The organism is Pseudomonas sp. NBRC 111143 (assembly GCF_001320965.1).
GTDB classification, from domain to species: domain Bacteria; phylum Pseudomonadota; class Gammaproteobacteria; order Pseudomonadales; family Pseudomonadaceae; genus Aquipseudomonas; species Aquipseudomonas machongensis.
In genome coordinates this window covers 1-47,152 of record NZ_BCBT01000049.1, presented here as the reverse complement: position 1 = coordinate 47,152, position 47,152 = coordinate 1, and the positions used below count along the sequence as shown (strand labels likewise).

Sequence of the window (47,152 nt, the reverse complement as noted above, 5' to 3'; positions counted from 1 at the left end):
CGGTTCGCCGCTGCGACTCGTCCCGCGATGGGCTGCGCAGCAGCCCCGGCAGTTTCCGACGCCACTATCCTCCACTGCCAATAGTCTTCCCGCGTCCCCTGCCGTAAACTTCAAGCCCCCTCACCGCAAGGCCCTGCCCATATGGAAATGCAATGGTGGATCTGGCTCGTCTTCGGCATCGCCCTGGTCCTGCTCGAACTGGTCCTGCCTACGTTCTTCATTCTCTGGTTCGGCATCGGCGCCATCCTGGTGTCGCTGATCGCCCTGGCCGCCCCGGCCCTGCAACTGGACATGCAGGTGCTGCTGTGGGTGGCATTCTCCTCCCTTACCACCCTGCTGTGGTTCAAGCTGTTCCGGCGCAAGAAGCCGGACGTGCGCTGGACCGCCGACAGCGTGATCGGTGAAGTCGGCCTGCTGACCGCCAGCGTGTCGCAGTTCCAGAAAGGCCGGGTGCGCTTCCAGAAGCCCATCCTCGGCAACGAGGAATGGACCTGCGTCGCCGACAGCGACATCCCTGCCGGCGAGCGCGTTCGCCTGGCCGCCATCGAAGGCAACACCGCGCGGGTTACCCGCCCCTGAATCCGTACTGAAAGGAAGCTTGCAATGACCAGCCTCATCGTCGTCGGCGCCATCGCCCTGTTCGTTCTGATCACCCTGTTCAAGGGGGTGCGCATCGTGCCCCAGGGCGAGGAATGGATCGTCGAGCGCCTGGGCCGCTACCACAGCACCCTCAAGCCCGGCCTGAACATCCTGGTGCCGTACATGGACGTAGTCGCCTACCGCCTGCCGACCAAGGACATCATCCTCGACGTGCAGCAACAGGAAATCATCACCCGCGACAACGCGGTGATCGTCGCCAACGCCCTGTGCTTCGCCAAGGTGGTCGACCCGCAGAAGGCCTCCTACGGCGTGCAGAACTTCTCCTTCGCCGTCACCAGCCTGACCATGACCTCGCTGCGTGCCATCGTCGGCGCCATGGACCTCGACGAGGCATTGTCGAGCCGCGAGCAGATCAAGGCGCGCCTGCGCGAGGCGATGTCCGAACAGACCGAAGACTGGGGCGTGACCGTACGCTCGGTAGAGATCCAGGACATCAAGCCTTCGGAAAACATGCAGAAGGCCATGGAGCGCCAGGCCGCAGCCGAACGTGAACGAAAGGCCGACGTGACTCGCGCCGAGGGCGCCAAGCAGGCCGCCATTCTCGAAGCCGAAGCTCGCCTGCAGGCCGCCAGGCTGGACGCCGAGGCGCAGATCAGCCTCGCCGAAGCCTCGGCCCGGGCGATCACCCTGGTGCGTGAAGCGGTGGGCAACGAGACCACCCCGGCCATGTACCTGCTGGGCGAGCGCTACATCGGCGCGATGGAGAACCTGGCCGGGAGCGACAACTCCAAGGTGGTGGTGTTGCCAGCGGACCTGCAGGAGACCGTGCGCGGGTTGCTGGGGCGCGGCAAGGCTTGAAGACCGCACCGTCCTCTTCGCGGGTAAACCGGAGCGGCGGTTCGGCGCGCCGATTTATCCGCGAAGAACACAACACCGATTTCAAGCGCTGCGCACCGACAACTGCGGCACTTCACCGCACCCCCGCATTTTTACCTATACTCCGCCGTACAATAGCCACCTGATTCCTGACCGGATCTCTCCATGCCCCCACGTCGGCACATCGCCTGGATAGCCTGCCTTGCAGTGCTGTTCAACCTGCTGGCCATGCCGCTGTCTTCTGCCGCGCCCAAGGGCCCGGCCGAACAGCTGCTGTGGGGTGCCTTCTGCTCGACTGGCGCGGGCAAGGCCAAGCTCGATGTCCAGGCCCTGGCCAAGATCGACCTGGGCCAACAGGACGACCACTCCAACATGCAGCACTGCTGGTGCTGCTCGGGTGCCTCGCCTGTGCTCGCCCTGGCCAGCCACGCACCGCAACTGCACAGCCCGCTGCAACTGCGCTTCGGCCAGGCACCACCACTCGCCACGCACCAGCCCACGCCGCGCCAGCTCTGGCCGGCACTCAATCCGCGAGCCTCTCCGTTGGCCTGAGTTCAAGACGCTGTTCCTGAACCTGTACAGACCGGAGACTCACCATGCTCAAGCAAGCCCTCATCCTGGCCACCCTGCTGCTGCCCAGCGCCTTCGCCAATGCCCACGAATACAGTGTCGGCGACCTGCATATCGCCCACCCCTGGTCGCTGGAGCTGCCACCGAACGCACCCAATGTCGCGGCGTATTTCATCGTTCACAACAACGGCAAGGTCGATGACCGCCTGTTGAGTGTCGAAAGCCCCGTCAGCGATGACGCCCAGTTGCACGAACACGTCAAGACCGCTGTCGGCGCCATGAAGATGCAGCAGGTACAGAGTGTGGTCGTGCCTGCAGGCAAGGACCTGACCTTCGCCCCCAGTGCCTATCACGTGATGCTGATGCAGCCCAAGGACCGCAGCCTGCTCACTGACGGCAAGCGCTTCCCGCTCACCCTGCACTTCGAGAAAGCCGGCGACATCACCGTCGACGTCGCCGTGCAGAAGCAGCCGCCCGCCGACCAGGCAGGACACGAACACGCGCACTGACCGCTGACAGGCGCTCGTCATGAGCTTGCCGCGCAACAGCACAGCCCGCAGCACCCGCCCTGATCGCAGGCGCGTCGGTGGCGGCTGGCTGAGCCTGTTCGCCATGTGGATGATTTTCATCGGCCCGCTGGTTTCCCAGTCGATGCCGATGGATCACCACGCCGGCATGAACATGAGCATGGCCATGGACATGCCCATGGCCGCGGGGCACCCGCATGCCGGGCAAGACCACCACGGTCACGGCAACGACGGCCAGCTACACACCGATTGGGAGAAATGCGGCTACTGCAGTTTGCTGTTCAACTGCCCCGCCCTGCCCCAGACCCTCAGCCCACTCAGCCTCGCCAGCACCATCCCGACCACCCTCGCCACCTACCCGACTCGCCAGGGCCATGCCCTGCGAGCGGTGTTTCCCGGTGCCCGCAGCCGCGCCCCACCTCCGTCGATCAACGTCTGACCACCCCGTTTCACGCCCGAAGCCAGGAGGCTTCGCGCTTACTCATGACTGATCGACTGGAATCATTATGTCCGGCTGCACCCCTGTTTCTGCCCTGTCCCGCCATGGGACCCTCGCCATGCTCTGCGGCTCGCTGCTGAGCCCGCTGGCGCTCGCCGTCGAGCCTGGCCACGAAGGCCATGACGCCCCGGAACTGAGCCCGACGGTGATCACCGCCATCGCGCCCAGCTCGCCGCTGACCGTAGTCACCAACCCCAAGGATCCACGTCAGCCGGTGCCAGCCAGTGACGGCGCCGACTACCTCAAGACCATCCCCGGCTTCTCCGCCATCCGCTCCGGCGGCACCAACGGCGACCCGGTGCTGCGCGGCATGTTCGGCTCGCGCCTGAACATCCTCACCAACGGCGGTGTGATGCTCGGCGCCTGCCCCAACCGCATGGACGCCCCGACCTCGTACATCTCGCCGGAAACCTACGACCGCCTGACCGTGATCAAAGGCCCGCAAAGCGTGATCTGGGGCCCCGGCGGCTCGGCTGGCACCATCCTCTTCGAGCGCGAGCCGGAGAAATTCGGCACCCTCGGCAGCCGGGTCAACGCCAGCCTGCTCGCGGGCTCCAACGGCCGCTTCGACAAGGTGCTCGACGCCGCCGCCGGCAACAACCAGGCCTATGCGCGCTTCGTCGGCAACCAGTCGCGCTCGGACGACTACAAGGACGGCAATGGCGATACCGTGCCTTCGCGCTGGGACAAATGGAACGGCGACGTGACCCTCGGCTGGACCCCGGATACCGACACCCTGCTCGAACTCACCGCCGGCAAGGGCGATGGCGAAGCGCGCTACGCCGGACGCGGCATGGACGGCTCGCAGTTCAAGCGCGAAAGCCTGGGTCTGCGCTTTGAAAAGTCCAACCTCGGCGAGGTGCTCGACAAGGTCGAGGCGCAGGTCTACTACAACTATGCCGACCACGTGATGGACAACTACAGCCTGCGCACGCCCTCGGGCAGCGGCATGATGGGCATGCCCATGGTCAGCAACGTCGATCGGCGCACCCTCGGCGCACGTATCAAGGCGACCTGGCGCTGGGCCGACGTACAGTTGATCAGCGGCATCGACGCGCAGACCAACGAACACCGCAAACGCGGCGGCATGGGCGTCGACGCGCACAAGGGCCAGGCCTGGACCAAGGACGCCGACTTCCATAACTACGGCGTGTTCAGCGAGCTGACCTGGTACGCCACCGGCGAGGATCGGCTGATCAGCGGCGCGCGCCTGGACCGCGCCTCGGCCCGCGACTTCCGCCAGGCCAGTGCCACCCATGGCGATACCCGCGCCGATACCCTGCCCAGCGGCTTCATCCGCTACGAGCATGACTTGGCGGCGATTTCCGCTACCAGCTATATCGGCCTGGGCCACGCCCAGCGCTTCCCCGACTACTGGGAGCTGTTCTCGCCAACCAACGGCCCGCGGGGCTCGGTCAACGCCTTCGACAGCATCAAGCCGGAGAAGACCACCCAGCTCGACTTCGGCATCCAGTACCAGGACGAACGCCTGCAAGCCTGGGCCTCCGGCTACGTCGGACAGATCCGCGACTACATCCTGTTCGACTACCGCAGCATGATGGGCATGAGCAGCACCCAGGCGCAGAACATCGACGCCCGCATCATCGGCGGCGAGCTGGGCGCGGCGTACAAGCTCGACGAAAACTGGAAAGCCGACGCGACGCTGGCCTACGCCTGGGGCAAGAACAGCAGCGACGGCAAGGCCCTGCCGCAGATGCCTCCGCTGGAAAGCCGCCTCGGCCTGACCTACAGCCGCGATGCCTGGAGCGTCGGTGCGCTGTGGCGTCTGGTCGCGGCGCAGAACCGCATCGCCCAGAACCAGGGCAACGTGGTGGGCAAGGATTACGAGAAGAGCGGCGGTTTCGGCGTGTTCTCGCTCAACGGTGCCTACAAGGTCAACAACAACCTCAAGCTCAGCGCGGGCGTCGACAACCTGTTCGACAAGGCCTACGCCGAGCACTTGAACCTGGCCGGGAACGCCGGGTTCGGCTACCCGGCGGCAGACCCGCAGCCGGTCAACGAGCCGGGCAGGACCTTCTGGACCAAGGTCGATTTCAGCTTCTGACAATAACAACCGGGGCGCGGGCCTGACCGCGCTCCACCTGGTCGAACGGGAGGCTCCATGAGCAAACCAAAGCAATCCTTCTACAACCTGGCCTGGCGCTGGCATTTCTATGCCGGGCTGTTCGTCGCGCCCTTCATGATCCTGCTGGCGATCACCGGGATCATCTACCTGTTCAAGCCGCAGCTCGACCCGTGGATGTACCGCGACCTGATGGTGGTCGAGGCCGGCCCGCAGCGCCAGAGCGCCGACACGCTGCTGGCCCAGGTGCGCCAGGCTTATCCACAGGGCCATGTCGGCCAGTACCTGCCACCGCTGAACGCCGAGCGCAGCGCGCAGTTCGTGGTGCATGACGGCGGCCGCGAACTGAACGTGTTCGTCGACCCGTACAACGCCAAGGTGCTGGGCGCACAGGACGGCAAGCAGAACCTGCAGGCAATCGCCCGCGCCCTGCATGGCGAGCTGATGGTCGGCACTGTCGGCGATCGGCTGGTGGGGAGCTCGCCGCAGGCTGGGGCATCGTGCTGGTGGTGTCCGGGCTTTATCTGTGGTGGCCACGTGGCCGCAACAGCCGCGGCGTACTGTGGCCACGCCTGTCGGCACGCGGGCGCGTGCTGTGGCGCGACCTGCATGCGGTCAGCGGCTTCTGGGGTTCGGCACTGCTGTTGCTGATGCTGCTCAGCGGCATGACCTGGACCGGGCTGTGGGGCAAGCAGTACGCCGACCTGTGGAACCGTTTCCCGGCGGCGATGTGGAACGACGTACCGAAATCCGACCAGCAGGCCGGCGCGCTGAACAGCGCTCATCGCCAGACCTTGCCCTGGGCCCTTGAGAACACGCCGATGCCGGTGTCCGGCGCGCATGCCGAGCACATGGGCCATCACGACATGCACAGCGCCCCGGCCGCGCCGCAGATCACCCTGCAGCAGGTCGAGGATCTGGCCAAGGCCCGCGGCGTGGCGCCGGGCTACAGCATCACCTCGCCGAGCACCGCTGAAGGCGTGTTCACCATTGCGGTGTTCGCCGACGATCCGCGTAACGACGCCACCCTGCATGTCGACCAGTACACCGGCAAGGTCCTGGCCGACGTGCGCTGGCACGACTACAGCCCGGTAGCCCGCGCCACCGAGCTTGGGGTGATGCTGCACGAGGGCAAGATGTTCGGGCCGCTCAACCAGATCGTCATCCTGCTGGTGTGCCTGATGATCCTGCTGGGCTCGGTGAGCGGGTTGGTGATGTGGTGGAAGCGCCGCCCGTCCGGTGGGCTTGGCGTACCGCCGCTGCGGCATGACCTGCCGCGCTGGAAGACAGCGGTGACGGTGATGCTGGTACTGGGTGTCGTGTTCCCGCTGGTGGGGGTGTCGATGGTAGTGATGTGGGTGGTCGACAGCCTGGTGGTGCGGCGCGGGCGGGTCGCGGTACAGGCCTGAATCGCGTCGGCCTTTTCGCGGGCAAGCCCGCTCCCACAGGTACAGCGCTGAACCCCGAGTCAGCGCTGTACCTGTGGGAGCGGGCTTGCCCGCGAAAAGGGCATCCGTTGATTTCGGTCATTCAAGAATCGCCACTGCACCGCCAAGATCGTGGCGATCTGTCACGCCCGCACCTTTGCAGTGCGTGTTAGCCTAACCGGCTTTCGCTCACAACAAGACTGACCCTCAATGGAATGCAGCCTATGACCCGGACCTCATCCCCCCAGGCAGATGACCAGCATCTGCAGCGCAACCTGACCAACCGCCACATCCAGCTCATCGCCATCGGTGGCGCCATCGGCACCGGCCTGTTCATGGGCTCGGGCAAGACCATCAGCCTCGCGGGCCCGTCGATCATCTTCGTCTACATGATCATCGGCTTCATGCTGTTCTTCGTCATGCGTGCCATGGGCGAACTGTTGCTGTCGAATCTCAACTACAAGTCGTTCATCGATTTCTCCGCCGACCTGCTCGGCCCCTGGGCCGGCTACTTCACTGGCTGGACCTACTGGTTCTGCTGGGTCGTCACCGGCATCGCCGACGTGGTGGCGATCGCCGCCTATACACAGTTCTGGTTCCCCGACCTGCCGCAGTGGATACCGGCGCTGACCTGCGTGGCGGTGCTGCTGTCGCTGAACCTGGTCACGGTGAAACTGTTCGGCGAGATGGAATTCTGGTTCGCCCTGATCAAGATCGTCGCCATCCTCGGCCTGGTCGCCACCGGCCTGTACATGGTCATCACCGGCTTCCAGTCGCCGAGCGGCCACACGGCCAGCCTGGCCAACCTGTGGAATGACGGCGGCATGTTCCCCAATGGCCTGTTCGGCTTCTTCGCCGGGTTCCAGATCGCCGTGTTCGCCTTCGTCGGCATCGAGCTGGTAGGCACCACCGCCGCCGAAGCGAAGAACCCCGAGCGCACCCTGCCACGGGCGATCAACTCGATCCCGATCCGCATCATCGTGTTCTATGTGCTGGCGTTGATCGCGATCATGGCGGTTACACCCTGGCGCGACGTGGTCCCGGGCAAGAGCCCGTTCGTCGAACTGTTCGTGCTGGCCGGCCTGCCGGCAGCGGCAAGCATCATCAACTTCGTGGTGCTGACCTCGGCCGCTTCGTCGGCCAACAGCGGCGTGTTCTCCACCAGCCGCATGCTCTACGGCCTGGCCCAGGAAGGCGATGCACCGAAGGCCTTCGAAAAGCTCTCGCGGCGCGCCGTGCCGGCCAACGGCCTGTACTTCTCCTGCCTGTGCCTGCTGCTCGGCGCGGTGCTGATCTACCTGGTGCCGAACGTGATCGAAGCCTTCACCCTGGTGACCACGGTGTCGGCGGTGCTGTTCATGTTCGTCTGGACGCTGATCCTGCTGTCGTACCTGAGCTACCGCAAGCAGCGCGCTGCGCTGCACGAGAAGTCGATCTACAAGATGCCTGGCGGGCGCTTCATGTGCTACGTGTGCCTGGTGTTCTTCGCCGGCATCCTGGTGCTGCTGAGCCTGGAGGCCGACACCCGTTCGGCGCTGGTGGTCACGCCGATCTGGTTCCTGCTGCTGGCCGTTACCTACCAGTTCGTACGCAGCAAGCGCCAGCCACGGGCGGTGGTACGCGACAACTGATCTGCACAGGGCTGCTCTGCAGCCCTTTCGCGGGCAAACCCCGCTCTCGCAATCATGGTGTGTAGTTTCACGTCGCCCCAGCGCGCTGCGCAGAAACTGCTCACCCTCTGGCCCCAATCCTGTGCAGGCCAGTCACGCAAGCACCAACCTGGCCCTCATCCAAGCCCCGCATCGAAGCACAACCCTTCTAATCCGTAGCCTCGCGCACCACGGCACAGCCTTTGCAATCTCCCTTCTGCCAACACCACAACAACTCAGCGGAGAGAGCACATGAAGCGACGCAGTCTGATCAAGGCCTTCACCCTCAGCGCATCGATCGCGGCGATGGGTCTGAGCTGGAGCATCCAGGCGGCCGAGACCATCAAGGTCGGCATCCTGCATTCGCTGTCCGGGACCATGGCCATTTCCGAAACGTCGCTCAAGGACATGGCGCTGATGACCATCGACGAGATCAACGCCAAGGGCGGGGTCAATGGCAAGCTGCTCGAACCGGTGGTGGTCGACCCGGCTTCGAACTGGCCGCTGTTCGCCGAGAAGAGCCGCCAACTGCTGACTCAGGACAAGGTCGCGGTGGTGTTCGGTTGCTGGACCTCGGTGTCGCGCAAGTCGGTGCTGCCGGTGTTCGAGGAGCTCAACGGGCTGCTGTTCTACCCGGTGCAATATGAAGGCGAGGAGATGTCGCCGAACGTGTTCTACACCGGCGCTGCGCCCAACCAGCAGGCGATCCCGGCAGTGGAATACCTGATGAGCGAAGACGGCGGTGGTGCCAAGCTCTTCTTCCTGCTGGGCACCGACTACGTCTACCCGCGCACCACCAACAAGATCCTGCGCGCTTTCCTGCACAGCAAGGGCGTGGCCGACAAGGACATCGAAGAGGTCTACACGCCGTTCGGCCACGCCGACTACCAGACCATCGTCGCCAACATCAAGAAGTTCTCCGCAGGCGGCAAGACGGCGGTGATCTCCACCGTCAATGGCGACTCCAACGTGCCCTTCTACAAAGAGCTGGCCAACCAGGGCCTGAAGGCCACCGACGTGCCGGTGGTGGCCTTCTCGGTGGGTGAAGAGGAGCTGCGTGGCATCGACACCAAGCCGCTGGTCGGCCACTTGGCGGCGTGGAACTACTTCGAGTCGGTGGAAAACCCGGTCAACCAGAAGTTCGTCGCCGACTGGAAAGCCTACGCCAAAGCCAAGGGCCTGCCGGGCGCCGACAAGGCGGTGACCAACGACCCGATGGAGGCCACTTACGTCGGCATCCACATGTGGGCGCAGGCGGTCGAGAAAGCCAAGTCCACCGATGTCGACAAAGTGCGTGAGGCCTTGGCCGGGCAGAGCTTCCAGGCGCCGTCCGGCTTCACCCTGACCATGGACAAGACCAACCACCACCTGCACAAGCCGGTGATGATCGGCGAGATCCAGGAAGACGGGCAGTTCAGTGTGGTCTGGCAGACCGAGCAGCCGCTGCGTGCGCAGCCGTGGAGCCCGTTCATTCCGGGTAACGACAAGCGACCTGACTATGCGGTGAAAGGTAACTGAGTGCATGGGGCCGCTTTGCGGCCCATTCGCGGGCAAGTCGGGGCGCCGAACCGCCGCTCCCACAGATCCCGGGAACACCGTTGAACCTGTGGGAGCGGGCTTGCCCGCGAAGAATCCACCTCCGATTTCCAGGATTGCTCGCATGCTCAGACTCCTGCTCACCCTCCTCCTCCTGCTACCCCTAGCCACTCAGGCCAGCGAGGGCGAATTCTTCCTCGGCGCCAAGCCCGCGGAACAGGCAAGCCTGCTCGAAGGCTGGGCCGCACAACCCGAACCGGCCCGCCTGGCGCTGCTGGAAAACCTGCGCGAAGGGCGCATAGCCGAAGACGACACGCGCAAGGTGCGCCTGAACAATCGCCTGCGCGGCCTGATCGACAACGCCCTGGCCAGCCATCAACTGCTCAGCGCCGACAGCAACCTGCGTCTGGCCGCTGCACGGCAACTGCAAAAAAGCGCGCAACCGGCGCAGATGGCGCTGCTCGACCGCGCCTTCGCCAGTGAACCGGACGCCGCCGTGCACGCCGCCCTGGGCCTCGCCCTGGCCAACCTGCAACTGGGCGCCAGCGAACCTCGGGTACGCCTGGCCGCAGTGCGCCTGCTCGGGGAAACCGGCGACCCGCTGGCACGTACCCGTCTGGAAGCCCTGTTGCAGCCTGGCGCAGAACCCGACGCCGGGGTGCGCACCGCCGCCGAGACCAGCCTGGCCCAAGTCCAACGCAAGCTGCTGTTCGGTGAGATCCTCGGCCAGGCGTTCAGCGGTCTGTCGCTGGGTTCGATCCTGCTGCTGGCGGCCTTGGGCCTGGCGATCACCTTCGGCTTGCTCGGGGTGATCAACATGGCCCACGGCGAGATGCTGATGCTCGGCGCCTACAGCACCTACCTGGTGCAGGTGCTGCTGCAGCGCTACGCCCCCGGCGCCATCGAGTTCTACCCGCTGATCGCCCTGCCGGTGGCCTTCGCCGTCAGTGCCGGAGTCGGCATGGCACTGGAGCGCACGGTGATCCGCCATCTCTACGGCCGCCCGCTGGAAACCCTGCTGGCGACCTGGGGCATCAGCCTGATCCTGATCCAGGCGGTGCGCCTGCTGTTCGGCGCGCAGAACGTCGAGGTGAGCAACCCGGCGTGGTTGTCTGGCGGCATCCAGGTGCTGCCCAACCTGGTGCTGCCTTACAACCGCCTGGTGATCATCGGCTTCGCCCTGGCGGTGGTGCTGCTCACCTGGCTGCTGCTCAACCGCACACGGTTGGGGCTGAACGTGCGCGCGGTCACGCAGAACCGCAACATGGCGGCCTGCTGCGGTGTGTCCACCGGGCGCGTCGACATGCTCGCCTTCGGCCTGGGCTCGGGCATCGCCGGGCTGGGCGGGGTGGCCCTGAGCCAGGTCGGCAACGTCGGCCCTGACCTGGGCCAGAGCTACATCATCGACTCCTTCCTGGTGGTGGTGCTCGGCGGCGTCGGGCAACTGGCCGGCAGCCTCTGGGCGGCCTTCGGGCTGGGCATCGCCAACAAGCTGCTGGAACCGCAGATCGGTGCGGTACTCGGCAAGATCCTCATCCTTGCGCTGATCATTCTGTTCATTCAGAAACGCCCGCAAGGCCTGTTCGCCCTCAAGGGACGGGTAATCGACTGATGAACCAGCCACTGCTTGTCACTGCCACGCAAAAGGTCGGGCCACGCCTGTCACTGGCCATCGGCGCCATCGTCATCCTGGTGCTGCTGGCCCTGCCGCTGCTGTCGCTGCTGCCTGACGGCCATGCGCTGCAGGTCTCGGCCTACACCCTGACCCTGGTCGGCAAGATCCTTTGCTACGCCATCGTCGCCCTGGCCCTGGACCTGGTCTGGGGCTACGCCGGGCTGCTGTCGCTGGGCCACGGCCTGTTCTTCGCCCTCGGCGGCTATGCCATGGGCATGTACCTGATGCGCCAGGCGGCCGGCGACGGCCTGCCGGGCTTCATGACCTTCCTGTCGTGGAGCGAGCTGCCCTGGTACTGGGCCGGCACCCAGCACTTCGCCTGGGCGCTGTGCCTGGCGGTACTGGCGCCGGGGATGCTGGCACTGGTGTTCGGCTGGTTCGCCTTCCGCTCGCGGATCAAGGGCGTGTACTTCTCGATCATGACCCAGGCCCTGACCTTTGCCGGGATGCTGCTGTTCTTTCGCAATGAAACCGGGTTCGGCGGCAACAACGGCTTCACCAGCTTCCGCACCATCCTGGGCTTCGAGATCACTGCACCGGGCACCCGGGCGGTGCTGTTCCTGCTCACTGTCGCATTGCTGCTGGGCAGCCTGTACCTGTGCTGGTGGCTGACGCGCAGCAAGTTCGGGCGCCTGCTCACCGCGCTGCGCGACGCCGAGAACCGCCTGATGTTCTGCGGATACGATCCACGCGGCTTCAAGCTGCTGGTGTGGGTGCTCAGCGCCGTGCTGTGCGGCCTGGCCGGGGCGCTTTACGTGCCGCAGGTGGGCATCATCAACCCCAGCGAAATGTCGCCGACCAATTCCATCGAAGCCGCTGTCTGGGTTGCCCTGGGCGGGCGCGGCACGCTGATCGGCCCGCTGCTTGGCGCAGGCCTGGTCAATGGCATGAAGAGCTGGTTCACCGTGGCCTTCCCCGAGTTCTGGCTGTTCTTCCTCGGCGCGTTGTTCATCCTGGTCACCTTGTACCTGCCCAAGGGCGTGGTCGGGCTGCTGAAGAAAAGGAGCCAGCCATGAGAGGCATTCCTGCGGTTCACCCTGAATTCATGCTGGAGCCGGTCTTCGATCAGGTGGGCACCGGCCGCGACGCCATCGGCCTGGGCCAGCCGCGCAAAGCCGGGCTCGACACCCGCCACGGTACGGTCCTGAGCCTTGAAGACATCAGCGTCAGCTTCGACGGGTTCAAGGCGCTCAACGCGCTCAACCTGTACATCGGCGTTGGCGAACTGCGCTGCATCATCGGCCCCAACGGCGCCGGCAAGACCACGATGATGGACGTGATCACCGGCAAGACCCGCCCCGAGACCGGCAGTGCGTTCTTTGGCGATACCCTGGACCTGACCCGCATGAGCGAGTACCAGATCGCCCAGGCGGGCATCGGCCGCAAATTCCAGAAGCCCACGGTATTCGAGGCGCTGAGCGTGCATGAAAACCTCGAATTGGCGCTCAAGACCGACAAGTCGGTCTGGGCCAGCCTGGCGGCGCGCTTGAGCGGCGAGCAGCGTGACCGAATAGAGCACGTGCTGACGACCGTGCGCCTGAACAGCCTGGCCTCGCGCCAGGCCGGGCTGTTGTCACACGGCCAGAAGCAGTTCCTGGAGATTGCCATGCTGCTGGTGCAGGAGCCGCAGTTGCTGCTGCTCGACGAGCCGGTGGCGGGCATGACCGACGCCGAGACCGAGTTCACCGCCGAGCTGTTCAAGGGCCTGGCGGGTACGCATTCGCTGATGGTCGTGGAGCACGACATGGGTTTCGTGGGCAGCATTGCCGACCATGTGACGGTACTGCACCAGGGCTCGGTGCTGGCCGAGGGGTCGCTGGCACAGGTGCAGGCGGACGAGCGGGTGGTCGAGGTTTATCTCGGTCGCTGAACAGCGGGAATTGTGTCGGCCTTTTCGCGGGCAAGCCCGCTCCCACAGGGGGGCACACGATCCTTGTGGGAGCGGGCTTGCCCGCGAAAGGGCCGGTACAGATCAAACAGATTTGTCAGGAACCCAACATGCTCAAGATCGACACCCTGCACCAGTACTATGGCGGCAGCCACATCCTCCGAGGCCTGTCGTTCGAAGCCAGGATCGGCGAAGTCACCTGCCTGCTGGGCCGCAACGGCGTGGGCAAGACCACCCTGCTGCGCTGCCTGATGGGCCTGGTGCCAGCCCGCGAGGGCAGCATCGAGTGGGAGGGCAAGCCGATCACTGCGCTCAAGCCCCAGCAACGGGTGCATGCCGGTATCGCCTACGTGCCCCAGGGCCGCGAGATATTCCCGCGCCTGACCGTGGAGGAAAACCTGCTGATGGGCCTGTCGCGCTTCAGCGCCCGCGAGGCGCGGGAGGTGCCGGCATTCATCTACGAGCTGTTCCCGGTGCTCGAACAGATGAAGCAACGCCGTGGCGGCGACCTCTCCGGCGGCCAGCAGCAACAGCTGGCGATCGGTCGCGCCCTGGCCAGCCGCCCGCGCCTGCTGATCCTCGACGAACCTACCGAAGGCATCCAGCCGTCGGTGATCAAGGAAATCGGCGCGGTCATCCGCAGCCTGGCCCAGCGCGGCGACATGGCCATCCTGCTGGTCGAGCAGTTCTACGATTTTGCCGAAGAGCTGGCCGACCAGTACCTGGTCATGGCCCGCGGTGAAATCGTCCAGCGCGGCCGCGGCGAAAACATGCAGGCCGAAGGTGTACGTGGGCTGGTAACCATTTAATCTGCAGCATCGACTTCGCGAAGACACTGCCATGAGCTACCTGATCCGTGATGCCCTACCCGACGACGTGGCGGGCATCCTCGACATCTACAACGACGCCGTGCGCAACACCACGGCGATCTGGAACGAAACCCCGGTCGACCTGGCCAACCGCCAGGCCTGGTTCGCCGCCCGCGCCGAGCAGGGTTACCCCATCCTGGTCGCGGTCGACGCAACCGGCGTACTGGGCTACGCCTCGTTCGGCGACTGGCGGCCGTTCGAGGGTTTTCGCCTCACGGTCGAACACTCGGTGTACATCCGCGGCGACCAGCGCGGCAAGGGCCTGGGTCCGCTGCTGATGCAGGCGCTGGTCGAACGCGCCCGACAGTGCGGCAAGCACATGATGGTCGCGGCCATCGAGAGCGGCAACGCGGCCTCGATCCGTCTGCACGAGCGACTGGGTTTCATTACGACCGGGCAAATGGCCCAGGTCGGGGTGAAGTTCGGTCGCTGGCTCGACCTGACGTTCATGCAACTGGCGTTGGACGACAACCGCGAACCACCTCGAAAGGACTGATTCATGAACGCCGCACAGCTACAGCGCGTCACCCACGAGAGCCTGACCTACTACCGCGACAGCCTCGTGGCGCTGTTGCTCGATGCGGTACGCAATGGGGCTTCGGTGGGGTTTCTGGCGGACATCGACGAGGCCCAGGCGCTTGCGTATTTCGCTGAAGTTCGCAGCCGGCTTGTCAGCGGTGAGCAGTTGCTCTGGGTGATCGCCCAGGGGCAGGAGGTGCTGGCCAGCGTGCAGTTGGGGCTGTGCCTGAAACCCAACGGCCTGAACCGCGCCGAGGTGCAGAAGCTGCTGGTGCACAGCCGTGCCCGGCGGCGTGGGCTGGGGCAACAGTTGATAGCGGCGCTGGAGGCCGATGCCCGACGTCTGAAACGCGGGATGCTGTACCTGGACACCGAGGCAGGGTCGGGTGCCGAGGGGTTCTACCAGGCACTGGGGTATGACAAGGCCGGGGAGATCCCGGACTATGCCTGCGGCCCGGACGGTGTGTATCGGGCGACGGCGCTGTACTACAAGGTGCTGGCTGGCGCTTGAGAACACCGCAGTTCTACATCTGGGTGAACCGCCCCAAACGCTGCCTCAACATGCTGTTCTCACTGCGCAACTGCTGCACTTCCTGCAGCAACTCCAGCGCCAGCGCCACCCCTTCCCACTCCAGTTCCAGCTCCTGGTGCAGCTTTGCCGCACGCTTGGCCAGCAGCGGCGCCTGATCGTCGAATAACCAGTCCTCCGGGGTGCGCCCGGTGGGTTCGACAATGCCGTGCTCGACGATTTCGATCACGCAGTCGGCCGTGACATCGGCCTCCTGACACAAGGTTCGCATGTCCAGTTGAACGATCAGGGTGCTGCTCATGGTCACTTACTCCATTGTGTCCTCGGGTTGAACGCGGCCTTCTCGGAGAGTTTGGTCCAGAGTTCGCGAGTGGTCGCATCGGAGGTGCTCGGCATGACCACCTTGAGCTGGGCGTAGAGATCACCACGCTCGCCCTGCTTGTTCGCAAGGCCCATGCCCTTGACCCGCAGGCGCTGGCCGCTCTGGCTGTCGGGGCGGATGGTCAGGTTGATCTTGCCGGTCAGGGTCGGTACCGCCACCTTGGTGCCCAGCGCTGCCTCCCAGGGAGCCAGCGGCACGGTGATGATCAGGTCGTGGCCTTCGACATCGAACAGCGGGTGCGGCGCCATGCGGATGGTCAGGAACAGGTCGCCGTTGGCACCACCGCCGACACCCGGCGCGCCCTGGCCCTTGAGGCGAATGCGCTCGCCGTCGGTCACTCCGGCCGGGATCTTCACGTTCAGCGTCTTGGTGGTGAAACCGGTGCGCTGCCCGGCAGCGTTGGTCTGCGGCACCTGGAAGCTGATCTGCTTGGACTCCTTGCTCAGGGTCTCTTCGAGAAACACCGCCAGTTCCAGTTCCACGTCCTGCCCTCGCCTGCCGGCACTGCGCTGCTGGCCGCGAGCGCCGCCAAAGGGATTGCCGCCACGGGCACCGAAGATCGAGCTGAAGAAGTCGGAGAAGTCACCGCTCTCGAAGCCGCCGCCACCGCCGCGGCTTTCCCAGCCTGGCGGCGCCTGGAACGGCCGGCCATGCTGGCCGCCGTACTTGCGGATCTCGTCGAATTCAGCGCGTTTCTGCGCATCGCCCAGCACTTCGTAGGCCTCGTTGGCCTCTTTGAATTTCTCCTCGGCGTCACGCTCCTTGCTGACGTCGGGGTGATACTTGCGCGCCAGCTTGCGGTACGCGGCCTTGATCGCCTTCTCGTCCGCGCTGGGCTCGACGCCGAGTATCTTGTAATAGTCTTTGAAGTCCATCTAAGGATCACCAGTAGGAATTTTCGTGTTGCATCTGAAGATTGGGGTCAAGCATAGCCTTTCAAGGTTCGCTTGGGTTTGTCATATGGCAGACGATCGGTCTTGATTCTGTCGGCCACTGGCATAAACTGCGCGGCCGTTTGGCCTCCGGAAGCCCCTCCCCATGTCTGACCTATCCCCGGCTCGCGCCCTTGGCATCGACTTCGGCACCTCCAACTCAACAGTGGGTTGGCACCGTCCCGGCGTCGAATCGCTGATCGCCCTGGAAGAGGGCAAGATCACCCTGCCGTCGGTGGTGTTCTTCAACATCGAGGAGCGGCGCCCGGTGTATGGCCGTCTGGCCCTGCACGAGTACCTGGAAGGCTACGAAGGCCGCCTGATGCGCTCGCTCAAGAGCCTGCTGGGCTCCAAGCTGATCAAGCATGACACCAGCGTGCTCGGCAGCGCGCTGCCATTCAAGGACCTGCTGGGCATGTTCATCGGCGAACTGAAGAAGCGCGCCGAGGCCAATGCCGGGCGCAGCTTCGACCAGGTCGTGCTGGGCCGCCCGGTGTTCTTCGTCGACGAGGACCCGGCGGCCGACCAGGAGGCCGAGGATACCCTCGCCGAAGTCGCACGCAAGATCGGCTTCAAGGACGTGTCGTTCCAGTACGAACCGATCGCCGCAGCCTTCGACTACGAGTCGGGCATCAGCCGCGAAGAGCTGGTGCTCATCGTCGATATCGGCGGTGGTACTTCGGACTTTACCCTGATCCGCCTGTCGCCCGAACGGCACCTGGTCGATGAGCGCCAGGATGACATCCTCGCCACCGGCGGCGTGCACATCGGCGGTACCGACTTCGACAAGCAACTGAGCCTGCAAGGCGTGATGCCGCTGTTCGGCTATGGCAGCCGCATGAAGAGCGGCGCGCTGATGCCGACCAGCTACCACCTGAACCTGGCGACCTGGCACACCATCAACGCCCTGTACTCGCAGAAGTCGCAACTGGCCCTGGGCAGCATGCGCTACGACATCGAGGATGCACTGGGCATCGACCGCCTGTTCAACCTGATCGAACAGCGCGCCGGACACTGGCTGGCGATGGAAGTGGAGGCCAGCAAGATCGAGCTGACCGACCAGGACAGCCGGCGCATCGACCTGGGCCGGGTGGAGCCGGGCCTGGCGGCGGACCTGACCCGCGGCCTGTTCGAGGACGCCATCGACGGCCTGTTGCAGCGGGTCCGTGGCAGTGTCAGCGAGCTGCTGGCCAAGGCCGGGGTCAGTGAAGCGCAGGTGGATACGGTGTTCTTCACCGGGGGCTCGAGCGGCATTCCGGCGCTGCGCAACAGCGTTGCGGCGATGCTGCCCAATGCGCGGCATGTGGAAGGCAATATCTTTGGCAGCATTGGCAGCGGTCTGGCCATTGAGGCGCGCAAGCGGTACGGGACAATCTGATCCTTTGCCTGTGCTGGCCTCTTCGCGGGTAAACCCGCTCCCACAGGATTACCAATGCCTTGAAGGCAGCGGTCGACCTGTGGGAGCGGGTTTACCCGCGACAACCCCTCAGACCAGCTCCATCCGCCTCAGCTCACTCTTCAGGTAGGCATAGTAGATCGGCCCTGCCACCACCCCCGGCAAGCCGAACGCCGCTTCGAACACCAGCATCGCCAGCAACAGTTCCCACGACTTGGCACGGATCTGCCCACCGACGATCCGCGCGTTGAGGAAATACTCGACCTTGTGGATGACGATCAGGTAGCCCAGCGCCGCCGCCGCAACCCAGATCGACAACGACAGCCCGACGATGGTGATCAGGGTGTTGGACATCAGGTTGCCGATCACTGGCAGCAGCCCGAGCAGGAAGGTCAGTACGATCAGGGTCTTGGTCAGCGGCAGGTGCACGTCGAACAGCGGCAGCACCACGGCGAGGAAGATGCCGGTGAACGCGGTGTTGAGCAGCGAGATCTTGATCTGCGCGAAGACGATATTGCGAAACGCCTGCACCAGCAGGCTCAGGCGCTCGAACAGCGCGGCGGCCAGCGGCTTGCGTCGGGACAGGTCGGGCAGCCGCTGCAAGGCGATGATGGCGCCGAGGATCATGCCGATCAGCAGGGTCACGAACATGTGTGCCATGCCCTTGCCCACCAGTTGCAGGTCGCTCAGGTGGCTGCGGATCCAGTCGCCGATGGCCACCTTGAACTCTGCCGCGCTGGCCGGCAGGTAACCCTCGATGAACGGCGGCAGCTGCCCCCGGGCGCGCTCCACCAGGCCCATGAACTTGTCCAGCGAAGCGCCGGGGTTTTCGGCTTCGTGCAGCAGGAAGCTGAAAGCGCCGGCGATCAACAGCGTCAGCGTGCTCACCACCAGGGTGCCGAGCAGCGCCACCGCCAGCCAGCGCGCCCGTTGTCCGGCGATCAGTGGCTGCAAGCGTGGGGTGAGCATGTTCACCAGCTCGAACACCAGCAGGCCCGCGAGCAGGCTCGGCAGCAGCTTGAGGGGCAACGCAAGTAGCAGGCCGGCAACGACGATGATGCAGCTGGCCAGGGTGATCTGGCGGGGAGTGAAAGTCATACAGCCTCGGCGGCAGACAGCGGAAAGACCCGCAGTCTGCCAGCCTTCAGGCGCAAGGCATAGGCGCAGGTCACTTCTTCTTCAGGCATTCGCTCATGAATGCCTTGCGCTCGTCGCCCTTGAGCGCCGTGGCCTTCGGGTCGGCGTTACAGGCCTTCATGCGCTCCTGCGGCGTGGTCGGCTTGGCAGGCTCGGCTTTTTTCAGGCAGTTGCTCATGAACGCCTTGCGCTCGTCGCCCTTGAGGGCCTGAGTGGTAGCGTCGGCGTTACAGGTCTTCATCTTTTCCTGTTGCGGCGTAGCGGCGAATCCTTGCCCAGCGATCGACATCCCCAGTACCAGCAATGACACATGCAGCATCTTCATGGAGTGGTCTCCTTGTCCCGCGCAGGATGCACGGTCGTCGAGCTGAGTGTAGACAACAATTCCTACATCCCTGATCGCACGCGGCGCCGGTATTGCTCAGGCGTGCACCGAGCCTGGCGCTGGAACATGGCGATGAACGCCGAGGCACTGCTGTAGCCCAGGTCGAAGGCGATGCTCTGGATCGGCGTGCCGCTTTCCAGGGCTTCGATGGCGCGCAGAAAGCGCAGGCGCAAGCGCCACTCGCCAAAGCTCATGCCCAGCTCGCGGATGAACTGGCGGGCCAGGGTACGCTCGCTGACATGCACCTGCGCGGCCCAGTCACCGAGCGGTCGGTTGTCGCCGGGCTCGGCGTGCAGCGCCTCGAGCACCTGACGCAGGCCGTCGCTGCGGGCGAAAGGCAGGTAGCAGGTTTGCGTGGGTGCCAGCCGCAGTTGGTCGAGCAGCACCTGGACCAGGCGCTGGTCCCGTTCGTCCTGGGCGATCTTGAGATCGCGACGGGCAAAGTCGCCGAGGATCGCCTTGAGGATGTCGCTTATCGCCAGGCTGCAGGGCTGGGCCGGCAGATCGGCGCATAGGCTGCGGTCGAGGTAGACCGAGCGGAAGACGACGGCCTGCGGGTTGTAGCAACCGTGCTCATGATCAGGAGGAACCCAGACCGCGTGGTTTGGCGGCGAGATGAAACGCTGGCCGTCGACATCCAGATGCATGACGCCGTGGGCGGCATAGTTGAGCTGGCCCCACGGATGAAAGTGCGGGGCGCTGACCGTATCGGCGCCGAACTCGTCGTAGCGAAAGTACACCGGCGCCGGGAGCTCGGGGAAACGGGGATGGTCGAGGTATCTGGCGGACATGCTGTCTGCTTCACGGGGTGAGTTGTCTGGATGGGAGTATAGCCTTGTGGACAGACAGAGGATAATGGCGGGCATCTGCGGTGTTCTTTTCGCGGGCAAGTCGGAGCGCCGAACCGCCCCACAGAAGCGTCACACCGAAACAGCAATTCCCACGAGTCAAAGCCTCATGAACTACAGCTTCCCCGTCCTGGCGATTCTTATCTGGGCCGGCAACACCGTCGTCACCAAGATGTCCGCCGGGGCGATCTTTCCCGCCGAGATCGGCTTCTACCGCTGGCTGCTCGCAGGCCTGCTGTTCACCCCCTTCCTGCTGCCGCAGGTGTGGCGCAATCGCACAGCGATCCGCCCGCTCTTGGGCAAGCTATTCGTCCTAGGGGTACTGGGCATGGTCATGTACCAGAGCATGGCGTACTTCGCCGCCGGCATCACCAGCGCCACCAACATGGGCATCATCCTTTCGCTGATGCCACTGATGTCGCTGGCCCTGTCGATCGCCTGGCTCGGCCAGCGCCTGACCTACGGCGCCTCGCTCGGCGCCCTGGTGTCGTTCTTCGGCGTGCTGGAGGTGGTGTCCGCCGGCAATCCCGGCGCGCTGCTGCACCAAGGGCTCAATGGCGGTGACCTGCTGATGCTGGTCGCCACCTTCGCGTATGCCCTGTACAGCGTGCTGTTGAAGAAATGGCAATTGCGCCTGCCACAGATGCAACTGCTGTATCTGCAGATCTGGATGGCGATCCTGGTACTGCTGCCGATGTACCTGCGTCGGAGAAGACCGGGCTGACCGCGAACAACATCGGCCTGGTGCTGTATGCCTGTGTGCTGGCGTCGATGATCGCGCCGCAGTTCTGGATGCAGGCCGTGCACAGGCTCGGGCCGACCCGCACGACCCTGTTCTTCAACCTGTTGCCGGTGGTGACTGCCGTGATCGCTGCTGGCGTCCTGAACGAACAGTTGGCCAGCTATCACTTGTATGGCGGCCTGCTGACCCTGGCCGGGGTCGTCCTCGCCGAACGCTGGACCACTCCCGTGCGCCGCGCGCTTACAGCCCGGCAGCCTTGAGTCGGGCAGCGTGCTCGGTGAACAGGCGCACCGGGTCGGCGCCCTTGCCCACGGCACCGAACTGCTGGTTGACGATGTCCAGGTGATCGAGCGGGTAATCATCGCCGATCACCTGGCCCAGGTGCGAGCTGTAACGCCCGACCATGCCATCGCATTGGCCTTTTTCCCGAATGAAACTGCGGGCGAACAGCCGGCAGAAGCGGTTGCTGCCATCGAAGCGATTCCAACCCTTGTCGGTGCGCCCAGGCTGCAGGATGCCGGACCAGGAGTAGTAGCGCACGCCGTCGACCTCGGCAGCGCCCTCGCCGCCCCAGTGCTGCGGCAAGCCCTGTGGATAAGCCTGGTTGAACAGCGCCACGCCCGAACAGGTCAGCGACTGGTGCGAGGCGTGCACATCGATCGGCAACGGATCACGGCGCCAGCCGGTTTCCAGCCACACCAGCAGCAGCGCCAGGCCATGCAGTGCAGCCTTGAGCAGGCGCCCCCGTGGCGAATCGCCGGGGGCGCTGCGTTCAAGATGATCAGCCAGTTCCGAGCCGTGGTTGGGACCGGCAACAGAGGTGACCGACGCCACTCGCCCAGGCCTGCGCGCTGCGGCATAACGCGCGCTCAAAGCGCCCTGGCTGTGGCCGATGAGGTTGACCTTGTCTGCCCCGGTGCGCTGGCAGATGTCTTCGATGATCAACAGTAACTGCTCGCCACGCACCTCGCTGGAATGCAGCGGCGAGACCTGCACCGCGAACACCTGTGCCCCACCCCGGCGCAACGCCGGCACGATGCCAAACCAGTAGGGGTAGAGCAGCAAGCGCACGAAGCCGAGCATGCCCGGTACCAGCACCAGTGGGTAGCGTGTGGCCAGTTCGTTTGTCATCTGCCGTTCCTCTCCCTGAACCCTGCCCTTCTCAGGGTAGTCGCCGCTTCGCCTGATGAATCGAACTCTTGACGCGCCGTGCGGTTCCAACCTTGACAGCCACCCGCAACGGACCTTTCTGCAAGGAGCGGAACCATGAACAAAGCGATCCTGGCCATTCTTGTCGCAAGCACGACCCTCGCGGCCTGCGGCAGCCGTCCGGAAAACCCGGCGGACTACGTCACCTACCGCGACGAGCCGCTGGTCAAGCAGGTCGAGCACGGCATGACCACGCAAAAGGTCATCGCCATCAGCGGCAGCCCATCGAACATGAGCGACCTGCCCAACGGCGGGATCTGCAACGACTACATCCTCTACAAGGATGGCAAGCAACAGCCCTACTACGTGCGCTTCGACGCCAGCGGGCATGTCGACGCCAAGGGATTCAAGACCTGCAAACAGCGAGAAGAGGACCGCAAGGCCTTACCCGGCCAGTAAGCCCTCCCGCCCACTTACCCCCTGATCTGTATGGAGAGAATCATGAGCAACGTTGAACTGACCGATATCGACACTTTGCGCCAGCGCGCACGCCAGCATGTAGAGCAAGGCGCCGTCACCGAAGGCTACAACGCCGACCGCGAGACCATCATCCGCCTGCTCAACGAGTCTCTGGCCACCGAGCTGGTCTGCACCCTGCGCTACAAGCGCCACTACTTCATGGCCAGCGGTATCAAGGCCAGCGTCGCTGCCGAGGAGTTCCTCGAGCACGCGAACCAGGAATCCGAACACGCCGACAAGCTGGCCGAGCGTATCGTCCAGCTGGGCGGCGAGCCGGACTTCAACCCGGACAACCTGAGCAAGAACTCCCACGCGCAGTACGTGGCCGGCAGCAATCTCAAGGAGATGGTGCTCGAAGACCTGGTTGCCGAGCGTATCGCCATCGACAGCTACCGCGAGATCATCCAGTACATCGGTGACAAGGACCCGACCACCCGTCGCATCTTCGAAGACATCCTGGCCCAGGAGGAAGAGCACGCAGACGATATGTCGGACCTGCTGCAAGGGCTGTAGGAGCGGGCTTGCCCGCGAAGAGGCCGTCGCGGTGCCCGGCACCGCGACAAGCCCGCTCAACCCTCTCAGCGGAACCGCGCAAAGGCCCGCCACATCTCCCGGGCAAAGATCTGCGGCTGCTCGAACGCCGCGAAGTGCCCGCCGTGCTCGGCTTCATTCCAGTAGAACAGTTCAGCGTAGGCTTGCTCGGCCCACTTGCGCGGCGGCTGGAAGGTCTCGGCGGGGAACACCGTGGCCCCCATCGGCAACTGGATGCGCTCTGAAGACGCACGCACCGCCGAGAAGAAACTGCGGTCGCGAATGGTGCTGCCCACACCCTCCCAGTACAAGCGGGCGCTGGACGTACCGGTGCCGGTGAACCAGTACAGCGAGATGTCATCGAGCATCTGGTCGCGGCTCAGGGCATCTTCCGGGCGCCCCTTGTTATCGGTCCACTCCCAGAATTTCTCGTACATCCACATGGCCAGCGCCAGCGGCGAGTCGTTCAGTGCATAGCCGATGGTCTGCGGCCGGGTGTTCATCTGGTCGGCATAGCCGGACATCTGGTCCAGGTAATGATCCACGTCACTCAGCGCCCGCAGCTCGGCCTCGGTGGGATGCTCCGGTGCGTGCTCGGGCACCACCAGCAACAGGTTCACATGGGCGGCGAGCAAGCCCGCCGGCTGCTGACTGGCCAGTGCGTGGGTGATCGCCGAACCCCAATCACCGCCTTGGGCGACCCAGCGCGGGTACCCGAGCCTCTCGGTCATCAGCACGGCCCAGGCACGGGCAATCCGCTGTGGATTCCAGCCCTGCTCGGTGGGCTTTTCCGAGAAGCCATAGCCGGGAATCGACGGCACCACGACGTGGAAGGCGTCTTCGGCACGGCCGCCGAAGCGGGTCGGGTCGGTAAGGCGCTCGATGACGTCGAGAAACTCCACCACCGAACCCGGCCAGCCATGGGTGAGCAGGATCGGCATCGCCTGGGGATGCGGCGAGCGCGCATGGATGAAGTGAACAGCGACGCCGTCGATCTGTGTGTGGAACTGCTCGAAGCGGTTGATGCGAGCCTCGAACTGGCGCCAGTCATAGTGGTTGAGCCAATGGTCGATCAAGCCCTTGGCAGCCTCCAGGGGCACGCCCTGGGACCAGTCGGCGACCAGTTCCGGGTCGGGCCAGCGGATGGCGCGCAGGCGCTGGTGCAGGTCGTCGATTGCAGCCTGCGGGATATCGACCTTGAATGGCTCAAGGGTGGAAAGCGTGGACATGTTCAACTCCGGATGAAAACGAACCTGTAGCGGTCACTACAAACACTAAGTCGCACCTCCGAACACTGTCAACGAAAAACTTTAACGACTGCTACAAATGCGATAGAGTGCCGCCCATGACACGAAAAATCTCATTCGACTATCAGCAAGCCCTGGCCAGCGCCACGGACCTGTTCTGGAAAAACGGCTACGCCGCCACCGGCCTGCGCGATCTGCTCAAGGTCATGGGCATCGGCGAGGGCTCGTTCTACAACACCCTCAAGAGCAAGAAGCAGCTCTACCTGGCCTGCGTCGAGCGCTACAACGAAGAGGTGGTCGGCAAGCGCGAACAGGCTCTGTTGGCCGCACCGACTGCGGCCCTGGGCATCCGTGCGTTCTTCGCCGATGTGCTCGACAGCCTCGACAACCCACAAACACCCTCGCGCCTGTGCCTGCTGGCGGCGATGGAGACCGAGGAAGTGCTGGTCGACGACGAGCTGAGGTTACGCGCCGAGCAGGCGCTGGCGGACTTGAAAGCGATGTTCGCCGGGCGCCTGGCCGAGGACCGCGAGCGCGGGGAGTTGCCGGCGAGCCTGGACCCGCAATTGAATGCAGCGATCATCGCCACCTACCTCAAGGGGCTGTGGCGCATGGCGTTGGTGGAGTATGAGCGGCCGGCGTTCGAGCGGCAGGTCGATGCTTTCCTGACGGCGCTGGGGCTGTAGCCGGTTTATTTGGCTGGGCCGGCACTATCGCGGGACCAGTCGGGGCGCCGAACCGTCGCTCCCACAGGTTCACTGCTGCCCCTGACAGCGGTGAACCTGCGGGCTGGTCCCGCGATCATGGGCGTAGCCCGTGCCGCTCCCTCTACTTCTTCGGCTTCACCGCCGCAGGCGCCTTGCCGGCCTTCATCCGCTCCAGCAGCGGCGTGCACTGGTTGGGCACATCACCACTCGGGGCGATCAGCGCCAGCAACCCGGCAGCCGGCCCGATGGCCACACCCAGCGCTACCATCCCTGCGCCACGCAAGGCCAGCGGCACCGCCTGCACGCCAGCACTGGGCTTGGCGAACGGCCCACGCACATACAGCGGTGAGCGCAGCGAGAACAGGCGCAGCCCCTTGGATTCCGGAGTGACCTTCAGGTCCAGTTGCTCGCTGGCGAAATTCGCCGTGCCATCGATGTAGATGATCGCGTTCTCGGTGTCGAACACGAACAGCCGCGTGGTCGCCAGGCCATCCTTGATACCGACGTCGGCCGCCGCGCAGTTGATCTTCACATCCTCGTCGCCAAACAGCTTGTCGACCACGTAGTTGCCGACGTTGAGCCCGGCGATCTCCATCAGGCTGCGGCTGATCGCACCATCATTGATCAGCAGGCGCAGGTCGCCGTTGGAGGTGCCCAGCAACGCCGCCACAGAGTTGCCGCGACCGCTCAGGTCGGCGTCGCCGTTCAGCTCGCCGAAGCTGGTCTGCATCGGCGCAAAGGTGGGGAACAGCTCCTTGAGCTTGAAGCCGCGGGCAGTCAGGCGTGCCCGGCCCTGCATCGGCACCGAGCGGCCATCGAGGCGAATATTGGCATCGAGGTTGCCGCCGGCCACGCCAAAGCGCAGCGGGACCATACGCAGCAGACCGTCCTCGAGCACCACATGGGCAGACAGATCCTTGAACGGCAACTGCTCGCTATGCACGATGCGCTTGCCAGCGAACGTCACGTCGGCATCCATCGCCCGCCAGCGGTCGGTGCGGAACTCCTCTACCGGCAGCACCTTGCCGGTCGGCTGCTTGCTGGCACCACCACGGGCTTTCTGCTCGGCATTGGAATCGGCGCCGATCAGTGGCGCCAGGTCCTTGAACAGCAATTGATTGGAGACCAGGTTGCCGGAGAGCTTGGGGCGTGGCTGGCTGGCGACGAAGGCCAGGTCGCCATGGATGTCGCTGTCACCGATCTTGCCGTTGAAGCCTTCGTAGCGGAAACGCGCGCCCTGCGGATCATGCAGGTTGGCGCTGAGGTGGCCGTCGGTGGAGTACGCCGGGGTATCGGGCAGGGTCACACCGGTCAGCGGGTAGAGGTTGCCCAGGCTGCTGCCGGAAAGCTTCAGGCGCAGGTCCAGAGCGCCGAGGTTGCGTGGGTCGGTCAGGGTGCCGGCGACGGCTGCGCGGGTGTCACCTACGCGTGCATCGACCTGCAGCGGGAATGGCTGCCTGGCGTCCTGCAGTGCCAGCAGGCCGCCGATCTTGCCGGTCGCGGACACTGCCTGGCCCTTGTAGCGGCCTTCGGCCTTGAGCCCGAACGCGTAATCCTGCGCGCCACCGGCTTTTTCCGCGCTGGCCTTGCCGACGATCTCGCTGAACGGGATCGGCTTGCCCAGCGGGTCGATCTGCACCTTCATGTCGGTCTTCAGGGTCTGGTCGTCGAAGCGCACATTACCCTGGTCGAATCCGATCGCCCCGATATCGAGCACCCACCTGGAAGGTTCGGCGTTCTCGTCCTTGGGCCCGAAATCGAAAGTCCAGTTGGCGCGGCCGTCAGCCAGGCGCGTGAGGCTGGCGGTGGGATGAGTAAGGTCGATTCGGGGGATCGAGATCTGCTGGAACAACAGCGGCAGCGGCGACAGGCGAAACTCGACACGTTCCAGGCCGACCATCTGCGGCTCCTTGAGCCAGTCGGGATTGCCCAGGGTCAGGTCTTCGGCCACGAAGCGCGGCCAAGGCACCCAGGCGCGCCAGCCGCCCTCATCGGGCTCGCGCTGCCAGTGCACGGCGAGGTTGCCATTGATGGCGAACGGGCGGTGCAGCGCTTCGGAAACCTTCTCGTTGAGCAGCGGCTTGATACGGTTCCAGTCGAAGGTGGCAATCACCACCACCAGTATCGCCAGCAAGGCCGCGAGGCTGGCGAGGATCCAGGTGAAGATTCTGGCGGGGCGCGTCATTGCGGGGCTCTCCTGACTGCAAGACTTGAAGCGGTGCGGCAAAGGCATTCCCTACTTCGGACTGATGAAAGCCCGAGGGGTTTTATCGACGACGGCAATGATAGCGAAGTTTTTTCTGACCCATTCCTCAGCTTTGCGGATGGAATCGACATGGATGTTACCGGCAAAACGCGGTAGCACGTAGCCACCAATCACCCCGAAATAATTGATCCAGAGCCTTTCCGACCAACCATCATTTGCGTCGATTGTTACCATTAGCCATATGAACTTTTTTCTTGAGTTACCAAGCGTAGCATTGCCCTCGTACCCACTTTCCAGCGTCCCACGAGGAGCACCGAATCATGAAACGCCAACTGCTGCTGAGCCTGAGTCTTTCCATCCTGGCCGCCAACGCCTTCGCCTTGCCGGCTGCCGACCAACACCTGAGTGCCGAAGCCCGTTCCAGCTCGGCAGTGATTTCCCAGCCCCTGAAGACGGTTGCCGAAGGTGGTTCTGATCGTCTGATCCAACGCAACAACCGCGTTGCCGAAGGTGGCTCGGACCGTCTGATCGAACGTAATAACCGCGTTGCCGAAGGTGGCTCGGACCGTCTGATCGAACGTAACAACCGCGTAGCCGAAGGTGGCTCGGACCGTCTGATCGAACGCAACAACCGCGTAGCCGAAGGTGGCTCGGATCGCCTGATCGAACGCAACAACCGCGTTGCCGAAGGTGGCTCGGACCGTCTGATCGAACGTAACAACCGCGTTGCCGAAGGTGGCTCGGACCGTCTGATCGAACGCAACAACCGCGTAGCCGAAGGTGGCTCTGATCGTCTGGTCGAAATCCGCCGCGTGAGCTGATGCCCATGGCTGATAACGACAACTCGACATACAGCGCTTGCTCCCCTCCAAAGCCCGGTCCATTGACCGGGCTTCGTTTTTTTATCTAGAGTGCCAAGCCGTACAGTCACAGAATCCAGAGCCCCATGCTGCCGCGTGCCGAACAGAAGCAACAGACCCGCCAGGCCTTGCTCGACGCCGCCTGCCAGCTCATGGAGAGTGGCCGGGGCTTCGGCAGCATCAGTCTGCGCGAAGTGGCCAAGGCGGCCGGCATCGTCCCCACCGGTTTCTACCGGCATTTCCCCGATATGGATGCCCTGGGCCTGGCGCTGGTCGCCGAGGTCGATGCCACCTTCCGCCAGACCATTCGCCTGGTGCGCCACAACGAATTCGAACTCGGTGGCATCACCGACGCCTCCGTACGTATCTTCCTTGATGTGGTGGCGGCACACCGCGCCCAGTTCCTGTTCCTCGCCCGCGAACAGTACGGCGGCTCGCAGCCCGTGCGCCAGGCCATCGCCCGGCTGCGCCGGGATATCAGCTCTGACCTGGCCACCGACCTTGCACGCATGACCCGCTGGCAGCATCTGGACAGCGCCGCCCTCGGGGTGATGGCCGACCTGGTGGTCAAGACCGTGTTCGCCACCCTGCCAGAGCTGATCGACAGCCCTGATCCGGCTTGCCCGCAGGCGCTGACCGCGCAGGACAAGATCACCCAGCAACTGCGCTTCATTTTCGTCGGGGCGCGGCATTGGCAGGGGTTGGGGAATCCGGGCTGAAGCCCGCGAAGCGGTCGGCACAATCAACCCCACCCCCAGTTCTGCTACCATGGCGCCCTGCCCGATTGCGACGAGCGCCTTCATGTCCAACCCCCGCCCTACCCCATCCGAGCTGAGTACCTGCCTGGCTTCTGTGCGCGAACATTTCGCCAAGCGCATCGTGCCCTTGTGGCAAGGTCCCGGTTGGAACGCCGACATGGCCCTGCCCTTCGAAGCCCTCGACGCCGAACACCACCCCCTGCCGGTGCAGCGCTACCGCGCCATGGCCTGCGCACGCCAGCTGTACCTGTTCAGCAGCCGCATCGAGCAACCCGGTGCCGCCGAGCGCGCCGCCGCCCTGTTCCGCTCGCTGCAACGGCATTTTCACGATGCCGAGCACGGCGGCTGGTTCTACAGCATCGATGCCGACGGCAAGCCACTGGACCGACGCAAGGACCTCTACACCCACGCGTTCATCGTCTTCGCCTGCGCCCACTACTGGGGCAAGGTCCGCGAAGGGCTGGTCGAGTCGGCGCTGAACGCTGCCCTGGAAATCATCGAGGAGCAGTTCGCCCGGAATGATGGCCTTTACGAAGCCGTGCTCGGCGAAGACTGGTCCGATCTTGGCAGCGGCCCGCTGCAGAACCCGCAGATGCACCTGGCCGAAGCCTTCCTCCAGACCCTGGCCGTGCGCCAGGACGATGCCGCGCAAGCGGCCCTGGTGCAGTTATGCACAGCCCTGCAGGCGCAGTTCATCGATCCGGCCCACGGCGTGATGCTGGAGAAACCCCGCGGTGCTGTGGATAACTGGTTCGAGCCTGGGCATCAGTTCGAATGGTTCTACCTGCTCGACACCTCGCCACTGCTGCGCGGCACACCGCTGCATGCATCGATCAGCCGGGCATTCGAGTACGCCGAGCGCTGCGGCGTGAAGGACGCGGCGGTGCTCGCTTCGCTGGATGTCGAAGGCAAGGTGATCGATGCGACCCAGCGGATCTGGGCCCAGGCCGAATATCTGCGGGCGCTGGCATTGAAGCCAGGCAACGAGGCGAAGCTGATGACCCAGCTCAAAGCCCTCAAAGACAACTTCCTGCATGCCGGCGGCTGGCACGAATGCCGCGACGGCCAGGGCGCAGTCAGCCGACACGACATGCCGTCCACCACGCCCTACCACCTGGCCACCTGCCTCGAAGGCCTGCAACGCCTGCTCTGATTGATGTAGGGGCGCCGAACCACCGCTCCTGCAATGGCTGGCGTGGAACCGTTCTCAGCCCTTGGCCGAACGGTCGATCGAGAACCCAGCCCAGTCCTGACTTACCGGCATCAGCTCAAGGTTGTTGATGTTGATGTGCGCCGGCTGGTTGAGCACCCAGAAGATAGTGTCAGCGATGTCCTGCGGCTGGATCGGCTCGGCGCCCGCGTAGGTAGCGTCGTAGCGCGACTGGTCGCCACCGAAGCGCACCAGCGAGAACTCGCTTTCGCACAGGCCCGGCTCGATGTTGGTCACCCGTACGCCGGTGCCGCGCAGGTCGCAGCGCAGGCTCAGGGAGAACTGCCCGACAAAGGCCTTGGTGCCGCCATACACATGGCTGCCCGGATAGGGATAGTTACCCGCCACCGAACCCACATTGAGGATGCTTGCGCCACGGCCATGGGCGATCAGGCGCGGCAACAGCAGGCGGGTGGTGTACATCAGGCCCTTGATGTTGGTATCGACCATGGTTTCCCAGTCGTCCAGGTCGCACTGCGGTGCCGGGTCGGCGCCCAGGGCCAGCCCTGCGTTGTTGACCAGGCCCTGCAGCTTGTCGAAGGCCGGCGGCAGGCTGGCAATGGCCGCCTCCATCGCCTTGCGGTCGCGCACATCGACCACCAGGCCGAGCACCTCGGTCTTGGCCGACAGCTCGGCGCACAGGGCATCCAGGCGCTCCTTGCGGCGACCGGTAAGCACCAGCTTCCAGCCAGCGTCGGCGAAACGACGGGCAGTGGCTTCACCGAAACCGGAAGTGGCACCTGTGATGAATACGGTGGACGTCATGCTGTTCTCCTTCGCTGTAGGGGTCGTCGCAGGCCTTGCAGCATGCCCGCGGCGCACGCTGGCAGCAAGCCGTTTTCGGTACTGGTCAAAAAACAGGCAACGCCTCGAAAGCCTTGCAGCACAAGGGCTGGTGCAGGCTATACGCATCTTATCCACAAGGCTTTCCCCATGGATTGGGGGCAACTCGTCGGTCAAAGGGAACCCTTTGACCTGGATAAACTCTTTCAGAACGCTCAGGTGATGGCGCAACGCTTTCAACCATGCCGTGTCCAGCAGTCTGTCCAAGGGTTGCGCACAGACTTATCCACAGAAAGGCAACAGCGACTTCGAGCCGCGATTCATGGGCAAAAGCGCGACGCAATAGTGCACAAAGCGTGACTGATCAAATATTGACCAACGCCATGCAGGCCTTTGGATACGTGGGTTTCAGCGACATGCCACCATGTTTTCCACAGGCGGTTCCACATTAATCGTGGAAAACATCGAGCCTGTGGAAACAAGGGGTTATGCAGGGAATCTACGGTGGTTCAAGCGGGATGTGCGACAAGTTGTCCACATTGGCGACCGGGGCCGCAAAGCAGCCCCTGCCACACCTCAATGCCCACCCAGATAGGCGCTACGCACCTCTTCGTTGACCAGCAACTCCTGCCCGGTCCCGGTCATGCGGATCTGCCCGTTGACCATCACATAGGCCCGGTCCGACAGTTTCAGCGCATGGTTGGCGTTCTGCTCGACCAGGAAAATGGTCATGCCGGTCTTGGCCAGCTCGCGCAGGGTCGAGAAGATCTGCTTGACCACGATCGGCGCCAACCCCAGCGACGGCTCGTCCAGCAACAGCAGCTTGGGCCGGCTCATCAAGGCGCGGGCGATGGCCAGCATCTGTTGCTCGCCGCCAGACATGGTCATGGCCCGCTGGTTGCGTCGCTCCTTGAGTCGCGGGAACAGCTCGTACATGCGCTGCATGTCTTCGTCGGCATGCTTGTCGCCGATGGGGATCGTGCCCATCATCAGGTTCTCCTCGACGGTCATGTCGGGGAACACCCGCCGCCCTTCCGGTGACTGGGCGATGCCGTTGGAGGCGATGTAGTGCGACGACTTGCGGGTAATGTCGGTGCCACGGTAGAGGATCTGCCCGGAAGCTGCCCGCGGTTGGCCGAAGATCGACATCAGCAGCGTGGACTTGCCCGCGCCGTTGGCACCGATCAGGCTGACCGTCTCGCCCTCCTCGATATGCATCGAGACCTTCTTCAGCGCCTGGATCGGCCCGTAGAACACATCCAGGTCCTTGAGCTCGAGAATGGGTGCACTCATATCAGTTCCTCTTCGTCGGCACCCAGGTAGGCGGCGATCACCGTCGGGTTGTTGCGGATGTCCTGCGGGGCGCCTTCGGCGATCACATTGCCGTGGTCGAGCACGACGATGTGATCGGAAATGCTCATGACCATGCCCATGTCGTGCTCGATCAGCACCACGGTGATGTCGTGTTCGTCGCGCAGCACACGGATCATGCGGCTCAGCGCCTCGGTCTCCTGCGGGTTGAGACCGGCGGCCGGCTCGTCCAGGCAGATGATCTTCGGCCGCGTGCACATGGCCCGGGCGATCTCCAGCCGACGCTGCTGACCGTACGACAACTCGCCAGCCAGGCGGTTGGCGCAATCGACCAGATCGACCACCTCCAACCAGTAGAACGCGTGATCCAGCGCGTCGCTTTCGGCCTGGCGATACCCCTTGGTGTTGAGCACCCCGGCCAGCAGGTTGCGGTTGACCCACATGTGCTGGGCCACCAGCAGGTTTTCCACCACCGACATTTCCTTGAACAGGCGAATGTTCTGGAAGGTGCGCGCAAGGCCCGCGCGGTTCACCAGATGGGTACCACCGAACATCTTGTAGTACAGACGATTGGCGAAGCGTGTCGGCGAAACGAAATCCGTCGCCTCGAAGCGTTCGCCCAGCAGTTGGATGACGTTGGTGTGGCTGCCACGCACGTTCAGCTCGATACGCCCACCGCTGGCCTTGTAGAAGCCGGTCAGGCAGTTGAACACCGTGGTTTTGCCCGCGCCGTTGGGGCCGATCAGGGCGAAGATCTGGTTGCGCTTGACCTTCAGGCTGACGTCGCTGAGCGCCTTGATGCCGCCGAACTGCATCATCAGGTTGTCGACCGAGAGAATGATTTCGTCGCTCATGGCGCCACTCCTTTACGTGGGACCACGCCAGTGCGGCTGATGCGAATCAGCCCTCGCGGTCGCCAGATCATCATCAGCACCATCAGCACACCGAACAGCAGCACGCGGTACTCGGAGAAGCTGCGCAGCAGCTCCGGCGCCACGGTCAGCACGAAGGCGGCGATCACCACGCCCACGGTCGAGCCCATCCCGCCCAGCACGACGATGGCCAGGATCAACGCCGACTCAAAGAAGGTGAACGAGGACGGGTTGACGAAGCCCTGGTAGGTGGCGAAGAACACCCCGGCAAGCCCGGCAGTAGACGCGCCAAGGGTGAAGGCCGAAAGCTTGACCAGCACGTGGTTCAGGCCCATCGAACGGCAGGCGATCTCGTCTTCTCGCAGCGCCTCCCAAGCGCGGCCGACCGGCATGCGCGTCAGCCGGTGCTTGATGTAGAGCACCGCCAATACCACCAGGAAAAGCACGATGTAGATGAACAGGAACTTGTAGTTAGCGTTGTATTCGATACCGAAGAACTCGTGGAACGGCACCCCGCCATCCTTCGCCCGACGGCCGAACTCCAGCCCGAAGAAGGTCGGCGACGGCGCCGGCATGCCGTTCGGGCCACCAGTGAACGACAGCCAGTTGTTCAGCACCAGGCGGATGATCTCACCGAAGCCCAGGGTCACGATCGCCAGGTAGTCGCCATGCATGCGCAACACCGGGAAGCCCAGTATGCATCCGGCCAGTGCCGCAGCGATGGCCGCCAGCGGCAGCACGCTCCAGAAGCCCAGCCCCAGGTACTGGTAGCCCAGCGCCAGGCCATAGGCGCCAATGGCGTAGAACGCCACGTAACCCAGGTCGAGCAACCCGGCCAGGCCGACCACGATGTTCAGGCCCAGGCCCAGCAGCACATAGATCAACCCGAGAATGACCACGGTCAGCAAGTACTTGTTGGCAAAGATCGGGAAGACGATGGCGATGACGATCAGCGCCGGGATGATGTAGCGCAGGCGCGACTTGTAGTCGGGTGCCAGCACGTGCACGCCTGAGCCGCCGCTGTCGAAACCTTGCAGCAGGCGTTGGCCGGTGGTTGTCTGCAGGAACAGGCTGAGCACGAAGCGACCGATCATCACCCCGCCGACCAGCCAGGCCACGCGCCGGGGTTCTGCATTGAAGCTGTAGCCGTCGAGCACCACGCCGACGACAGGTCCGAAAACGATGAGCGCCAGCAGGCCGGCGACGAGGGTCTCGATCAGGCTGCGCTTGATGTCGAAACCCTTGCTTGGGGAAGTGGAGGCAGTATTGGCAACGGACATGATCACACCTTAGCCACGAGCGGGCGACCGAGCAGGCCTTGTGGACGGAAGATGAGGATTATCACCAACAGCGAGAAGCTGAATACGTCCTTGTAGTCGGAGTTGACCAGGCCAGAGAACAGCGACTCGGAAATGCCCAGGATGATCCCGCCGAGCATGGCGCCCGGTAGCGAGCCGATGCCCCCGAGTACCGCGGCAGTGAATGCCTTGATGCCGATGATGAAGCCCGCATAGAAGTCGAAGGTGCCGTAGTTCATGGTGATCAGCACACCCGCCAGCGCTGCCATCACCGCACCGATGACGAACACATAGGAGATCACCCGGTCGGTGTTGATCCCGAGGATCGACGCCATCTTGCGGTCCTGCTGGGTGGCGCGGCACATGCGCCCGAGCTTGGTGTACTTGATGACATAGGTGAGCAGGCCCATGCCGACGAAGGCGGCAACCAGGATGAAGATCTTGGTGTAGGTGAGCTGGACGAAGCCGGTGCCGATATCGACGCGCCAGGCACCTTCGAGCAGGGTCGGTACGCCTTGCTGGCGCGCCCCCTGGCTGAGTTGCGCGTAGTTCTGCAGGATCAGCGAGATACCGATGGCGCTGATCAGCGGAGCCAGGCGGGTGGAGTTGCGCAGTGGCTTGTAGGCGATGCGCTCGATGGTGAAGCCATAGACACCGGTGACGACAATGGTGAACAACAGCGTGCCAAGCATCAGCAGCGGGAAGGATTCGATACCGAAGTAGGCCAGCAATGCCAGGCTGATCGCCGCGAGATACGCGGAGATCATATACACCTCGCCGTGCGCGAAGTTGATCATGCCGATGATGCCATAGACCATTGTGTAGCCGATGGCGATCAGACCATAGACAGACCCGAGGGTCAGCCCATTGATCAGTTGCTGCAGGAAAATACCATCCATAACGCAATCTCACCTGTTGAGATTGCACGAGCGCCGACCACGGCGAGGGCAAGGGCAGAGCGTCCCTCGCCGCGCAGGACTGTGCAGATCTACGGATAAAGTACAAATACCGCGGGGCTGGGCCCGGTGCGCCAACGCGCCCGGGCCGCGAGCCGTTGTTATTTTTGTTTTTCCAGCTGGTGGTACTTGCCGTTGGCATCCCACTGGTAGACCACGTAGTCGGAGACGGTCAGGTCGCCCTTGCTGTCCCACTTCTTCTCGCCCATGACGGTCTTGACCGGATTGGCCTTGAGCCACTTGGCGGCGTCTTCGCCCTTGTTCGACTTGGCGCCGTTGAACGCGGCGGCCAGCGCCTGGATCGAGGCGTAAGCGTACAGGGTGTAGCCTTCAGGCTCGGTGCCGGCCTTACGGAACTCCTCGACCACCGCCTTGCTGTCCGGCAGCAGGCGCGGGTCGGCACCAAAGGTCATGTACACGCCGTCGGTGTATTGCGCACCGCCTGCGGTGGCCACCAGTTCGTCGGTGACGATACCGTCGTCGGACATGAACTTGACGTCCTTCAGGCCCTGCTCGCGCAGTTGGCGCACCAGCGGACCGGCTTCCGGGTGCAGGCCGCCGAAGTAGACGACGTCGGCACCGGTGGAGCGGATCTTGGTGACCACGGCGCTGAAGTCCTTCTCGCCACGGGTCAGGCCTTCGTACAGCACAGGCTTGACGCCGCGCTTCTCGAGCTGCGCCTTGGTCGCATCGGCCAGGCCCTGGCCATAGGTGTCCTTGTCGTGCAGGACCGCGACCTTCTTGCCCTTGAGCACATCGACGATGTAGTCGCCGGCAACGATGCCCTGTTGGTCGTCACGTCCGCACATGCGGAACATGGCCGACAGGCCGCGCTCGGTGACCTGCGGGTTGGTCGAGCCCGGGGTGATCGCGATGACGCCCGCTTCGTCGTACACCTCGGAGGCGGGAATGGTGTTGGAGGAGCAGAAGTGTCCGACCACGCCGATCACCTTGTCCTGATCGACCAGGCGGTTGGCCACGGCCACGGCCTGCTTCGGCTCGCAGGCGTCATCGCCCTTGACCAGGACGATCTTCTCGCCGTTGATGCCGCCGGCCTTGTTGACCACATCGGCTGCCGCCTGGGCGCCCTTCATGTATTGCTCGCCAAACGCTGCGTTGGCGCCGGTCATCGGGCCCGCTACGCCGATCTTTACGTCGGCCTGTACATACGAAGAAACACCCAGTGCCGTAGCCACGGCCAGTGCCAGGAAACCTTTCTTGTAAAACGTCTGCGACATGAGGTGGTGCTCCTAGAGTTTTTTTAGTTGGCACTACAACTTCATCAACCCTGTGCTCTGAGCAAGGGCCGTGCCATCGGTTTTGTCTTCCGGGAAAACACACTCCGCTGGGCCACTGCAGACCTCCGGCGGTCGTTTCTTTATTGAGCGTGCAACCGTCTGCCACAGGGAAGGCGCCACTGAACGCAAAACAAAGGAGCAACCGCAAGGTGCCATCATTGCAACCCTCGCAAGTGTTTACGTGCAACCATCCTGTAACAGCATGACGTCACCGAAGTGCACACCGCTGGTGCGCGACTGCTACAGGCAGGCACTGTTTCAAGGCTAGACGCTGTGACGGGGAATGGTGGTTTATCGATGATGGCCTTGCGCAGTCAGGCGGTGTTTCCCCGCAAAGGGGCCACCACAAATCCCTGACCCCCTCTGGAAGCTGGCACAATAGGCACCAATCGCCGCCCTGGAGCCATTCAATGAGCGAGAGCGCATTCGCCGAGCGCATCGTGCATAACCTGCTCGACACCGACTTCTACAAGCTCACCATGATGCAGGGCGTCCTGCACAACTACCCGGACGCCGACGTGGAATGGGAATTCCGCTGCCGCAATGGCGAAGACCTGCGCCCCTATCTGGGCGAAATCCGCCGGCAGATCGAACGGCTGGCCGACCTCACCCTCGACGACGGCCAACTGACCTTCCTCGAGCGCATCAGCTTCCTCAAGCCCGACTTCCTGCGCTTTCTCGGCCTGTTCCGCTTCAACCTGCGCTACCTGCGCATCGGCATCGAGCACGACCAGCTGTTCCTGCGCCTGCGCGGCCCGTGGCTGCACGTGATCCTGTTCGAGGTGCCGCTGCTGGCGATCATCAGTGAAGTGCGCAATCGCCACCTGCATCCGCAGATGCGCCTGAACGCTGCGCGCGACCAGCTCCATCGCAAGTTCGACTGGTTGCGCGCCAATGCCAGCGAAGAGGAGCTGGGCGCCCTGCAGGTCGCCGACTTCGGCACCCGCCGACGCTTCTCGAGCCGCGTGCAGGAAGAAGTGGTGCGGGTGATGCGCGATGACTTCCCGGCACGCTTCGTCGGCACCAGTAACGTCGACCTGGCATGGAAACTGGATATCAAGCCGCTTGGCACCATGGCCCACGAATGGATCATGGCCCACCAGCAACTCGGCCCGAGGCTGATCGACAGCCAGATCGCCGCGCTGGACTGCTGGGTGCGCGAGTACCGCGGGCTGCTCGGCATCGCCCTGACCGACTGCATCACCATGGATGCATTCCTCGGCGACTTCGACCTGTACTTCGCCAAGCTCTTCGACGGCCTGCGCCACGATTCCGGCGAGCCGGTGGCCTGGGCGGAAAAGGCCATCGCGCACTACCGCAAGCTGGGGATCGATCCGATGACCAAGACCCTGGTGTTCTCCGATGGCCTGGACCTGCCGCGCACCCTGCAGATCTTCCGCGCACTGCGCGGTCGCATCAATGTCAGCTTCGGCATCGGCACCAACCTGACCTGTGACATTCCGGGTGTGGCGCCGATGAGCATCGTGCTTAAAATGACCGACTGCAACGGCTCGCCAGTGGCGAAGATTTCCGACGAAGCCGCCAAGACCCAATGCCGCGACGAGAACTTCGTCGCCTACCTGCGTCACGTATTCAAAGTCCCTAGCAAGGAGTAACCCATGCAAGCCGTTCAGCAAGAGATTGCCCAGGCGCTCAAGGTACAGCCGCCCTTTGCCGACGCCGCCGCGCTCGAGAAGGAAGTGGCCCGGCGCGTGGCCTTCATCAAGGACTGCCTGGCCAACGCCCGGCTCAAGACCCTGGTGCTAGGCATCAGCGGCGGCGTCGATTCGCTGACCGCTGCCCTGCTCGCCCAACGCGCTGTCAATGAACTGCGCGCCGAGACCGGCGACCAGGCCTACATCTTCATCGCCGTGCGCCTGCCCTACCAGGTGCAGCACGACGAGCACGACGCCCAGGCCTGCCTGGAGGTGATCAAGGCAGACGAAGTGCACCCCGTCGATATCGCCCCGGCTGTCAGGGCCCTGGCCGCCGAAGTGGTGGAACTGAAGAACGGCTCGCCGACCCTGGTCGACTTCGTCGTCGGCAACGTCAAGGCGCGCATCCGCATGGTCGCCCAGTACACCATCGCTGGCGCGCGCGCAGGCCTGGTGATCGGCACCGACCACGCCGCAGAGGCGGTGATGGGCTTCTTTACCAAGTTCGGTGATGGTGCCTGTGACCTGGCGCCACTGAGCGGGCTGGTGAAGAACCAGGTGCGGGCGATCGCGCGCAGCTTCGGTGCGCCGGAATCGCTGGTGGAGAAGGTGCCAACTGCAGATCTGGAAGACCTGGAACCAGGCAAGCCGGACGAGGCATCGCACGGGGTGACCTACAAGGAGATCGACGCCTTCCTGCACGGTGAGTCGGTGCGCCAGGAAGCCTTCGACATTATCGTCGCCACCTACCGCAAGACCCAGCACAAGCGCGAACTGCCGTTCGCCCCTTGAAAAGCTTCGCGGGCAAGCCCGCTCCCACAAGTTGCTCACTGTTCTCAAGGGTAGTGAACAACCTGTGGGAGCGGGCTTGCCCGCGAATTGGGCCTTAAGGCCCTACACAACAGCCATTACTTGACGACAACCTTGCCCTTCATCATCGAGATGTGGCCCGGGAAGGTGCAGAAGAAGCTGTAGTCGCCACCGGCTTCGAGCTTGGAGGTGTCCAGCTTGATGGTGTCTTTCTCGCCAGCGCCGATCATCTTGGTGTGGGCGATGATCGCGGCGTTGTCAGCCTTGATGTAGTCCTTGTCCAGACCCTGGGTCATGCCCTCGGTGGCGATGGCCTGCATGTCGGCCGTCTTGCTGATCACCAGGTTATGGCCCATGACGTTCTTCGGCAGGCTGCCACCATGCGTCAGTTCGATCTCGACGGTCTTGCAGCTCTTGTCGACGGTGAACTCCTTGGTGTTGAACGACATCTGGTCGGTAGAGTCGACAGTCACCTTGCAGTCGGCGGCAAAGACAGAAGCGCTGGCGAGGGTCAGCAGGGATACCGCTACAGCTTTCGCAAACATCGTGAATCTCCTTGGCAGGGTTTTATCAATTGCGAGACTGCCTGAAACCGGCCAGGCCCTTGCTGATTTGAATCAAGGGCCATCAATGAGCCAGCCAGTAGTATTGTTCAATGGATTGTATACAAAAAATCTAAGAGCACATCATGCCTGCTTGATAGACGATGGGACAACCTCTCATTTAGGAGCAAGTGCCATGAATCTCGGAAATTTCATGCGCGGCCTGTTGGCTGCCTATGCGTGCGGCGCAACCGGTGCTGCGGACTGCGAGTTCGCCCGACCGGAGTGAATTCGACGCTTGGAGCACGCGGCATTGCGCCTTACCCTGTGTGCCCCGCTGCCTGCGCAGCGGGTGAACTGCACTGGAGATAAGCAATGCCCGTACGTTCCGTCTGTGTCTTCTGCGGCGCCAGCATCGGCGCCAACCCGGCCTATCGTGAGGCCGCCATCGCCCTCGGCCAGGCCATCGCCCACCGCGGCCTGACTCTGGTCTACGGCGGTGGCGCCGTCGGCCTCATGGGCATCGTCGCCGATGCTGCCATGGCCGCTGGTGGCGAAGTCATCGGCATCATCCCGCAGAGCCTGATGGACGCCGAAGTCGGCCACAAAGGGCTGACACGCCTGGAGGTGGTCGACGGCATGCATGCCCGCAAGGCGCGCATGGCCGAGCTCAGCGATGCCTTCATCGCCCTACCGGGTGGGCTGGGTACGCTGGAAGAGTTGTTCGAGGTCTGGACCTGGGGCCAACTGGGCTATCACGCCAAGCCGCTGGGGCTGCTGGATGTGAATGGCTTCTATGAAAAGCTTGGCGGCTTCCTCGACCATATCGTCGAGGAAGGTTTCGTGCGGCCGCAGCACCGGGCGATGCTGTTGCTCGGTCAGCAGGCGGATGAGCTGCTCGATGGCATGGACAGCTTCATCGCCCCGGTGGCGCCGAAGTGGGTCGATCACAAGCCCGATTGATCGTTTTACAGAACCTGTGGGGACGGCGCTTCGCCCCCACAATGTTCCTTGCGGGCCTGGAGGTCAGCGAGGAATCACTGGCTGGCGCGGCTTCTTGTTGCCCTTGCCGCCTTTGGCCGCTTCCTTGCGCTCCTTGGCCGCCTGCTGGTTGCGGGCGAATGCCTCGGCCTTGGCCTTCTCGCGCTTGTCCCACGGCTTGCTGCCATCGCTGGCACGCGGCGGCAGGCCGTTGTGCTGGGTGAGGATCTTCTGCTCCTTGGCCACCTTGTGGCTGCCAGCCGGCGTCGAGTTCTTGCGACGGGCGCTCTGGTAGCTGTCGGTCTGCGGCTGGTGCAGCGGGATCAACTGGTGCTTGCCCGGGCCGATCAGGTCGGCGCGCCCCATGCGGGTCAGCGCTTCACGCAGCATCGGCCAGCCCTTCGGGTCGTGGTAGCGCAGGAACGCCTTGTGCAGGCGGCGCTGCTCGTCGCTCTTGACGATCTCCACACCCTCACTCTTGTAGGTAACCTTGCGCAGCGGGTTCTTGCCCGAGTGGTACATGGCCGTGGCCGACGCCATGGGCGAAGGGTAGAACGCCTGCACCTGGTCGGCGCGGAAACCGTTGCCCTTGAGCCAGAGGGCCAGGTTCATCATGTCTTCGTCGGTGGTGCCAGGATGCGCAGCGATGAAGTACGGGATCAGGTACTGTTCCTTGCCCGCTTCCTTCGAGTACTTCTCGAACATGCGCTTGAAGCGGTCGTAGCTGCCGATACCCGGCTTCATCATCTTGTCCAGCGGACCACGCTCGGTGTGCTCCGGGGCGATCTTGAGGTAGCCACCGACGTGGTGGGTGACCAGCTCCTTCACGTACTCCGGCGACTCGACGGCCAGGTCGTAGCGCAGGCCCGAGGCGATGAGGATCTTCTTCACCCCCGGCAGCGCACGCGCCTTGCGATACAGCGAGATCAGCGAGCTGTGGTCGGTATTGAGGTTCTCGCAGATGCCCGGGAACACACATGACGGCTTGCGGCAGTGCTTCTCGATCTCGTGGCTCTTGCAGGCGATGCGATACATGTTGGCGGTCGGGCCGCCCAGGTCAGAGACTACGCCGGTGAAGCCCGGTACCTTGTCGCGCATCTCCTCGATCTCGTGCAGGATCGATTCGTGGGAGCGGTTCTGGATGATCCGGCCTTCGTGCTCGGTGATCGAGCAGAAGGTACAGCCGCCGAAGCAGCCGCGCATGATGTTCACCGAGAAGCGGATCATCTCGTAGGCCGGGATGCGCTCCTTGCCATAGGCCGGGTGCGGGACGCGCGCGTAGGGCATGCCGAACACGTAGTCCATTTCCTCGGTGCTCATGGGAATGGGTGGTGGGTTGAACCACACGTCCACTTCACCGTGCTTCTGCACCAGGGCGCGGGCGTTGCCTGGGTTGGTTTCCAGGTGCAGCACGCGGTTGGCGTGGGCATAGAGCACCGGGTCGTTGCGTACCTTCTCGAACGATGGCAGACGGATCACCGACTTCTCGCGGGTCATGCGCGGGCTGTCGAGAATCTGTACGACCTTGGCTTCGTTCGGGTCTTCCACCTCGCCCTTGGCCTGCTCGATGGCGCAGGCCTGGGTGTCCTGGGTGTTGACGTAGGGGTTGATGATCTTGTCGACACGGCCCGGACGGTCGATGCGGGTGGAGTCGATCTCGTACCAGCCCTCGGGGGTGTCCCGGCGGATGAACGCGGTGCCGCGCACGTCGGTGATCGACTCGATCTTCTCGCCGTTGGACAAGCGCTGGGCAACCTCGACTACCGCCCGCTCGGCGTTGCCGAACAGCAGGATATCGGCGCTGGCATCGACCAGGATCGAGTGGCGGACCTTGTCCTGCCAGTAGTCGTAGTGGGCGATGCGGCGCAGCGAGGCCTCGATGCCACCGAGCACGATCGGCACGTGCTTGTAGGCTTCCTTGCAGCGCTGGCTGTACACCAGGCTGGCGCGGTCCGGACGGCTGCCGGCCAGGCCACCAGGCGTGTAGGCGTCGTCGGAACGCACCTTCTTGTCGGCGGTGTAACGGTTGATCATCGAATCCATGTTGCCGGCCGCGACACCGAAGAACAGGTTCGGCTCGCCGAGCTTCATGAAGTCGTCTTTGGACTGCCAGTTCGGCTGGGCAATGATACCGACGCGAAAGCCCTGGGCTTCCAGCAGGCGGCCGATGATGGCCATGCCGAACGATGGGTGGTCGACGTAGGCGTCACCGGTCACGATGATGATGTCGCAGGAATCCCAGCCGAGCTGATCCATCTCCTCCCTGCCCATCGGCAGGAAAGGCGCTGGCCCGAAGCATTCGGCCCAGTACTTGGGATAGTCGTAGAGTGGTTTGGCTGCTTGCATGTCAGTGACCGGTTCTGGTGTGCAGGGAAATCGCGGGCGCGGAATATAGCACAAATTTTGACCAAATCCGACGGTGGTGGTCGGAATCATAGTGATCACCCAGAAAAACATCGCCCCCTGTGGAAGCGGGTTTACCCGCGAATGCGATGGCGGGTTAAACATCGCATTCGCGGGTAAACCCGCTCCCACAGGGAGGCCGATTCAGTTCTGGGGGGTTATTCGTCGTCGTCGAAGTTGTACATGCCCGGCGCCAGGTTCTCGAAGCGGGTGTACTTGCCAATGAACGCCAGGCGGACAAAACCGATCGGACCGTTACGCTGCTTGCCGATGATGATTTCCGCCACGCCCTTGTGCTCGGTCTCGGGGTGATACACCTCGTCACGGTAGACGAACATGATCACGTCGGCGTCCTGCTCGATCGCTCCGGATTCACGAAGGTCGGAGTTGACCGGGCGCTTGTTCGGGCGCTGCTCCAGGGAGCGGTTGAGCTGCGACAGCGCGATGACCGGGCAGTTGAACTCCTTGGCCAGGGCCTTGAGCGAGCGCGAGATCTCGGAAATCTCGTTGGTCCGGTTGTCGCCGGCCGAGCCCGGAATCTGCATCAGCTGCAGATAGTCGACCATGATCAGCGCGATCTCGCCATGCTCACGCGCCAGGCGGCGGGTACGTGCACGCATCTCCGAGGGGCTGATACCGGCGGTGTCGTCGATGAACAGCTTGCGGTCATTGAGCAGATTGACCGCCGAGGTCAGGCGCGGCCAGTCATCGTCGTCGAGCTGGCCGGAGCGGACCTTGGTCTGGTCGATGCGACCCAGCGACGAGAGCATACGCATGATCAGCGATTCGCCAGGCATCTCGAGGGAGAACACCAGCACAGCCTTGTCGCTGCGCAGCACGGCGTTCTCGACCAGGTTCATGGCGAAGGTGGTCTTGCCCATCGACGGACGGCCGGCGACGATGACCAGGTCGGCGGGCTGCAGGCCGCTGGTCTTCTCGTCCAGGTCGGTAAAGCCGGTGGAAACACCGGTGATGTCGCTGTCGGAGTTGAACAAGGTGTCGATACGGTCGATAGCCATGGTCAACAGCTCGTTGACCCCCACCGGGCCACCGGTCTTGGGCCGCGCCTCGGCGATCTGGAAGATCTGCCGCTCGGCGTCGTCGAGAATCTCTTCGGCGTTGCGCCCTTGCGGGTTGAAGGCGTTGTCGGCGATGTCGGTACTGATGCTGATCAATTGGCGCAGCGTCGCCCGCTCGCGGATGATCGCTGCGTAGGCCTTGATGTTGGCCACCGACGGAGTGTTCTTGGCCAGCTCGGCCAGGTACGCCAGGCCACCGACCTGGGTCGACAAGCCTTCCTTGTCCAACTGCTCGTGCAGGGTGACCACGTCGAACGGCTGGTTGGCATCGGCCAGCTTGTGCACGGCACGGAAAATCAGACGGTGGTCATGCCGGTAGAAATCGCCATCGGACACCTGGTCCAGCACTCGCTCCCAGGCGTTGTTATCCAGCATCAAGCCACCGAGCACAGCCTGTTCGGCCTCGATGGAATGCGGCGGCACCTTCAGGGCAGCGGTTTGCAGGTCGAGCTGTTCGGGATTGGTAATCTCGTTCATGGCCACGCAAGAATTCTGGGGGGTTCAAAAAGACAAAGGGCACGGCCTGAAAAACAGGACCGTGCCCGATGTTAACCGGCTGGCCCGCGAGGGGCCAGTCAGTCAGCGCAGCTTAGGCAGCTACGACGACCACGCGTACGGTGGCTTCAACGTCGCTGTGCAGGTGCACAGCTACGTCGTATTCGCCAACCTGACGGATGGTGCCGTTCGGCAGACGAACTTCAGCCTTGGCCACTTCAACGCCGGAGGCGGTCAGGGCATCAGCGATGTCGTGGGTGCCGATCGAACCGAACAGCTTGCCTTCGTCGCCAGCGGTGGCAGTGATGGTCACTTCCAGCTCGGCCAGTTGGGCAGCGCGGCTTTCAGCCGAAGCTTTCTTGTCGGCAGCGGCTTTTTCCAGCTCTGCACGACGCTCTTCGAATGCAGCCAGGTTAGCGGCGTTGGCAACGGTGGCCTTGCCGAATGGCAGCAGGAAGTTACGGCCGTAACCAGCCTTAACTTTTACTTTGTCGCCCAGGTTGCCCAGGTTGGCGACTTTTTCCAGCAGGATCAGTTCCATTTGGTAAAACCTCTTAACTTTTAACCTTCACCGTTCGCGGAATCATTCCCCTTGGGGGAGTGGCGACCGCGAAAATCAATCAGGCTGTCGACAATGGCCAAGACCACGAGCAACGGATAGGTCAGCTGCATGAACAGCACCAGCGTCACGTACAACCCCACCAGCCAGAACCTGGCCAGGCGTTTCTGGGCCACCAGCCCATGCAGCAGGGCAATGCCCGCGAACATGAGCGGCACACTGCACAGCGGCGTAAGCAAGGCGACGGCGGAACCGAAGTTCGGCCCGAACACCATGCACGCCAGCAGCACCAGTGCCGGCACCAGGGGAATCCGCACCGCTTGAAACTCGCGGCCAAAACCTCCCGGGTTGTACAACGCGGCCTGCCAGTACCGGCCCAACATCAGGGCCAGAACGCTGACGACCTGCAGCAAAGCTGCAATCAGGCCGTTGAGCACCGGTACGATGAGTGCCCCCAGGTGTGCCTGCTCCTCCACCGACAACTGCTGGTAGAGACCGTCGAGCATCTGCGGCAGGGCTTTTTCAAGCGCTCGCGCCAGAGCTTCGATCGGTTCGCGGAACACTGAACCGAGGATGACACCGTACAACAGGCCCAAGGCGATGCTGGACAACAGCACCCGGTTCCAGGAGTGCCCGGCGCGCAACAGCGCAGCCAGCCCCAGCGTCCCCAGCAGCACCATCAAGGTGCGCGGCTCACCGAAGATCCACCAGGCCAGCGCGGGCAAGATGCCCCACACGATGACCGAGGATGCGTCCTTGAAACCACGCCGCAGGAACACCAGGCTCCCGGCGGCGGCACTCAACCAGAACAACAGCGGCAATGCCGCACAACCAGCCACCACGACAGTGGCCTGCACACGACCGCGCATGATGAAATCAGCCAACGCTCGCATGCCTATCCCTTACTACTTGTCGACGACCCGGTCTCAGCGGCCGTGGCTGTCGGTGTAGGGCAGCAGGGCCAGGAAGCGGGCGCGCTTGATAGCGGTAGCCAGCTGACGCTGATAACGAGCTTTGGTACCAGTGATACGGCTTGGAACGATCTTGCCGGTTTCGGATACGTAAGCTTTCAGGGTGTTGAGATCTTTGAAGTCGATCTCTTTCACGTCTTCAGCAGTGAAGCGGCAGAATTTACGACGACGGAAGAAACGTGCCATTTAATAGGCTCCTCTAAAGGTCCGTGGATTACTCGTCAGCGTTATCGCTGGAGTCGCTGTCATTGCTGTCGTCGCCATCGGCGGAGTCAGCATGCTCAGGACGCTCGCGACGCTCACGGCGCTCGCTGCGGTTCTCTTCAGCCTTCAGCATCTCGGACTGACCGGTAACGGCTTCGTCGCGACGGATGACCAGGTTACGGATAACGGCATCGTTGTAGCGGAAGTTGTCTTCCAGCTCGGCCAGGGCCTTGCCGGTGCACTCAACGTTCAGCATCACGTAGTGAGCCTTGTGAACATTGTTGATTGCGTAGGCCAGTTGACGACGGCCCCAGTCTTCCAGGCGGTGGATCTTGCCACCATCTTCTTCGATCAGCTTGGTGTAACGCTCGACCATGCCGCCGACTTGCTCGCTCTGGTCCGGGTGAACCAGGAAGATGATTTCGTAATGACGCATGAATGCTCCTTACGGGTTAGTAGTCTGCCAGCGAATCTGGTCAGACAAGGAGTGAATGACACTGTATGTCTTGCTTGAGAGGAGGCACATGCGCGCCTGCCAGCTCGGCAAGGGGCGCAATTGTAGAGAAGGCGGGTTGGACAAGCAAGGTGATTGGCGATTATTTGAACAGTCGGAAACATATTGGCGGGATATGTGAACGCGGCGGTGATGCTTTCGCGGGCTTGCCCGCGAAAGCATCAC

Annotated in this window: 45 protein-coding genes and 2 pseudogenes; 26 read left to right on the top strand and 21 right to left on the bottom strand. The window is 63.6% G+C overall.

Annotated features, from left to right (window positions below; all coding sequences use genetic code 11):
• Nucleotides 1–141: 141 nt before the first annotated feature.
• The 15 genes and pseudogenes from APH44_RS22320 (at nt 142) to APH44_RS22250 (ending at nt 15,229) form a co-directional block, all read left to right on the top strand.
• Nucleotides 142–579, top strand: coding sequence for an NfeD family protein (locus tag APH44_RS22320; protein WP_054894581.1), 438 nt, complete (start codon nt 142–144; stop codon nt 577–579).
• Between the two features lie 24 nt (nt 580–603).
• A complete protein-coding gene (locus APH44_RS22315; protein WP_054894580.1) occupies nt 604–1,458 on the top strand; it encodes an SPFH domain-containing protein in 855 nt (284 codons plus the stop codon).
• Between the two features lie 183 nt (nt 1,459–1,641).
• Complete coding sequence (locus tag APH44_RS22310; protein WP_054894579.1) at nt 1,642–2,028, top strand: DUF2946 domain-containing protein; 387 nt, start codon at nt 1,642–1,644, stop codon at nt 2,026–2,028.
• Nucleotides 2,029–2,072: 44 nt separating this feature from the next.
• Nucleotides 2,073–2,555 (top strand): copper chaperone PCu(A)C, encoded by a 483-nt coding sequence (locus APH44_RS22305; protein WP_054894578.1) that lies wholly within the window; start codon nt 2,073–2,075, stop codon nt 2,553–2,555.
• Between the two features lie 19 nt (nt 2,556–2,574).
• Entirely contained in the window at nt 2,575–3,012 is a 438-nt protein-coding gene (locus APH44_RS22300; protein ID WP_054894577.1) for a DUF2946 domain-containing protein, read from the top strand.
• Between the two features lie 67 nt (nt 3,013–3,079).
• The gene (locus tag APH44_RS22295) at nt 3,080–5,137 is read left to right on the top strand and encodes a TonB-dependent copper receptor (protein ID WP_054894576.1); all 2,058 of its coding nucleotides are present in this window, start codon (nt 3,080–3,082) and stop codon (nt 5,135–5,137) included.
• A 57-nt stretch (nt 5,138–5,194) separates the two neighbouring features.
• A pseudogene (locus APH44_RS22290) lies at nt 5,195–6,564 on the top strand (PepSY-associated TM helix domain-containing protein).
• 242 nt (nt 6,565–6,806) lie between these two features.
• Nucleotides 6,807–8,213, top strand: coding sequence for a D-serine/D-alanine/glycine transporter (gene cycA / locus APH44_RS22285; protein ID WP_054894575.1), 1,407 nt, complete (start codon nt 6,807–6,809; stop codon nt 8,211–8,213).
• A 270-nt stretch (nt 8,214–8,483) separates the two neighbouring features.
• Nucleotides 8,484–9,749, top strand: coding sequence for an urea ABC transporter substrate-binding protein (urtA, locus tag APH44_RS22280; RefSeq protein WP_054894574.1), 1,266 nt, complete (start codon nt 8,484–8,486; stop codon nt 9,747–9,749).
• Nucleotides 9,750–9,891: 142 nt separating this feature from the next.
• A complete protein-coding gene (gene urtB, locus APH44_RS22275; protein WP_054894573.1) occupies nt 9,892–11,379 on the top strand; it encodes an urea ABC transporter permease subunit UrtB in 1,488 nt (495 codons plus the stop codon).
• Nucleotides 11,379–12,458, top strand: a complete 1,080-nt coding sequence (gene urtC / locus APH44_RS22270; RefSeq protein WP_054894572.1) for an urea ABC transporter permease subunit UrtC — start codon at nt 11,379–11,381, stop codon at nt 12,456–12,458. The genes urtB and urtC overlap by 1 nt, the downstream gene beginning before the upstream one ends.
• Nucleotides 12,455–13,312, top strand: coding sequence for an urea ABC transporter ATP-binding protein UrtD (gene urtD, locus APH44_RS22265; protein WP_054894571.1), 858 nt, complete (start codon nt 12,455–12,457; stop codon nt 13,310–13,312). The genes urtC and urtD overlap by 4 nt, the downstream gene beginning before the upstream one ends.
• Nucleotides 13,313–13,440: 128 nt before the next feature.
• A complete protein-coding gene (urtE, locus tag APH44_RS22260; RefSeq protein ID WP_054894570.1) occupies nt 13,441–14,139 on the top strand; it encodes an urea ABC transporter ATP-binding subunit UrtE in 699 nt (232 codons plus the stop codon).
• A gap of 31 nt (nt 14,140–14,170) precedes the next feature.
• On the top strand, nt 14,171–14,695 hold the full coding sequence (locus APH44_RS22255) for a GNAT family N-acetyltransferase (protein WP_054894569.1): 525 nt from the start codon (nt 14,171–14,173) through the stop codon (nt 14,693–14,695).
• A 3-nt stretch (nt 14,696–14,698) separates the two neighbouring features.
• Nucleotides 14,699–15,229, top strand: a complete 531-nt coding sequence (locus APH44_RS22250) for a GNAT family N-acetyltransferase (protein ID WP_054894568.1) — start codon at nt 14,699–14,701, stop codon at nt 15,227–15,229.
• Nucleotides 15,230–15,242: 13 nt separating this feature from the next.
• Here APH44_RS22250 and APH44_RS22245 read toward each other — a convergent pair whose 3' ends face one another.
• Both APH44_RS22245 and cbpA read right to left on the bottom strand, forming a co-directional pair.
• A complete protein-coding gene (locus tag APH44_RS22245) occupies nt 15,243–15,548 on the bottom strand; it encodes a chaperone modulator CbpM (protein WP_054894567.1) in 306 nt (101 codons plus the stop codon).
• A 2-nt stretch (nt 15,549–15,550) separates the two neighbouring features.
• Nucleotides 15,551–16,504 (bottom strand): curved DNA-binding protein, encoded by a 954-nt coding sequence (cbpA, locus tag APH44_RS22240; RefSeq protein WP_054894566.1) that lies wholly within the window; start codon nt 16,502–16,504, stop codon nt 15,551–15,553.
• Nucleotides 16,505–16,667: 163 nt separating this feature from the next.
• Here cbpA and APH44_RS22235 point away from each other — a divergent pair, with 163 nt between their 5' ends.
• Nucleotides 16,668–17,939 carry an Hsp70 family protein gene (locus tag APH44_RS22235; protein ID WP_054894565.1) on the top strand — a complete coding sequence of 424 codons (1,272 nt, stop codon included), beginning with the start codon at nt 16,668–16,670 and terminating at the stop codon, nt 17,937–17,939.
• Between the two features lie 108 nt (nt 17,940–18,047).
• Here the strand turns inward: APH44_RS22235 and APH44_RS22230 are convergent, their stop codons facing one another.
• The 3 genes from APH44_RS22230 to APH44_RS22220 form a co-directional block, all read right to left on the bottom strand.
• Nucleotides 18,048–19,055 (bottom strand): AI-2E family transporter, encoded by a 1,008-nt coding sequence (locus APH44_RS22230; RefSeq protein WP_054894564.1) that lies wholly within the window; start codon nt 19,053–19,055, stop codon nt 18,048–18,050.
• A 70-nt stretch (nt 19,056–19,125) separates the two neighbouring features.
• Nucleotides 19,126–19,419: a PsiF family protein gene (locus APH44_RS22225; protein WP_054894563.1), complete on the bottom strand. Its 294-nt coding sequence runs from the start codon at nt 19,417–19,419 to the stop codon at nt 19,126–19,128.
• 62 nt (nt 19,420–19,481) lie between these two features.
• Nucleotides 19,482–20,270, bottom strand: coding sequence for a helix-turn-helix domain-containing protein (locus tag APH44_RS22220; RefSeq protein ID WP_054894562.1), 789 nt, complete (start codon nt 20,268–20,270; stop codon nt 19,482–19,484).
• A 166-nt stretch (nt 20,271–20,436) separates the two neighbouring features.
• On the opposite strand from APH44_RS22220, the pseudogene APH44_RS22215 reads away from it, so the two are divergent.
• A pseudogene (locus APH44_RS22215) lies at nt 20,437–21,329 on the top strand (DMT family transporter).
• Here the strand turns inward: APH44_RS22215 and APH44_RS22210 are convergent.
• Complete coding sequence (locus APH44_RS22210) at nt 21,310–22,200, bottom strand: triacylglycerol lipase (RefSeq protein WP_054894561.1); 891 nt, start codon at nt 22,198–22,200, stop codon at nt 21,310–21,312. The pseudogene APH44_RS22215 and the gene APH44_RS22210 sit on opposite strands and share 20 nt — an antisense overlap.
• 135 nt (nt 22,201–22,335) lie before the next feature.
• On the opposite strand from APH44_RS22210, the gene osmE reads away from it, so the two are divergent.
• Together osmE and APH44_RS22200 are read left to right on the top strand one after the other, a co-directional pair.
• A complete protein-coding gene (gene osmE, locus APH44_RS22205; RefSeq protein WP_054894560.1) occupies nt 22,336–22,677 on the top strand; it encodes an osmotically-inducible lipoprotein OsmE in 342 nt (113 codons plus the stop codon).
• A gap of 42 nt (nt 22,678–22,719) precedes the next feature.
• Complete coding sequence (locus tag APH44_RS22200; protein WP_054894559.1) at nt 22,720–23,250, top strand: bacterioferritin; 531 nt, start codon at nt 22,720–22,722, stop codon at nt 23,248–23,250.
• Between the two features lie 65 nt (nt 23,251–23,315).
• On the opposite strand, the gene APH44_RS22195 is transcribed toward APH44_RS22200, so the two are convergent.
• Nucleotides 23,316–24,497 (bottom strand): epoxide hydrolase family protein, encoded by a 1,182-nt coding sequence (locus APH44_RS22195; protein WP_054894558.1) that lies wholly within the window; start codon nt 24,495–24,497, stop codon nt 23,316–23,318.
• A 116-nt stretch (nt 24,498–24,613) separates the two neighbouring features.
• On the opposite strand from APH44_RS22195, the gene APH44_RS22190 reads away from it, so the two are divergent.
• Nucleotides 24,614–25,201 (top strand): TetR/AcrR family transcriptional regulator, encoded by a 588-nt coding sequence (locus APH44_RS22190; RefSeq protein WP_054894557.1) that lies wholly within the window; start codon nt 24,614–24,616, stop codon nt 25,199–25,201.
• A 142-nt stretch (nt 25,202–25,343) separates the two neighbouring features.
• Here APH44_RS22190 and APH44_RS22185 read toward each other — a convergent pair whose 3' ends face one another.
• Nucleotides 25,344–27,407 carry an AsmA family protein gene (locus tag APH44_RS22185; RefSeq protein WP_054894556.1) on the bottom strand — a complete coding sequence of 688 codons (2,064 nt, stop codon included), beginning with the start codon at nt 27,405–27,407 and terminating at the stop codon, nt 25,344–25,346.
• A gap of 341 nt (nt 27,408–27,748) precedes the next feature.
• On the opposite strand from APH44_RS22185, the gene APH44_RS22175 reads away from it, so the two are divergent.
• The 3 genes from APH44_RS22175 to APH44_RS22165 all read left to right on the top strand — a co-directional run bounded on the left by APH44_RS22175 (nt 27,749) and on the right by APH44_RS22165 (nt 30,199).
• Nucleotides 27,749–28,249 (top strand): hypothetical protein, encoded by a 501-nt coding sequence (locus APH44_RS22175; RefSeq protein WP_054894554.1) that lies wholly within the window; start codon nt 27,749–27,751, stop codon nt 28,247–28,249.
• A gap of 125 nt (nt 28,250–28,374) precedes the next feature.
• On the top strand, nt 28,375–29,007 hold the full coding sequence (locus APH44_RS22170; RefSeq protein WP_054894553.1) for a TetR family transcriptional regulator: 633 nt from the start codon (nt 28,375–28,377) through the stop codon (nt 29,005–29,007).
• A gap of 82 nt (nt 29,008–29,089) precedes the next feature.
• Nucleotides 29,090–30,199: an AGE family epimerase/isomerase gene (locus tag APH44_RS22165; RefSeq protein ID WP_054894552.1), complete on the top strand. Its 1,110-nt coding sequence runs from the start codon at nt 29,090–29,092 to the stop codon at nt 30,197–30,199.
• A 54-nt stretch (nt 30,200–30,253) separates the two neighbouring features.
• Here APH44_RS22165 and APH44_RS22160 read toward each other — a convergent pair whose 3' ends face one another.
• From APH44_RS22160 to APH44_RS22135, 6 genes are all read right to left on the bottom strand, one after another.
• A complete protein-coding gene (locus APH44_RS22160) occupies nt 30,254–31,021 on the bottom strand; it encodes an SDR family oxidoreductase (protein WP_054894551.1) in 768 nt (255 codons plus the stop codon).
• Between the two features lie 594 nt (nt 31,022–31,615).
• A complete protein-coding gene (locus tag APH44_RS22155; protein WP_054894550.1) occupies nt 31,616–32,332 on the bottom strand; it encodes an ABC transporter ATP-binding protein in 717 nt (238 codons plus the stop codon).
• The gene (locus tag APH44_RS22150; RefSeq protein WP_054894549.1) at nt 32,329–33,204 is read right to left on the bottom strand and encodes an ABC transporter ATP-binding protein; all 876 of its coding nucleotides are present in this window, start codon (nt 33,202–33,204) and stop codon (nt 32,329–32,331) included. The genes APH44_RS22155 and APH44_RS22150 overlap by 4 nt, the downstream gene beginning before the upstream one ends.
• Nucleotides 33,201–34,502, bottom strand: coding sequence for a high-affinity branched-chain amino acid ABC transporter permease LivM (gene livM / locus APH44_RS22145; RefSeq protein WP_054894548.1), 1,302 nt, complete (start codon nt 34,500–34,502; stop codon nt 33,201–33,203). Before livM ends, APH44_RS22150 begins: the two co-directional genes overlap by 4 nt.
• A gap of 2 nt (nt 34,503–34,504) precedes the next feature.
• Nucleotides 34,505–35,419: a branched-chain amino acid ABC transporter permease gene (locus APH44_RS22140; protein WP_054894547.1), complete on the bottom strand. Its 915-nt coding sequence runs from the start codon at nt 35,417–35,419 to the stop codon at nt 34,505–34,507.
• A gap of 158 nt (nt 35,420–35,577) precedes the next feature.
• Complete coding sequence (locus APH44_RS22135; RefSeq protein ID WP_054894546.1) at nt 35,578–36,714, bottom strand: branched-chain amino acid ABC transporter substrate-binding protein; 1,137 nt, start codon at nt 36,712–36,714, stop codon at nt 35,578–35,580.
• Nucleotides 36,715–37,184: 470 nt separating this feature from the next.
• On the opposite strand from APH44_RS22135, the gene pncB reads away from it, so the two are divergent.
• On the top strand, nt 37,185–38,390 hold the full coding sequence (gene pncB, locus APH44_RS22130; protein WP_054894545.1) for a nicotinate phosphoribosyltransferase: 1,206 nt from the start codon (nt 37,185–37,187) through the stop codon (nt 38,388–38,390).
• A 3-nt stretch (nt 38,391–38,393) separates the two neighbouring features.
• Nucleotides 38,394–39,221, top strand: a complete 828-nt coding sequence (gene nadE, locus APH44_RS22125) for an ammonia-dependent NAD(+) synthetase (RefSeq protein ID WP_054894544.1) — start codon at nt 38,394–38,396, stop codon at nt 39,219–39,221.
• A gap of 116 nt (nt 39,222–39,337) precedes the next feature.
• Here nadE and azu read toward each other — a convergent pair whose 3' ends face one another.
• Nucleotides 39,338–39,784 (bottom strand): azurin, encoded by a 447-nt coding sequence (azu, locus tag APH44_RS22120; protein ID WP_054894543.1) that lies wholly within the window; start codon nt 39,782–39,784, stop codon nt 39,338–39,340.
• 372 nt (nt 39,785–40,156) lie between these two features.
• Between azu and APH44_RS22115 the strand changes: the two genes are divergently transcribed.
• A complete protein-coding gene (locus tag APH44_RS22115; RefSeq protein WP_054894542.1) occupies nt 40,157–40,744 on the top strand; it encodes a TIGR00730 family Rossman fold protein in 588 nt (195 codons plus the stop codon).
• Nucleotides 40,745–40,807: 63 nt separating this feature from the next.
• On the opposite strand, the gene APH44_RS22110 is transcribed toward APH44_RS22115, so the two are convergent.
• From APH44_RS22110 to rpsF, 6 genes are all read right to left on the bottom strand, one after another.
• Complete coding sequence (locus tag APH44_RS22110) at nt 40,808–43,108, bottom strand: YgiQ family radical SAM protein (RefSeq protein WP_054894541.1); 2,301 nt, start codon at nt 43,106–43,108, stop codon at nt 40,808–40,810.
• A gap of 215 nt (nt 43,109–43,323) precedes the next feature.
• Nucleotides 43,324–44,721 carry a replicative DNA helicase gene (dnaB, locus tag APH44_RS22105; protein ID WP_054894540.1) on the bottom strand — a complete coding sequence of 466 codons (1,398 nt, stop codon included), beginning with the start codon at nt 44,719–44,721 and terminating at the stop codon, nt 43,324–43,326.
• A gap of 112 nt (nt 44,722–44,833) precedes the next feature.
• On the bottom strand, nt 44,834–45,280 hold the full coding sequence (gene rplI, locus APH44_RS22100; protein ID WP_003249568.1) for a 50S ribosomal protein L9: 447 nt from the start codon (nt 45,278–45,280) through the stop codon (nt 44,834–44,836).
• A 20-nt stretch (nt 45,281–45,300) separates the two neighbouring features.
• On the bottom strand, nt 45,301–46,191 hold the full coding sequence (locus tag APH44_RS22095; protein WP_054894539.1) for a hypothetical protein: 891 nt from the start codon (nt 46,189–46,191) through the stop codon (nt 45,301–45,303).
• A 33-nt stretch (nt 46,192–46,224) separates the two neighbouring features.
• A complete protein-coding gene (rpsR, locus tag APH44_RS22090) occupies nt 46,225–46,455 on the bottom strand; it encodes a 30S ribosomal protein S18 (RefSeq protein ID WP_003249563.1) in 231 nt (76 codons plus the stop codon).
• Between the two features lie 28 nt (nt 46,456–46,483).
• Entirely contained in the window at nt 46,484–46,909 is a 426-nt protein-coding gene (gene rpsF, locus APH44_RS22085; protein WP_029612766.1) for a 30S ribosomal protein S6, read from the bottom strand.
• Nucleotides 46,910–47,152: the final 243 nt, after the last annotated feature.

What these genes read in the sequence shown, in the direction of transcription:
- APH44_RS22200 (WP_054894559.1), top strand. Translation starts at nt 22,720, where the DNA reads ATGAGCAACGTTGAACTGACCGATATCGACACTTTGCGCCAGCGCGCA.
- APH44_RS22225 (WP_054894563.1), bottom strand. Translation starts at nt 19,419, where the DNA reads ATGAAGATGCTGCATGTGTCATTGCTGGTACTGGGGATGTCGATCGCT.
- APH44_RS22210 (WP_054894561.1), bottom strand. Translation starts at nt 22,200, where the DNA reads ATGACAAACGAACTGGCCACACGCTACCCACTGGTGCTGGTACCGGGC.
- APH44_RS22185 (WP_054894556.1), bottom strand. Translation starts at nt 27,407, where the DNA reads ATGACGCGCCCCGCCAGAATCTTCACCTGGATCCTCGCCAGCCTCGCG.
- APH44_RS22165 (WP_054894552.1), top strand. Translation starts at nt 29,090, where the DNA reads ATGTCCAACCCCCGCCCTACCCCATCCGAGCTGAGTACCTGCCTGGCT.
- rpsF (WP_029612766.1), bottom strand. Translation starts at nt 46,909, where the DNA reads ATGCGTCATTACGAAATCATCTTCCTGGTTCACCCGGACCAGAGCGAG.
- APH44_RS22170 (WP_054894553.1), top strand. Translation starts at nt 28,375, where the DNA reads ATGCTGCCGCGTGCCGAACAGAAGCAACAGACCCGCCAGGCCTTGCTC.
- rplI (WP_003249568.1), bottom strand. Translation starts at nt 45,280, where the DNA reads ATGGAACTGATCCTGCTGGAAAAAGTCGCCAACCTGGGCAACCTGGGC.
- APH44_RS22315 (WP_054894580.1), top strand. Translation starts at nt 604, where the DNA reads ATGACCAGCCTCATCGTCGTCGGCGCCATCGCCCTGTTCGTTCTGATC.
- APH44_RS22150 (WP_054894549.1), bottom strand. Translation starts at nt 33,204, where the DNA reads ATGAGCGACGAAATCATTCTCTCGGTCGACAACCTGATGATGCAGTTC.
- APH44_RS22160 (WP_054894551.1), bottom strand. Translation starts at nt 31,021, where the DNA reads ATGACGTCCACCGTATTCATCACAGGTGCCACTTCCGGTTTCGGTGAA.
- APH44_RS22230 (WP_054894564.1), bottom strand. Translation starts at nt 19,055, where the DNA reads ATGACTTTCACTCCCCGCCAGATCACCCTGGCCAGCTGCATCATCGTC.
- urtD (WP_054894571.1), top strand. Translation starts at nt 12,455, where the DNA reads ATGAGAGGCATTCCTGCGGTTCACCCTGAATTCATGCTGGAGCCGGTC.
- APH44_RS22110 (WP_054894541.1), bottom strand. Translation starts at nt 43,108, where the DNA reads ATGCAAGCAGCCAAACCACTCTACGACTATCCCAAGTACTGGGCCGAA.
- APH44_RS22320 (WP_054894581.1), top strand. Translation starts at nt 142, where the DNA reads ATGGAAATGCAATGGTGGATCTGGCTCGTCTTCGGCATCGCCCTGGTC.
- APH44_RS22140 (WP_054894547.1), bottom strand. Translation starts at nt 35,419, where the DNA reads ATGGATGGTATTTTCCTGCAGCAACTGATCAATGGGCTGACCCTCGGG.
- osmE (WP_054894560.1), top strand. Translation starts at nt 22,336, where the DNA reads ATGAACAAAGCGATCCTGGCCATTCTTGTCGCAAGCACGACCCTCGCG.
- APH44_RS22255 (WP_054894569.1), top strand. Translation starts at nt 14,171, where the DNA reads ATGAGCTACCTGATCCGTGATGCCCTACCCGACGACGTGGCGGGCATC.
- dnaB (WP_054894540.1), bottom strand. Translation starts at nt 44,721, where the DNA reads ATGAACGAGATTACCAATCCCGAACAGCTCGACCTGCAAACCGCTGCC.
- APH44_RS22245 (WP_054894567.1), bottom strand. Translation starts at nt 15,548, where the DNA reads ATGAGCAGCACCCTGATCGTTCAACTGGACATGCGAACCTTGTGTCAG.
- APH44_RS22250 (WP_054894568.1), top strand. Translation starts at nt 14,699, where the DNA reads ATGAACGCCGCACAGCTACAGCGCGTCACCCACGAGAGCCTGACCTAC.
- pncB (WP_054894545.1), top strand. Translation starts at nt 37,185, where the DNA reads ATGAGCGAGAGCGCATTCGCCGAGCGCATCGTGCATAACCTGCTCGAC.
- APH44_RS22190 (WP_054894557.1), top strand. Translation starts at nt 24,614, where the DNA reads ATGACACGAAAAATCTCATTCGACTATCAGCAAGCCCTGGCCAGCGCC.
- APH44_RS22295 (WP_054894576.1), top strand. Translation starts at nt 3,080, where the DNA reads ATGTCCGGCTGCACCCCTGTTTCTGCCCTGTCCCGCCATGGGACCCTC.
- APH44_RS22155 (WP_054894550.1), bottom strand. Translation starts at nt 32,332, where the DNA reads ATGAGTGCACCCATTCTCGAGCTCAAGGACCTGGATGTGTTCTACGGG.
- APH44_RS22305 (WP_054894578.1), top strand. Translation starts at nt 2,073, where the DNA reads ATGCTCAAGCAAGCCCTCATCCTGGCCACCCTGCTGCTGCCCAGCGCC.
- APH44_RS22310 (WP_054894579.1), top strand. Translation starts at nt 1,642, where the DNA reads ATGCCCCCACGTCGGCACATCGCCTGGATAGCCTGCCTTGCAGTGCTG.
- urtA (WP_054894574.1), top strand. Translation starts at nt 8,484, where the DNA reads ATGAAGCGACGCAGTCTGATCAAGGCCTTCACCCTCAGCGCATCGATC.
- urtC (WP_054894572.1), top strand. Translation starts at nt 11,379, where the DNA reads ATGAACCAGCCACTGCTTGTCACTGCCACGCAAAAGGTCGGGCCACGC.
- APH44_RS22220 (WP_054894562.1), bottom strand. Translation starts at nt 20,270, where the DNA reads ATGTCCGCCAGATACCTCGACCATCCCCGTTTCCCCGAGCTCCCGGCG.
- APH44_RS22235 (WP_054894565.1), top strand. Translation starts at nt 16,668, where the DNA reads ATGTCTGACCTATCCCCGGCTCGCGCCCTTGGCATCGACTTCGGCACC.
- cycA (WP_054894575.1), top strand. Translation starts at nt 6,807, where the DNA reads ATGACCCGGACCTCATCCCCCCAGGCAGATGACCAGCATCTGCAGCGC.
- cbpA (WP_054894566.1), bottom strand. Translation starts at nt 16,504, where the DNA reads ATGGACTTCAAAGACTATTACAAGATACTCGGCGTCGAGCCCAGCGCG.
- APH44_RS22300 (WP_054894577.1), top strand. Translation starts at nt 2,575, where the DNA reads ATGAGCTTGCCGCGCAACAGCACAGCCCGCAGCACCCGCCCTGATCGC.
- azu (WP_054894543.1), bottom strand. Translation starts at nt 39,784, where the DNA reads ATGTTTGCGAAAGCTGTAGCGGTATCCCTGCTGACCCTCGCCAGCGCT.
- APH44_RS22115 (WP_054894542.1), top strand. Translation starts at nt 40,157, where the DNA reads ATGCCCGTACGTTCCGTCTGTGTCTTCTGCGGCGCCAGCATCGGCGCC.
- urtE (WP_054894570.1), top strand. Translation starts at nt 13,441, where the DNA reads ATGCTCAAGATCGACACCCTGCACCAGTACTATGGCGGCAGCCACATC.
- rpsR (WP_003249563.1), bottom strand. Translation starts at nt 46,455, where the DNA reads ATGGCACGTTTCTTCCGTCGTCGTAAATTCTGCCGCTTCACTGCTGAA.
- APH44_RS22135 (WP_054894546.1), bottom strand. Translation starts at nt 36,714, where the DNA reads ATGTCGCAGACGTTTTACAAGAAAGGTTTCCTGGCACTGGCCGTGGCT.
- APH44_RS22175 (WP_054894554.1), top strand. Translation starts at nt 27,749, where the DNA reads ATGAAACGCCAACTGCTGCTGAGCCTGAGTCTTTCCATCCTGGCCGCC.
- APH44_RS22095 (WP_054894539.1), bottom strand. Translation starts at nt 46,191, where the DNA reads ATGCGAGCGTTGGCTGATTTCATCATGCGCGGTCGTGTGCAGGCCACT.
- urtB (WP_054894573.1), top strand. Translation starts at nt 9,892, where the DNA reads ATGCTCAGACTCCTGCTCACCCTCCTCCTCCTGCTACCCCTAGCCACT.
- nadE (WP_054894544.1), top strand. Translation starts at nt 38,394, where the DNA reads ATGCAAGCCGTTCAGCAAGAGATTGCCCAGGCGCTCAAGGTACAGCCG.
- APH44_RS22195 (WP_054894558.1), bottom strand. Translation starts at nt 24,497, where the DNA reads ATGTCCACGCTTTCCACCCTTGAGCCATTCAAGGTCGATATCCCGCAG.
- livM (WP_054894548.1), bottom strand. Translation starts at nt 34,502, where the DNA reads ATGTCCGTTGCCAATACTGCCTCCACTTCCCCAAGCAAGGGTTTCGAC.